The sequence below is a fragment of the Streptococcus mitis genome (assembly GCF_001281025.1).
GTDB lineage: Bacteria > Bacillota > Bacilli > Lactobacillales > Streptococcaceae > Streptococcus > Streptococcus mitis_AK.
In genome coordinates this window covers 734,044-791,714 of the sequence record NZ_CP012646.1, presented here as the reverse complement: position 1 = coordinate 791,714, position 57,671 = coordinate 734,044, and the positions used below count along the sequence as shown (strand labels likewise).

The following is a 57,671-nucleotide window of genomic DNA, read 5'->3' as shown; positions in this document are numbered from 1 at the left end:
AGAACGTTGAACATTGAGTACGATTAAAAAAGTGATTATAGCAAGAAGACTTGCTACTGCTTGTAATAAAAAGGTTGTTAGTGTCATATCAATTCATCAATACCAAGGCGACAGAAGTTCCTGCCCCTAAAGCAAGGGTGATGAGCAGGGATTCAAACATCTTGCTCATACCAGAGTTTATGTGGTTAGTCATAATATCACGGACCGCATTGGTCAAGGCAATTCCTGGTACAAAAGGCATGACCGCACCAGCTATAATCAAATCTGCCGTTGAGGGAAAGCCTGTGTAGCGCGCCCAAAACTGAGCTATCATCCCAAAGACAAAAGCTCCAGCAAAGGCTGTTACAAAGGGAATTCGGATAAACTTTTCCACATAGAGGGAAAAGGCAAAACCAAATAAGGTAGCCACTCCTGCCCCGAGTGCGTCGTAGATATTTCCACTAAACATAATTGAAAAGAAAGGAGCACTAAAGGTCGCAGCCAGAGTCACCTGCAACTTGGTATAAGGAAGAGGTTGGGCTTGCAAAGCCGTCAATTGCTTGAAGGCTGTTTCTAAATCAATTTGCCCCCCAACCAGCTGACGAGAAATCTGGTTGACATCGCAGACTTTTTCGATGTTATAAGAAGATGAGGTCACGCGTTTCATTCGCGAAATATTGGTATTTTCAATGGAGAAAAAGATGGCAGCAGGCATGGCAAGAACATTGCAATCCACAATCCCCTGCGAATGCGCAATCCGAATCATGGTATCTTCTACACGATGAATCTCTGAGCCACTTTTGAGAAGAATGGTTCCAGCTAACATAATCACATCGATGACGGCATTTAATTCTCTTGATTCTTCCATGCTTTCCTCCTTTTATCAACTCCTTCTATTCTATCACAAATCCGGACTCAAAAAAAATCTTTGCCATGAAATCATGACAAAGATTCATTTAATTACGTGAATTTTCGTGGCTTCCCTCACTACTTGATTGATTAGTAGAATGAGTATCTCCTCGTTGATTTCCTTGCTGGTTCCCCTGACTTGGTGTTGTAGTAGAACCTTGGTTTCCACGTTGGGCTGGTGCTGATGATGATGTTGACGGCGGTGTTTTCGGTTTGTAAATTGAAATCTTGATGCGTGTCTTATTCAAATCTACCTTTTCACCTGCTCTTGGACTCTGTTCAACAACGGTACCTTCAGCAGTTCCGGAAGGAGCTGTGGTAACTTCTACAACTTCAATGTTGGCTTCTTTAATACCGACAATTTGAACGAGATTATTTTTAGTAAATTCAAGACTAGATCCTATATAACTTGGCATAGCAACACTTGTTACTTTCTTAGCAATAGTTAAAGTAATTGTTGAGGCCTTACTCAAATCATAAGTTGTTCCAGCAGACGGGCTCTGTCTAAGAACTGTTCCTTCTTCACTCTCGCTTGATTCTTCTTCCTCTATCTTGATGAGATTTTCAGGTACCTTCTTCTGCTTGAGCTCTGCGATAACATCGGTCGATTTACGGCCGATATAATTGCTCAATTGGAAAGATTGCTTGCCTGATGAGACAACCAAATTGATTTTCGTTCCTTCTTTTCGACCAGTTCCAGCGTCAGGATCTGTACGGATAATCCGCCCTTCTTCCACCTTTTCACTAGCCTCTGATTTCTCCTCGCCAATCTCAAAATTGGCTTTCTTGAGGGTTTCCTTGGCTTCCGCCACTGTCTGACCTGCCACATTTGGAATGGCAATTGTTGCAGGAGTTCTGGATAGTATCCAAATAAGAGAAGCTGCCACCAATACAATGCTGGCCAACAAAATCATATAGCGAACTCTAAATTTCCGTTTCTTAACAGGCTTGGTTGCGTAATTGTCCTCTGAAGCCTGCTGACTCGGCTTCGCAGTCTGTGGCTTTGGACTTTGTGTTTGCACCTTAGGAATCGAAGTCAAGGTACTTTGTGGAACTTTAGGAAGAGTCTTGGTGTCAGCCTTAGTGGTATCATTAAACACCAATTTAGGCTCATTGCGACGATTATAAGACAAACTACTAGACAAGTCCACATACATCTCTGCAACTGACTGATAACGATCTGTCAATTTCTTGGCAGTTGCCTTGATGACAACATTCTCTAAAGCCTGAGGCACAGATGGATTCTCAGCTATAACCGATGGCAATGGTTTCTGGAAATGCTGGAGGGCGATGGTCACTGCACTATCCCCATCGTAAGGGATATGTCCTGTCAACATCTCATAAAAGATGATCCCCATGGCATAGATATCACTCTGTACAGTCGCTTTAGAACCACGCGCCTGCTCTGGTGACAAGTAATGAACCGAGCCCAGCATAGAGTTGGTCTGAGTCAGACTCGTCTCAGCAAAGGCTACCGCAATCCCAAAATCTGTGACTTTGGCAGTCCCATCTGGTGTCAAGAGGATATTTTGAGGTTTCAAATCGCGGTGAACAATGCCTCTAGTATGGGCTAAGCGCATAGCCAAGAGGATTTGTCCCATGATTCGGACCGCTTCTTCATTTGAAAGAGGATGGTGTTCCTTGATATAGCGTTTGAGGTCAAGTCCTGCTACGTACTCCATAGCTAAGTACTGTTGACCGTCTTCCTCACCAATATCTGTAATCCGAACGATATGAGGATGGTCCAGATCTGCCATGGCTCTCGCTTCACGCTGAAAACGAGCCACTGCAATGGGATCTGTTTGGTAGTTGGTCCTCAGGACCTTTACTGCCACTTCTTCCCCGTCTAGAATCAAATCCTTGGCCAAGTATACATCTGCCATGCCTCCTCGACCAATTTGTTTGATAATCCGATACCGCCCGGCAAAAATCTTGCCGATTTGGATCATTCTTCATCCTCCTCGTTCATAGAAACAAGGGCAACCGTAATATTGTCTAAACCTCCTGCATTGTTAGCAAAACGCACGAGCGTCGCTGTTTTATCTGCCAAAGGAATATCACTGGTTACAATATCACAAATCTCACTGCCTGAAATCATGTTGGTTAATCCATCGCTATTAAGTAGGAGATAATCTCCTGTCGCAAGGGTAATCATTCCAAAATCAGGCTGAATTTCGTCTTTTTGACCAATTGACTGGGTAATAATATTTTTCTGTGGGTGGCTAGCTGCTTCTTCAGGTGTCAATTGACCAGCCTTGAGCAATTCATTGACCAAAGAATGGTCGCTTGTTAACTGGTGGTATTCTTCTCCACGAATCAAACCGATACGAGAATCCCCAATGTGGGCATAGATAGCCTGATTGCCAATAATAGCAACAGCCTCGAGAGTTGTTCCCATTCCTTTATAGGCTTCATCTTGTCCCAATTGGTTAATCTTTTGATTTTCAATCTCAAGGTTGTTAGCAAACCATTCACGTACTTCATTAACCGTATCGATTTGAGTATCTACCCAAGCTACACCTAGGTCTGTTACCGCCATCTCACTAGCGATATTCCCCGCACGATGACCTCCCATACCATCAGCTAGGATAATCATGGTACGTCCAGCTCTATTGACATAGTGGTTGACATAGTCTTGGTTATTTGTTCGTTTCTGACCAACATCTGTTAATAATGAAATTTCCATGTGTCAGTTCCTTCCTAATCCGATATCTTGCGAAATTGACTGATGAAGAATCCATCACTTCCATACAATTCAGGTGTAATGAGGATACAGCCATCTTTCATGATATCCTTACATTCATGTTCTAGTGTTACCTGCTCAAATTCAGGATGACTTTCTAAAAATGCCTGTACGACTTGAAAGTTCTCCTCTGAGACAATAGTACAGGTACTATAAGTTATTATACCACCTTTGCGTAGTGTTTGACAAACACTACCTAATATTTCTAGCTGAATTTCCTGCAAGGACGCGAAATCTGCCGTTTCTTTATTGTATTTGATGTCTGGTTTTCGGCGCAGAAGACCGATTCCTGAACAGGGAGCATCCACCAAAATCTTATCAAAAGAATCCTGACCAAAAAACTCATGTACCTTTCTGGCATCCAATTTTTGCCTTTGAATCCGATCTGCAACCCCTAGACGTTGGGCGTTTTCTTGAATTAAGTCCAACTTATGGTCGTACAAGTCCAGAGCAGTAACCTGACCTGTCGTGAGATAAGAGGCTATATGGGCTGTTTTCCCACCCGGAGCAGCACAGGCATCTAGAACCTGCTCATGCCCTTTTAAATCAAGCGTCGGAGCAACCAGCTGACTAGACTCGTCTTGGATAGTAATAGCCCCCTCTGAAAATAGGTCATGTCCCGCAAAGTGGCCTTGCTCCTTAACCAGACCAGAAACAGACAAAGGTGAAGCACTGGCCTCCAACAAGGTTTGGATTTCCTCTTTTCGGTTTAAATCAGTCACACGAATACTGGCCTTGTTGCGCACCAAAAGACTTTCAAAAATAGCTTGCGCTCGCTCCTCTCCGTATTCTTCCTTGAGCTTGGCAACTAGCCAAACTGGGAGAGAATAGGCAATGGAATCACGCTTGTTTTTTCGTTTGATGCTAGCAATATCTGGCCAGCCTTCACGTAGGATACGACGAAGGACGGCGTTGACTAATTTTTCACTGCCTTTTTTACGGACTTTGGCAAATTCCACTGCTTCATTGACCACAGCATGGTCTGGAATTTTGTCCAGATAGCGGAGCTGGTAGGCACTCATTAGAAGCAGAACATAAAGCCAGCTGTCTAACTGGTCTCGGTCTTCTATAAAGTGGGACAGGTACCATTCCAGAGTCAGTTTACGGGCTACCGTTCCATAGACCAGCTCGGTCACCAAACCCTTGTCTGCTGCAGAAAGTTGACTTCCTTTGAGATGCTTATTTAAAGCGATGTTTGAGTATGCTTGATTGATAAAGACATCCTCTAATACTACTAGGGCTATACTTCTAGCCGTTTCTACTTTAGTCACCAAATCGTTCTCCTACAGTCAATGTACGTCCAACTCCATTGAGGAAGGAAGCAATATCCATCTTAGGCTTACCAGCTGGTTGCACTTGTTTGAAGGATAGAGCTCCTTCTGCCGTTGCGACAATCAATTCTTTCTTGCCGATAGAGAGGATCTCACCTGGATTTCCCTGACCTTCTACTGGTAGCGCTTCATAAATCTTAAAGCGGTCACCCTTAAGGAAAGTATGGGCAACAGGCCAGGGGTTCATCCCACGGATTTGGTTGAATAGTTGACGACTGCTTTTAGTCCAATCTAATTTTTCTTCCTCTGGCTGGATATTGGGAGAGAAGGTAACCTGACTTGGATCCTGCGGTTCAGGTTTGATGTCACCAGCAATATAAGCCGGTAAAGTGTCCAAAAGCAAATCACGACCAACTAGCGCCAATTTTTCAAACAAGGTACCGACATTATCCTCATCCGTGATAGGAATACTGCGACGAGAAATCATATCTCCTGCATCCATTTCCTTAACCATCTCCATAATGGTCACACCAGCTTCATCATCCCCTTGAATCAAGGCATAATGGATTGGAGCACCACCACGATGTTTTGGAAGGAGTGATGCGTGAACATTGACCGCAAAGTCCATGCTATCAAGGAGTTTGCTTGGGAGAAACTGCCCAAAAGCAGCAGTCACAATTCCATCTGCTCCTAAATTCATAATAGCTTCCATCTCTAGACTTCCAGATAATTTTTCAGGTTGATAAATAGGAAGCCCTGCTTCCTTGGCAGCCTGTTTGACTGGAGTTTCTTGGATAACTTTTTTACGACCAACAGCACGGTCTGGCTGGGTTACAACAGCTAGAATTTCGTAACGATCATCTGTCAAAAGTCCTTTTAAGACTGTTGCTGAAAAGTCGGGTGTCCCCATAAAGATTAGTTTTGTCATATCTTCTCCTTCTTATAAAAATTGCTGTGGCTCATGGTCAATGCTGAGACGGAGCTCACTATTTTCCCGTTTTTGAGTCAAGGCCAAGACCTGATTGAGGGTCGGCCCCAGCTCATCTTCTAAACGGTATTTAATTAAAATCTGGTAATGATAGAGGTTGTGGGTACGGGCGATGGGTTTGGGCGTCGGCCCAAGGATGTTACTGGTTTCAGACAAGCCTGACCGCAAAATGTTCATAACTTCATAGGCACGTTTGATCACCTCTTCTTCCTTCTTGTGAGAAAGGGTAATGCCAATGGTGAAATAGTAAGGTGGATAACCAAGTTGTCGTCTGATTCCCATTTCATAGGCATAAAAGCCTTCGTAATCCTGATCCTTGGCAAATCGAATAGCATAGTGCTGCGGATTATAAGACTGAATCAAGACCTGACCAGCTTTTTCAGCCCGACCTGCACGGCCCGCCACCTGAGTCAAGAGCTGGAAAGTTCTTTCAGAAGAACGGAAATCAGGTAGATTTAAAGCCGTATCCGCATTGAGCACTCCGACTAAGGTTACATTGGGAAAATCTAAGCCCTTAGCAATCATCTGTGTACCCAGCAAGATATCCGCTTCTCCTCGCCCAAACTGGTCAAGCAGAGCTTGGTGACTTCCTTTCTTGCGCGTCGTATCTACATCCATCCGCAAAATGCGGGCCTGAGGAAAGAGTTCTGCCAGCTCGTCATAAGCCTTCTGTGTCCCCGTCCCATAGTAACGAATACTGCGACTCTTACAGTTAGGGCATACCTGAGGAATGTCCTTTGAAAAACCACAATAATGGCAGTTCATGGTCTTGGTATCCATGTGCAAGGTTAGAGAAATGTCACAGTTAGGACAAGTATCCACCGTCCCACACTCCCGACACATGACAAAGCTAGAATAGCCACGGCGATTGAGCATGAGAACCACCTGTTCTTTTTTAGCCAGACGGTCTTGAATGGCTTCTAGCAAAGGAGGCGTAAAGTTTGACGTCTCGTTTTGTCCGATATAGTCCCGAAAGTCAATCACTTGAACCTCAGGGATCCTAGCTAAAGGATTGGCGCGTTGGGTCAGACGTAAATGTTGATAAACGCCTTTTCCAGCCCGCGCACGGCTTTCCAAACTAGGAGTTGCTGAACCAAGTACCAGGGCAGCTTGATTGTACTGAGCCCGTAAAATAGCCACCTCTCTAGCATGGTAGCGGGGATTACTGTCTTGCTTATAAGTCGCTTCGTGCTCCTCATCGATAATCATAACACCTAGATTTTTCAGCGGAGCAAAGATGGCCGATCTGGCGCCAACCACAACTTGGGCATCGCCGCGTTCCACCTTGCGCCATTCATCATACTTTTCACCATTAGACAAGCCTGAGTGAAGGATGGCCACTTTCTCACCAAAGCGAGCAATAAAACGCTCCGTCATCTGAGGAGTCAAGGAAATCTCAGGCACTAACAAGATGGCTGTTTTCCCCTTATCCAGGGCTCCTTGGATTATTTGTAAATAAACCTCTGTCTTCCCACTTCCTGTAATCCCTTGAAGGAGAAAGGGAGGTTGATGACTGCCAATCGCACTCACAACCGCATCACGCGCCTGTCTTTGCTCTGGATTCAACTCCAAAGGCTGACTTGCTTCAATTCCTTCAAAATAAGCAGCCGAGCGTTGGACTTCTTTTTGGACTATGGTAACAGCACCTTGTTCCACAAAGAAGTTGACTTGCTCCCGCGAGTAGGACTCTAACAAACTGGCCAAGGAAGCACTCTCAGGATGAGACAGTAAATAGTCTCTCAATTCCAATTTTTTTTTGGCGCGCGCAGAAATCTCTACACCTTCTAACTGAACAAGGTCTACCTCATACCAAGACTGGGTCTTGACCTTCTTTTGATCAATTGCCTGATATTCTAGCCCAAGCAAGCCTTTTCTAGTCAATCGCATCATTTCAGCTTGCTTACCTAAATCTAGAGAAGAAAAGGCAAGTGAATCTTCTGAATCAAACAAGCGCTCTCGGTCTTCATGACTTAGGCCTTCCAGAGGATAGAGAATCTTGTCATAGCTGGAGTTTAGAAATCCCGGTAACATAGCCTTGAGGATAGAGATTTTGTAGGAGAAGACAGATTTGCGTAACTCCTCAGCCAGCCAGAGTTGTTCTTGCGTGAGAACAGGAGAAAAATCCAACACCTCGACAATATCTTTTAAATCTTGCTCTATCTCTTCTTCAGCTGATTGAGAATCCAAATCAAGAACAATCCCTTGAATCAGGCGATTACCCTTACCAAAAGGCACATGAACCCGCATCCCAACTTCTAGCATTCCCTCAAATTCCTTAGGAATCCTGTAACTATAGGGCTGGTCCGTCTGCATCAAAGGCACATCTACGATAATCTTGGCTATGGCCATCTTCTCACCTCCTCCTTGTCAGTACATTCTTGCAATAGAAAAAATAAGATTGAGTCCCCCCAACCTTAAATTTTTTCACCATCTTCTTTTTCTTTAGCGATTTGCTCTTTGATTTTCTTTTCTTCTTCTTCTTTACGGCGTTTTTCTTCTTCGATACGGCGACGCACTGCTTCACGTTTTCCTTCTGGATCTGGGTGAATTGTAACGTTTCCTGATTCGATTTCTTCTAAAGCGCGAAGAGTTGATTTTTCAGACTTGAAACCTTGAGTTGCTGGCGCACCTGCTTCCAATTCGTGGGCACGTTTTGCTTCCAAGATTACGAGTGAATATTTTGAAGGAACCTTGTCGAGCAAGGTATCAATAGAGGGTTTTAACATCATTTGCTTGTACCTATTTTCTAAATTTTATCGGGTAGTTGGAGATTTTGGTAACATCTCCTGATAGTGACCAATGACACGATCCACACGGAAGTGTTCTGCTTCGATCACACGTTTGACACGCTCAGCAGCTAGGGGCACCTGATCGTTAACAATCGCATAATCATACTCACGCATGAGGGCAATTTCTTCCTTAGCTTTTTCGATTCGTTGGGCAATCACTTCTACACTATCTGTTCCACGTCCTACCAAACGATCTTGCAATTCATCCAAATCTGGTGGTGTCAGGAAGATAAAGACAGCATCTGGAACCTTTTTCTTGACCTGAAGAGCACCCTGAACCTCAATTTCAAGGAAAACATCGATTCCCTTGTCCAAGGTTTCATTGACATAGGTCAGAGGAGTGCCATAGTAGTTGCCGACATATTCCGCGTATTCCAACATCTGTCCTTGACGAATCAGCTCTTCAAACTCTTCGCGAGTGCGGAAGAAATAGTCAACACCGTCCACTTCTCCAGGACGTTGTGCGCGTGTCGTCATCGATACAGAGTATTGAAATTGGTTTTCAGAACTCTCAAAAATCTCTCTTCTAACCGTTCCTTTTCCAACCCCTGAAGGACCAGAAAAAACGATTAGTAAGCCTCGGTCTACCATTGTGTCTCCTTTTAGTCAGTCTGTGAAATAACATTTCTCTAGAATAATGGCAAAAAGCCAGATTATCCTTTACAGTCTTTCTATCTAGTGTAACAAAAAAGCAGTAATTTTTCAACTGCTCTTTCTTATTTATTTAGCATAATCTACTGCACGAAGCTCGCGAATCACGGTTACCTTGATATTTCCTGGGTAATCGAGATTGTTTTCAATTTTCTCACGAACTTTGTGAGCCAAGATTGTGACTTTGTCGTCCTTGATTTGTCCTGGATTGACCATGATACGAATTTCACGTCCTGCTTGAAGGGCAAAGCTAGTTTGTACTCCTTCAAAGCCGTTAGCAATTTCTTCCAAATCATGAAGACGCTTGATGTAGCTTTCAAGAGACTCACTACGAGCACCTGGACGGGCTGCGCTCAAGGCATCTGCTGCAGCGACGATCACTGCAATCACGCTCTCAGCTTCGACATCGCCGTGGTGACTAGCAATCGTATTGACCACAACTGGATGCTCCTTGTACTTACGAGCCAATTCCATACCAATTTCAACGTGACTACCTTCAACCTCGCGGTCAATAGCTTTCCCGATATCGTGAAGGAATCCAGCACGACGGGCAAGAGCCGCATTTTCACCAAGTTCACTCGCCATGATACCAGCCAACTTAGCAACTTCAATCGAATGACGCAAGACATTTTGTCCATAAGAAGTACGGAACTGCAAACGTCCCATAATCTTCATCAAGTCTGGATGAAGGTTTGGCGCACCAATCTCATAGGCTGCTGCCTCACCGTATTCACGGATCTTATTGTCAATCTCTTGACGGTTTTTCTCAACCAACTCTTCGATACGAGCTGGGTGGATACGACCATCTTTGAGCAACATTTCCATAGTCATACGGGCAATCTCACGACGAATCGGATCAAATCCTGACAAGGTCACCACTTCTGGTGTATCGTCGATAATCACATCAACCCCTGTCAAACTTTCAAAGGTACGAATGTTACGACCTTCACGACCAATAATGCGTCCCTTCATAGTATCATCTGGCAGATGAACTGTTGAGTTTGTTGACTCCGCTACATATTCACCAGCGATACGTTGCATAGCTTGAACCAAGATGTCCTTGGCCATTTTGTCAGAACGTTCCTTGACCTCTTGCTCAGCTTCGCGAATACGGCTGGCAATCTCCTTGGTCAAGTTTTCCTCTGTCTGAGCCAAGATAATATCTCGTGCTTCTGCCTGAGACAGGGCACCAATACGCTCTAACTCTGCTTCTTTTTGTCTTTCGACTTCCTCTAATTGCTCTTCACGCGCATCAAGGTTTTTCGCTCTATCAGAAATACTTTGTTCTTTTTGTTCAAGTGTTTGTTCTTTACTCGTCAAATTGTCGTCCTTACGGTCGAGGCTAGTAGCTCTCTCTGTCAAACGACTTTCGATTTGTTTGAGTTCCTGACGTTCTGATTTGAATTCAGCGTCCACTTCTTCACGGTATTTTCTGGCTTCTTCTTTGGCCTCCAATAGTGCTTCTTTTTTAAGAGACTTGCTTTCACGCTTGGCTTCATTAACAAGTAAATCTGCTTCACGCTCAGCTTGTCCACGTAAATTAGTTGCTTCTTGTTCAGCATTTAAAAGCATCAACTCCGCAGCTTCCTGAGATGATTTCATCTTAGCTGAGATGCTGACATATCCAATGACTAAACCAATGATGACGGCAAAAACAGCAATTGCAAGCGACATAATTTCCATGTTTTTACCTCATTTTATTGTTATTCCGAATGACATACATTCTTTTACATTCTACCATAAAAAAGTGATTTTCACAAACCTAAAATAGAATATGTTTTGGGGAATTGGAGTTTAATTACCTATAATTTATTAGCGTAATCTCTATTTCTTAAAAATCCTAGTTTTAGTAGAGATTTGAGAAAAATCCCACCTTTCAGTAGACTTAGTAATGATCTTTGAAAGACAAGAAAGCCACGCTATCTTCATCCATCATATAAATCAAGCGATTTTCTGCGTCAATACGACGTGACCAGGCTCCTTGGTAGTCATACTTGAGTGGTTCTGGCTTACCTATTCCTGTAAATGGATCGCGTTGAATATCCTTGATTAGCATGTTGATTCTTTTTAGGGTTTTCTTATCCTGAGTTTGCCAGTAGCAATAATCAGCCCAGGCATCTTCTGTAAACTTGAGCAGCATTTCTCACTCCTCAATAACATGGACCTGAGTACTTCCAGCACGGACTTGAGCCATTCCTCGCAAAACCTTATCAGAAAGTTCCTTATTTTGAGCAATTCTCAGGGTTTCCTGAATACTATCCCACTCACTCTTTGAAAGTACTACAATGTCCTCGTCTGGATTTTTATTGACCACCGTCAAAGGCTCAAATTCATCATTTACCTTCTTCATGTAGTCTTTTACATGATTTCGGAATGTTGAGTAAAGAACTACTTCCATAACCATACCTCGTTTTACCTCTTTTCCACTATTATACACAAAAAGAAAGAAATTGTCAGAAACTTGTACAAGATTTTCTTTTCTATCTATTTATACTCAATGAAAATCAAAGAGCAAACTAGGAAACTAGCCGCAGGCTGTACTTGAGTACGGCAAGGCGACGTTGACGTGGTTTGAATTTGATTTTCGAAGAGTATTATTCGTAAAAAATCTCAAAAAGCCTACCTTTCAGTAGACTTAGTTTGTTTCTATTCCAATCGGCACTCTTCCAAAATTCTGTTCTGCTATACTTGGATTTCCTAGTTGGTAAATCTGGTCTGCCTTTTGAGTCATGACATCCCAAGGTTCTTTGCCAATTCGGCTGACTAGATTGACCTGCCCTTTCAGAGACTTAAGATGCTGTCTACCTTTTTCGGTAAAACCAAGAACATGGATGGCTTCTAGCATGTCACTTTCTCTGGCCTGCACCAAGATATAGGTCAAGAGGCGTCTGACACGCGCCTTGGTATAACGCTTGGTCGCAACCGCTTCAACCAATTCGTCAACAGACTGGACTGTTTTAATAGCCTCTTTAATGCGCACTGCCATTTCTTGATTGACCTGATAGATAGTGGTTAGGTCTGGATTGGACAAGATTTGATAGCAGAGCATAGGAAAATAATCATCCCAACTCACCTTACTGGTCTGCTCAAAGAGGGCAACAGAAGGCATAAAGTGTTCTAAGAAATCTTGGTCCTTCTGGTGCTGACGGAGGGCTGTTGCCGAAGCAAAGTCCACATCCTTGTCCACAGAATGGTAACCAGCCCCCTGACGCTGAATCGGATGGAGTTTGATGTTGCGTCCTGCAACCGCCTTGGCATAGGCCAGAGCAAGAACATGATTTGGCGTATTGCCAGAAAAATCAAGACCTGCAAATTCCTTCCACATAGCTTGGGTTTTCTGGGGATAAGAGAGAGAATCAGGTAGATTTTCCACAAATTTCTCCATCTCAGCACCTTTCTCTGTGTATAAGTCAGCAATTTTCTGATAATCCAGAACTTCCTCTGTCCCAAAGGATAACCTATCAATACCCAGCCTAGCCAAGATATCCACAGCACCTTGACCAAAGAAATCTGCTGCCTGAACACTGACTAAAAAGGGCAATTCTACTACCAAATCTGCGCCATTTTCCAGTGCCATCTGGGCTCGTGTCCACTTGTCAACGATAGCAGGCTCTCCACGCTGCATGAAATTCCCTGACATGGCAACGATTTTCAGTCCCTCAGCATGATTTAGCAGGTATTTATGCCCATTATGAAAGGGATTAAACTCCGCGATAATACCTGTGATGGTCATGATAATCTCCTACTTCTGCGCGACAAAAAACCAACGGGTACTAGTTTCTGTTGGTTCCTTGTCCTCAAAGTCGGCATAGAGTTTGAAGGACTTGAAACCAGCCTGTTCCAGCAAAATATCATAGGTCAGGACCTCATAAGTCCGCTCCTCATGCACTTCATCATGGCGACTAAAGGAACCGTCAGACTCCTTGACAAAGAAAGTCAACTCATGCACAATGGAGTGAGGTGCTTCGTCCTCGTAGGTATCCCAGAGCATGGCGAACTCTTCCGCATTTTCATGGTAAGAATAGCCTGGAAAAACCTCATCAGTCTGGTAGGTTGAATGCACATCAAAGATGAAGATGCCATCTTCGTGGAGGGAATTATATACTTCCTTAAAGACGTCTCCCACTTCCACCTCATCCTGCATGTAGCAGACAGAGTCCGAATAACACGTAACAAAGTCATATTTACCTGCTTTAGACAAATCTAGCATATTGGCTTCAATAAAATCAATCTTTTGCTTGGCTGAAGCCGCTCTCTTCTCGGCAATCTTCAACATATCCCCACTCAAGTCAAGTCCAGTCACATCAAAACCAGCCTGAGAGAAGCGCACCGATTGAATTCCTGTCCCACAAGCCAGTTCCAAGAGTTTCTTTCTCTCCTTGGTCTTAGGCAAATGACGCAGAGAAAAATCCGTCCATTTATCATATAAACTATCGTCCATGACCGTATCATAGACCGCCGCAAAGGTTTCATAAGTTGCCATAATCATGATACCAAGAGCCTCCATGGCAAACACCACTTGCCCTATACCTTTCTATCACATTCCTTTTAAAATAAGCAAAGAAACCCAGTTGACTACAACTGAGTTCATCTTCTAAGCAAGAGCTTCTGAAATATCTACTGAATCCGCCTCATGCCATAGTTTTTCTAGGTTATAGTGGGCACGCATTTCTTCTGAAAAGACATGCACAACGACAGCACCAAGGTCCAGCAAGACCCAACCTCCTGCTGCGTCGCCTTCGACATGACTGCCTTTAAAGCCTGCATCAGCTACTTTTTCACGAATGTTATCAGCGATAGCGTCCAACTGACGGCTATTCATTGAGCTAGTGATAACAAAATAGTCTGTCACGCTAGTCAAATCTTGTACGTCAAGTGCGAGGATATTCTCCGCACGTTTCTCATCAGCCGCTTTCACGACTAGTTCTAGTAATTCTTTTTCGTTCATTTAGTCCTCTTTCAAATAGTGCACAAAGGCGTTATAGGTTTCAAGGGTTTGGGGATAGATGGGGAATCCCTGATGAGCTAGATACTCCACTGTACGAGCTGTTTCGTAGGCCACTGCCTTATTGAGCGATAGACTTGCAATCTCCCGCGCCACATCTACTCCAGGAAAGGCTCGATTGTGCTCAATATAGTCTGCTACATAGATAACCTTATCTAGGCTTGTCATCTGACCAGCCCCAACTGTATGGATTTCAATAGCTCGTAGAATTTCAGAATCATGCAAATTCAAATCTTCCTGAATCTTGTAGATGCCAACCATACCATGCCAGACATTATTGCCCCAATTTTTGAGGTCAGGGTCTAGCTGATAACGGTCAATCAAGTCTAAAAATTCCTGATCTGACAGCTTTTTAGCATAGTCATGAAGAAGGCCTGCTAGTCCTGCTTTCTCGGCATCGATTCCAAATCGCTGAGCCAATTCTATGGCTGCACGCTCCACACCCAAGCAATGGGTTAACCGTTTCTCGGGTAGAAACTCTGCCATTTTTTCTAACAAATCCTCACGGGAGCAGTTGATATAGTCTTGATAGGCCATCAGTAGAGCCCCTCCTTCTCGATGTAATCTAGCACAGGCTGAGGTAGGAGAAAGTTGGGTTTCCGACCTTGGGCAAGGAAGTCACGCACCATGCTAGACGAGATATCCATGAGAGGCACATCCACCCAGATAACTGGATAGGAAGTCCCTGCCTTGTAGCGTGGGCGCTGAACCCCTACAAACTGAACCATGTCGACCAGCTCATCAATTCGGTACCACTTAGGCAGATAATCCACCATATCAGCTCCGATAATGAAGTAATAATCCGTGTCTGGATGTTGCTCGGTCAAAATCTTCATGGTGTCGTAGGTGTAAGAAACGCCCTTGCGCTCCAATTCAATTGTTTCAATAGCTAGGCCGTCAATCCCCTCAATCGCCAACTCAAGCATCTTGAGACGATGGTGCTCAGGGATAGTTTCCTTTTTATCTACGTGAGGAGGTTGGTATTCTGGCATGAGCAGAACCTGGTCTAGTCCCAACTGCTGGCGCACTTGATCCGCAACAATGAGATGGGCATTGTGAACAGGATTAAAATTACCTCCTAAAATCCCTACTTGTTTGCGTTTTTTCTCCTTGATTTCTGGCTCCAACTCTACCTTGGTAAAGGGAGTCAATAATTCGATTGCCATAGGCTAGTCTCCTTTATTTCTCTGTAAAAACAGTTGTTTGGAGTATAGTTTTTAGATTTCTTTGACTTTTTTAGAAATCTTGCGATTTTCTTTCTTGCTAGATTGTTTATACAAAATCAAGATGCGTCCGATTTTTTGGACTGTGTCCACACCGATTTCTTCTTCCAAAATTTCAGCTACTTCGTGGATATTTTCATCTGTGTTTTGTAAGAGAGTAACCTTGATTAATTCACGCGCATCAAGAGCTTGACGAACGCTGGTTTTGATTTGATCGTTAAGGCCATTTTTACCGATTTGGATGATGGGTTTGAGGGTGTGTGCCTGACTGCTGAGGAAGGCACGTTGTTTTGATGTTAATGACATAATTTCTTCCTTGTTTTTTTGATAGTTATTTTAGGTGGTGAGGGACGGTCGGAACTAATTTTTCAAAGATCTCATCTTTGGAAAATGGATTTCCTGACCTCACAATTGAGCCTTGGTCTCAATTGTGCCCCTTGCCAATCTACAGATTGGCAAGATCCCACGGCAATAACTATCTTTTTATGAGCTCACTTTGTTCGCTCAGTGATTTTAGTTTAAATAATTGCTTTTCGTGTGACGACGGCGACGCCTTCTGGTGCCCAGACGGCGACTTTGGCTGTGCCTGTTACACGGATCCAGCCGAGTCCAGAGATGACTAGGTCTGTCTTTTCCTTAATGTTAAATACATGTTGGACTAGTTTTGGAAAATCTTCTTTTTCCTTGCTATTTGGAGGAGTGAGAAGGCTTCCAAGGTGCTTGTCGTAGAAAGCACTAGCTCCTTCTAGCTTAGTACGATGCAATTTGAGTTCATTGTCAAAGAAGGCTGTAAAACCTTGCTTTTCTCCTGCAATAAAGTCAAAGCGTCCGAGACCACCTAGAAACAGGGTTTGTTCAGGATTGAGCTGGTAGGTTTTAGGCTTGATTTCCTTTTTAGGGCTGACATACTTGAGGTTTTTGGCCGTCAAGTAGTGGGCCATCTGGTGACGGTGGATGATTCCCGGTGTATCGTAGATATAAGATCCGTCGTCAAGCGGAATCTCGATTTTGTCCAAGGTTGTCCCTGGGAAGCGCGAAGTCGTGATGACATTCTGATCACCCGTGATTTCTTGGATAATGGCATTGATAAGAGTTGATTTTCCAACGTTGGTCACACCGACCACATAGACATCACGGCCCTTTCGGTAGTGCTCGATTTTGTCAATGACTTCCTTGATGGCATGTTTGTTTTGTGCTGAAGTTAGGACGACATCGACTGGACGAAGTCCTTCTTCGTGGGCACGTTCCATCAACCACTGGCTAATCTTACCAGGCTTAACTGACTTAGGGAGGATATCTTTTTTATTTCCTACCAAGAGGACATCGTTGCCCGAAACAAAACGTGGCAAACCTGGGATAACAGAGCCATTAAAATCAAAGATATCAATGACATTGACCACTAAGGCATCACTGTCTCCCACCTCGTGCAAGAGCTTGAGGAAATCATCGTCCGTCAACTGGACATCCGTGATTTCATTGTAGTGGCGGAGACGGAAACAGCGTTGGCAATAGACTTCGCCAGTCTCCAAACCTTTTTCAAGTGCCGACTGGGGAGTAAAACCAAGACCAGCCTTGATTGTCGTCTGAATGGTTGTACCACAACCAATACAGAGAATTTCTTCCATAGTTAAATTCCTTTTTTATATGTAATCGGTCCGTACTTTTCAGTAATTTTTCGCATGACACGGCGCTCACGAGCTCGGTTAATCTGCGTTTTGATCGAGTCATGTTGGACCAAGGGTTTGACTAAAATCGAGCGAATGCCAGCACGGTGGGCTGCTCGAATATCTGTCATGAGCTGGTCGCCAACCATGACCACTTCACTTTTCTCATAGTGGAATTCCTTCATGGCACGATCAATCCCAAATGTGAAGGGCTTCAGAGCCCAATAAACGTAATCAATTCCAAACTTCTCAACTGCACGTTGAACGCGTTTTTTGGTGTTATTTGAGACCACAATGATGCGAATACCCGCGTCACGGAGATCATGTAGCCATTGCTTCATCTCTGGCGTCCCATCAGGATTATTCCAAGCAATGAGGGTATTGTCCAAATCGACCAAAACAGCCTTGATTCCCTGCGCCTGCAGGCTTGGGACTGTCAGATCATAGACTGCTTCCACAGCAAAATCTGGCATGTAATTTTCAATCGCCATTCTGGCTCCTTTTCTTAACTTTTTTTCGCAATTTTCATTAATAACAATGACAAAACAATCCACAACCCAGCACTGGCTAAACTAATGTAGAGCCAAGCATGGGGCTCATCTGTTAAGGGTAGGGGAACATTCATTCCGAAAAAGCCTGTCACTACTGCCAAAACCGCTAGCAAGACTGAAATGATAGTCAAGGTTGTCAAATTATCATTCAGATTATTGTTTAGTATGTTGTTGTAAGATGCTGATAGTTGTTGGAGGACTTGAGAAATCAAGTCTGTCATGGATACCAGCTGATGAGCCTCAATCATGGCATCATCAAACTGTTCTCTCTCAATCTCGTTAAAACTGCGATAGAGGGCATGCCCTTGAATATGTTCCAGCAACATGCGATTTTGCTTGGCAGCCGCAGTAAGATAAACCATACCAGTCTCCAAGTCGGAAAGGGCAAAAAGGTTTTTCTTAGTCGTCCGCTGGCGCAAGAGGCCATTGACCTCGTCCTTACTCTTATCCATCTGCTCGATGACAGGATAGTAGGCATTGCTGATGATTTCCAGACTGGCAAAGAGAAACTTGTAAATCGAAAGCATGTCATGACTCTCCAGATAACGGGTCATCTGTTCAATGACATAGGCGTTCTTGGTATTACTAATGGTAATCAGGCGACGATGTTCCACGATAAAGGTCATGGGAAAAGCTTCATAGTATGCCTTATCTTTTTTCAAGTTCAAGACATTGTAGATAAAGGTTACAGTCCCATTTTCACGGTGATAATCCATGTGGGCACGCTCATTCCTATCCAGCGCATATTCGATGGTTTCCTTGTCCAAACCGTAGATTTCAGAAAGGTCCTCTAGTTTTTTCAACTTGTCCAAATCTAGGTTAATCCAGGTACAACCATTGCCCAACTGTTTTTCTAAAAACATCTTCTCTCCTTTACCAAACTCTTTCTATTGTACCATAAATCTGCTAAAATTTCAGGCCTGGTCTGTCCGAGAGAAATTGCTGACAACGGTGATATTCCGATTGGGAACGAAGTGCAGAACCTGGTCTTCTCCTCTGAGTTGAGTTGTTCGAATACCTACACTGACAACCTTACCCGATACAGTAATAGGACCATTTGTCAGAACAACCTCATCTCCTACATCCAGTTGACGTTCAAAGAGGATGAAAAAGCCATTGATGACATCAGACAGAAAACCTTGGGCTCCCATCCCAATAGCCACCCCAGCAATCCCAGCTCCTGCCAGCAAACTAGAAACTGGCAAACCTATAATCGACAAAATGCAGTAAAGTAAAAAGAAATAAAGGGTATAATTAAACACATTTTCTAACAGACGTGAGATGGTTTTCTGACGCCCAACATCATGACGAGACATTTTTAGAGAAGGTTTAATAATTCTCTGCACCATGGTATGGAGCAATTTCTTAGCTATATAAAAGAGTAAAAATAGGAATAACAGAGAAAGTAACTTGGTTAAGATATTTTCAATAATCGTTGTAACATCAAGCTTATTGAGGTAGGTTTTAAAAAATTCTTGCATAGAAAACTCCTTTCATTTATTATACCATACTTTCACAAGTGATGAATCTCCATAAATATTCAAAAATAATAGCAAAAATAGACAGAAAATTCTTGATTTTAGTTCATATTTATACTATAATCATAAACATTACACAACAAAGGAAATTGTTATGAAAAAATTCATTCATGCTTGGAATAAGGCAAGCCTAATCAAACGGATTTTGATTGGCATGCTTATTGGAGGAACCCTAGGACTGACACTTCCTAACATTTCAGGAATTGGTTTACTTGGAGATCTCTTTGTTGGTGGCCTTAAAGCCATCGCACCCATTCTAGTCTTTGCCCTCGTTGCTAACGCCCTTTCCCAACATCAAAAGGGCCAAGATAGCAATATGAAAACGGTCATCTTCCTTTACTTGGTGGGAACCTTTGCAGCTGCACTTATCGCTGTACTAGCAAGTTTCATCGTACCTGTTGAAATTACCCTAAATAGTGCTAATACCGATATTGCTCCACCAGATGGGATTGGACAAGTCCTCAGCAACCTCTTGCTCAAACTGGTTGACAACCCAGTCAATGCCCTTGTCACAGCCAACTACATCGGTATCCTATCCTGGGCAGTTGTTTTCGGGATTGCTATGAGAGAAGCCAGCAAAAATAGTAAAGAATTGCTGAAAACCATAGCTGATGTGACTTCTAAGATTGTCGAATGGATTATCAACCTAGCTCCATTTGGTATCCTTGGTCTTGTCTTCAAAACCATCTCTGATAAGGGAATCGGAAGCCTCGCTAACTACGGAATCTTGCTTGCCCTCTTGGTGACAACTATGTTCTTTGTCGCTCTGGTTGTCAATCCATTGATTGCCTTTCTCTTTATGAAGAGAAATCCTTATCCCCTCGTTTGGAAATGTTTGCGTGTCAGCGGTGTTACAGCCTTCTTTACTCGTAGTTCTGCGGCGAACATCCCTGTCAACATGAAACTTTGTCACGACCTTGGACTAGATCCAGATACCTATTCGGTTTCTATCCCACTCGGTTCTACTATCAACATGGCTGGGGCTGCGATTACCATTAACGTTCTAACCCTTGCTGCAGTAAATACTTTGGGAATCCCTGTTGACTTTGCGACAGCCTTTGTCCTCAGTGTGGTAGCAGCTATCTCAGCCTGTGGCGCTTCTGGTATTGCGGGCGGTTCCCTCCTTCTTATCCCAGTTGCTTGTAGCCTTTTCGGTATTTCTAACGATATTGCCATGCAAGTTGTTGGGGTTGGATTTGTGATTGGGGTCATCCAAGATTCATGCGAAACAGCTCTCAACTCTTCAACAGATGTCCTCTTTACTGCCGTTGCCGAATACGCGGCAGCCCGTAAAAAATAACTCATAAAGGCAAGCCTGCTCAGGTCTTGTCTTTTCCGCTTTTATTCTAACTTACTAGGAAATCCTTATGTCTATTAGCCAACGTACGACCAAGCTCATCTTAGCTACCTGTCTTGCCTGCCTTCTTGCTTATTTTCTCAATCTCTCCTCAGCTGTCTCGGCTGGAATCATCGCCCTCTTGAGCCTATCCGATACCCGTAGAAGTACCTTAAAACTGGCCCGAAATCGGCTCTTTTCCATGCTTCTAGCTTTGGTTATCGGAGTTCTGGCTTTTTACTTGAGCGGATTTCATATCTGGAGCCTTGGCCTCTATCTTGCCCTCTACGTGCCTCTAGCTTATAAGATGGGCTGGGAAATTGGCATCACACCAAGCACTGTTTTGGTTAGCCACCTCTTGGTACAAGAGTCAACCTCTCCAGACCTCCTAGTCAATGAATTCCTTCTCTTTGCTATCGGTACAGGATTTGCCTTGCTTGTCAATCTCTACATGCCTTCACGAGAAGAGGAAATTCATCACTACCACACATTGGTAGAAGAAAAGTTAAAAGATATTCTCCAGCGCTTCAAATATTATTTATCCAGAGGGGACGGACGCAACCGAGCACAGCTGGTTGAAGAATTGGACACCCTTTTGGAAGAGGCACTCAGACTAGTCTATTTGGATCACTCTGACCACCTCTTTCACCAAACCGACTACCATATCCACTATTTTGAAATGAGACAGCGACAAAGTCGTATCCTGCGAAATATGGCCCAGCAAATCAACACCTGTCACCTAGCTGCCAGTGAAAGCCTAATTTTGGCCCAACTCTTTTCAAAAATTGCCGGTCAACTGAGCCAGACCAATCCTGCTTCTGATTTGCTAGATGAAATTGAACGTTATCTGGAAGTCTTCCGTAACCGCAGTCTGCCCAAGACAAGAGAAGAATTTGAAACCCGCGCCACGCTCCTCCAACTACTACGTGAAGCCAAAACCTTCATCCAAGTAAAAGTTGACTTTTACCAAAAATATGGACAGTAAAAAAGAAAACTTCAGACCAATCACAAAAGGTGAATATCTGAAGTTTTCTTTTATTTGTAAGTTATCACCATAAAGGTTAATAGTAAAATAAATAAGGCTTAATATTCAACATCTTTTTATAGAATGCTGAGATAAAATACTGCAAAGTTTGCAGTATTATTATCCACTACACGGAGTTTTGCAAATCGAGTCTATTTGCCAAACGGAGTTAGTAAAACAGTTACCGCTTCCTTACCATTACGACGGAAAAATCCACGAATCAATATCATTCGCGGACTTTTACTAGTGAAGCGTTTAGGTAGACCGTCATAGCGGTTACCTATTATTAGATTACGACACTGAGTTTTACGAAGCGACAATATTCGTAAAACTTTACTAGTGGAGCGCCCAGCCAAGTTCCATAGAAACTTGGCGTTAGTTACTTAGATTGTTACACAATCAAATACATTTACTGAACTACGACACGGAGTTTAGCAAATCGATTCTATTTGCCAAACGTAGTTAGTAAGGCAGTTAGCTAGACTACTTCCTACCAGTTACGACGGAAAAATCCACGAATCGATAATATTCGTGGATTTTTCCTAGTGAAGCGTTTAGGTAAGCCGCCATAGCGGTTACCGTCAAATGACAGCAACTTTATGTTGCTAGTCATTTGTAACGATTTACATCTTCTCCTCTAACTCTACATCTGGATACTTGTCCGCAAACCAGCGGAGGGCAAAGTCATTTTCAAAGAGGAAGACTGGCTGATCGAAACGGTCTTTGGCCAAGATATTTCGGCTTGATGACATCCGTTCATCCAAGTCCTCGGGCTTGATCCAACGAACGGTCTTTTTACCCATTGGGCTCATGACTACTTCCGCATTGTACTCGCCTTCCATGCGGTGTTTAAAGACTTCAAACTGGAGTTGACCTACAGCGCCTAGCATATACTCGCCTGTTTGGTAATTCTTATAAAGCTGAATGGCACCTTCTTGCACCAATTGCTCAATCCCCTTGTGGAAGGATTTCTGCTTCATGACATTCTTAGCAGAAACTTTCATGAAAATCTCAGGTGTAAAGGTTGGCAGTGGTTCAAATTCAAACTTGTTTTTCCCAACTGTCAAGGTATCCCCAACTTGATATGTACCTGTATCGTAAACCCCGATAATATCACCTGCCACGGCATTGGTCACATTCTCACGACTTTCCGCCATAAACTGAGTAACATTCGAAAGTTTAGCACCCTTACCAGTACGAGGCAGGTTAACACTCATACCACGTTCAAATTCACCCGATACGATACGTACAAAGGCAATACGGTCACGGTGACGAGGGTCCATATTGGCTTGGATTTTAAAGACAAATCCTGAGAAATCTTTATCATAAGGATCCACAATTTCACCATCTGTTTTCTTATGACCATGAGGTTCCGGAGCAAACTTAAGGAAGGTTTCAAGGAAGGTCTGCACACCAAAGTTTGTCAAAGCTGAACCGAAGAAGACAGGTGTCAATTCTCCAGCCAGAATAGCTTCCTCTGAAAACTCATTCCCAGCTTCATTTAAAAGTTCAATATCATCCTTGACTTGCTCGTAGAAAGGATTGCTACCAAAGAGTTTGTCCCCGTCTTCTAGACTGGCAAAACGCTCATCCCCTTTGTAGAGCTCCAAGCGTTGGTTATAGAGGTCATAGAGCCCTTCGAAGGCTTTCCCCATCCCAATAGGCCAGTTCATCGGATAGCTAGCAATGCCCAAGACTTCTTCCAATTCTTGCAAGAGGTCCAGTGGCTCACGACCGTCACGGTCCAGCTTATTCATAAAGGTAAAGACCGGAATTCCACGGTGTTTGACAACTTCAAACAATTTCTTGGTTTGGGCCTCGATACCCTTGGCAGAATCCACAACCATAACTGCAGCATCCACCGCCATCAAGGTACGATAGGTATCTTCTGAAAAGTCCTCATGCCCTGGCGTGTCGAGGATATTCACACGCTTGCCATCATAGTCAAACTGCATCACAGATGAAGTCACCGAAATCCCACGTTGCTTCTCGATATCCATCCAGTCAGACTTGGCAAAAGTCCCTGTTTTCTTTCCTTTTACGGTACCAGCCTCACGAATCTCGCCCCCAAAGTAGAGCAACTGCTCAGTGATGGTTGTTTTCCCCGCGTCCGGATGGGAGATGATGGCAAAGGTACGACGTTTCTTAATTTCTTCTTGAATATTCATAAGTTCTCTTTCTTTGATTCTCTATTTTTCTTGTTCCAATAGCTAAGAATGATTTCTCCATTGGATTTTACCATTCCTTTCAACACTCCATTATATCGGATTTTGCCATTTTTTTCAATTTCTATTTCTTTTCACTTCCCCCTCCCTTATTTATAGGAAAATATGGTAAAATAGAACAGACTAAAAATCATCATTTCACGAAAGGATGCAAGATGAAAATTACGCAAGAAGAGGTAACACACGTTGCCAATCTTTCAAAATTAAGATTCTCTGAAGAAGAAACTGCCGCCTTTGCGACAACCTTATCTAAGATTGTTGACATGGTTGAATTGCTGGGCGAAGTTGACACAACTGGTGTCGCACCTACTACAACTATGGCTGACCGTAAGACCGTACTCCGACCTGATGTGTCCGAAGATGGAACAGACCGTGATCGCTTGTTTAAAAACGTACCTGAAAAAGACAACTACTATATCAAGGTACCAGCTATCCTAGACGATGGAGGAGATGCCTAATGACTTTTAACAATAAAACCATTGAAGACTTGCACAATCTCCTTGTCTCTAAGGAAATTTCTGCAACAGAATTAACCCAAGCAACACTTGAAGATATCAAGTCTCGAGAGACAGCTATCAACGCTTTTGTTACCATCGCTGAAGACCAAGCTCTTGCTCAAGCTAAAGCTATTGATGAAGCTGGAATTGACGCTGATAATGTCCTTTCAGGAATTCCACTTGCAGTTAAAGATAATATCTCTACTGACGGTATTCTCACAACTGCTGCCTCAAAAATGCTCTACAACTACGAGCCTATCTTTGATGCGACTGCGGTTGCCAATGCTAAAGCTAAGGGTATGATTGTTGTTGGAAAAACAAACATGGACGAATTTGCCATGGGTGGTTCAGGTGAGACTTCCCACTACGGAGCAACTAAAAATGCTTGGGACCACAGCAAGGTTCCTGGTGGTTCTTCAAGCGGTTCAGCTGCAGCTGTAGCCTCAGGACAAGTCCGCTTGTCACTTGGTTCTGATACTGGTGGCTCTATCCGCCAACCTGCTGCCTTTAACGGGATTGTTGGTCTCAAACCAACCTACGGAACAGTTTCTCGTTTCGGCCTCATTGCCTTTGGTAGCTCATTAGACCAGATTGGACCTTTTGCTCCTACTGTTAAGGAAAATGCCCTCTTGCTCAATGCGATTGCCAGCGAAGATGTCAAAGACTCTACTTCTGCCCCTGTCCGCATTGCCGACTTTACTTCAAAAATCGGTCAAGACATCAAGGGCATGAGAATTGCTTTACCTAAGGAATACCTAGGCGAAGGGATTGACCCAGAGGTTAAGGAAACAATCTTGAACGCGGCCAAACACTTTGAAAAACTTGGTGCTATCGTCGAAGAAGTCAGCCTGCCTCACTCTAAATACGGAGTTGCCGTTTACTACATCATCGCTTCATCTGAAGCTTCATCAAACTTGCAACGTTTTGACGGTATCCGTTACGGCTACCGCGCAGAAGATGCAACCAACCTTGATGAAATCTATGTAAACAGCCGTAGCCAAGGTTTTGGTGAAGAAGTGAAACGTCGTATCATGCTAGGTACTTTCAGCCTTTCATCAGGTTACTACGATGCTTACTACAAGAAAGCTGGTCAGGTCCGTACCCTCATCATCCAAGATTTCGAAAAAGTCTTCGCGGATTATGACTTGATTTTGGGACCAACTGCTCCAAGTGTTGCCTATGACTTGGATTCACTCAACCACGATCCAGTTGCCATGTACTTGGCTGACCTCTTGACTATCCCAGTAAACCTGGCAGGTCTCCCAGGAATTTCGATTCCAGCTGGATTCTCTCAAGGGCTCCCTGTCGGACTCCAATTGATTGGTCCTAAGTACTCTGAGGAAACCATTTACCAAGCTGCTGCTGCTTTTGAGGCAACAACAGACTACCACAAACAACAACCCGTGATTTTTGGAGGTGATAACTAATGAACTTTGAAACAGTCATCGGACTTGAAGTCCACGTAGAGCTCAACACCAATTCAAAAATCTTCTCACCCACTTCTGCCCACTTTGGGAATGACCAAAATGCCAACACTAACGTGATTGACTGGTCTTTCCCAGGAGTACTTCCGGTTCTCAACAAGGGTGTTGTCGATGCCGGAATCAAGGCTGCTCTTGCCCTCAACATGGACATCCATAAAAAGATGCACTTTGACCGCAAGAACTACTTCTACCCTGATAATCCTAAAGCCTACCAAATTTCTCAGTTTGATGAGCCAATCGGTTATAATGGTTGGATTGAAGTCGAGCTAGAAGACGGTACGACTAAGAAAATCGGTATCGAACGTGCCCACCTAGAGGAAGACGCTGGTAAAAACACCCATGGTACAGATGGCTACTCTTATGTTGACCTCAACCGCCAAGGGGTGCCATTGATTGAGATTGTATCTGAAGCTGACATGCGTTCTCCTGAAGAAGCCTACGCTTACCTAACTGCCCTCAAGGAAGTTATCCAGTATGCTGGTATTTCTGACGTTAAGATGGAAGAAGGTTCTATGCGTGTGGATGCCAATATCTCCCTTCGCCCTTATGGTCAAGAAAAATTCGGTACCAAAACTGAGTTGAAGAACCTCAACTCCTTCTCAAACGTTCGCAAAGGTCTTGAATACGAAGTTCAACGTCAAGCTGAAATCCTTCGCTCAGGTGGTCAAATCCGCCAAGAAACACGCCGCTACGATGAAGCCAACAAGGCAACTATCCTCATGCGTGTCAAGGAAGGTGCTGCAGACTACCGCTACTTCCCAGAACCAGACCTACCACTCTTTGAAATCTCAGACGAGTGGATTGAGGAAATGCGGACTGAGTTACCAGAGTTTCCAAAAGAACGCCGAGCTCGCTACGTCTCTGACCTCGGCTTGTCAGACTACGATGCTAGCCAGTTAACCGCAAACAAAGTCACTTCTGACTTCTTTGAAAAAGCTGTTGCCCTCGGTGGCGATGCCAAACAAGTCTCTAACTGGCTCCAAGGGGAAGTCGCTCAGTTCTTGAATGCTGAAGGCAAGACACTAGAACAAATCGAATTGACACCAGAAAACTTGGTTGAAATGATTGCCATCATCGAAGACGGCACTATCTCTTCTAAGATTGCCAAGAAAGTCTTTGTCCACCTAGCTAAAAATGGCGGTGGCGCGCGTGAATACGTGGAAAAAGCAGGTATGGTTCAAATCTCAGATCCAGCTGTCTTGATTCCAATTATCCACCAAGTCTTTGCCGATAACGAAGCCGCAGTTGCCGACTTCAAGTCAGGCAAACGCAACGCAGATAAGGCCTTTACAGGCTTCCTTATGAAAGCAACCAAAGGCCAAGCCAACCCACAAGTTGCCCTTAAACTCCTTGCCCAAGAATTAGCGAAGTTGAAAAATGAGTAACTCATTTAAAGTATAACTGACACTAGACTGCTAAAAAATTAGCAGTTCTGATGGCTTGCAGTATGCATTCATATAGTTAGGAGACATATGAAAAAGTTATATACTCTTCTCACCACCTGTTTACTACTCCTTTTCGTTACACCGATGCAATCCATCGATGCAGGGGTAGGACATTCTCGAAGTGGTAGCTCTAGCCATAGTAGCTCCAGTTCAAATGGTAGCCGAAGCCGTTCCAGTAGAAGTAATAGCGGTAGTTCTTCCTACAGAAGTAGCTACAGTTCTGGAGACGGTTCCTATAGTTCGAGTTACTCTGAGCAAGAGTTGTACGGAATTGTAGTCTTTTTAATAGGTGTTTACGTAGTTGTCTTAGTTCTAAAGAATAAAAGTAATCAAAGCTTATCAGAAAAATCCTATAGTAGCGCTACTGTATATAATCCCCAAAACCATCGTCGAGTTGAACACAATACATTAGCTACTAGTCGTGTTAAATATGGCGATCCAAACTTTGATGCCGATGCTTTCGCTTCATGGGTTAAAGAAGTCTATATTCAGTTACAGGCAGCCTGGACTAAAAAGGATTGGAATTTGGCTCGCTCTCTTGAAAGTACCAGCCTTTATTCCCAACATAGTATACAACTCGAAGATCATATCCGGGCGAAAACAACCAATGTTTTAGAAAAAGTCTATGTTGAAAATGTTCGCATTAAAGATTTCTACGAAAATCCTGATGGTAACGATACCCTTGTTGTGATCTTGTCATCTACACTCAGGGACTATGTCATTGAAGACCAAAGCAAACGTGTCATCGAAGGTGATCCTCAAGAGGACTTGTTTACAGTCTATCAAATGAACTTTATCCGTAAACACGGAAGTCAAACTGAACTAAATGTCAGTGATGAAGCCATCAGTGACCACTGTCCAAACTGTGGTGCCCCATTGAAAATCTCTGCTATCAGTAAATGTGACTATTGCGATGCTGATCTAACACGCAGTCCAAACCAATGGGTACTCGATACCTACGATGTTGTGGATGAAGACGAACTTTATAATTAGGAGGAAATTATGGGATTTATTCGTGCCGCCCTATCTTCAGGGCTTAATAGTTTCAACGATAGCAAATTTAAAGAAGCTATTGTTCTTCCAAATAACCTAACAGCTGATGCCTTGGCCATTAAAGGACAACTTCTTACAAAAGATCCTGACAGCACTTCTAGACAAAGCAACCAAAATACTGGACTTTTAACAGATGGTTCCGTAGTCATTGTTCCACAAGGTTATGTAGCTATTCTTGTCAACAACGGAACCTTCCTTGGCGATGTCTTAGAAGCTGGTAGCCACGAATGGCGTTCTGAAGATAATGCCTGGCTTCTTGAAAAGGGTGGTATAAAGGGTACTTGGGAAAATTTCAAAAACCGCTTCTCTTTTGGTGGTCAAGTCATTACCCAACAGGAAATCATCTTTATCCGTATGCAACCCATCGCAGGTAATAAATTTGGTACTCAAAACGCCGTAGAGTATTTCAGTGAACGCTATCAACAATTGCTCAATATTCGTTTCTACGGCTTGTTTGATATCAAAGTTGCTGATCCAGTCCTATTTTATGTCAGCTCCATCAGTCAACAAATTGAAGATCATAGAGCATTTACCCTGAAAGATATCGCTCAGGGAACTCTCAGACAAAATATCTCTCCTAAAATTGCTATTGCAATCGCCAAATTTACAAACGAAAACCGAGTTGATATCTATAGTCTTAATGCCAATCAAGATACTTTCAACGATCTAGCAAAACAAGAAGTTAACAAGGTATGGACTGGACTTTACGGAATTGAAACAACCAACATCCTGCTTGAAGATTTGAGCTATGACCAAGAAAGCTTGAATATTATTCGTAAACTTGATAGCGAACTAGTCGCTATGAAATACAATACGATTGAGATTGAAGAACGTCGTGCCCGTAACGAAGCTCTCATCGTTGCTGCAAACAATGAAGGCAACGGCAATGGTATGAACATAATTATGGGAATGAATCTGGGACAAACGCTTGGCGGGCAACTCAACCAACAAACTCAAGCTCCTATTCAAAATAATGGGCAAACTGCAAGTAAGAACTTTTACATCGAGGTAGACGGCAAGTATGTTCTCGTAACCAAAGATGAAGAAGGAAATATCGTACCTGTCAACTAACTCAAGTTAATCTGATATTTGAGAATTATTGCGTTTTATGGTACAATAAAGAGTAACAATATTTATTAAAGAGGTAAAAACATGATTGAAGCAAGCAAATTGAAAGCTGGTATGACATTTGAAACTGCAGACGGAAAATTGATCCGCGTTTTGGAAGCTAGCCACCACAAACCAGGTAAAGGGAACACGATCATGCGTATGAAATTGCGTGATGTCCGTACTGGTTCTACATTTGACACAAGCTACCGTCCAGAAGAAAAATTCGAGCAAGCTATTATCGAAACTGTCCCAGCTCAATACTTGTACAAAATGGATGAAACTGCCTACTTCATGAACACTGAAACTTACGACCAATACGAAATCCCAGTCGTAAACGTTGAAAATGAATTGCTTTACATCCTTGAAAACTCTGATGTTAAAATCCAATTCTACGGAACTGAAGTAATCGGTGTAACTGTACCAACTACTGTTGAATTGACAGTAGCTGAAACACAACCATCTATCAAAGGTGCTACTGTTACAGGTTCTGGTAAACCAGCAACTATGGAAACTGGACTTGTTGTTAACGTTCCAGACTTCATCGAAGCTGGACAAAAATTGATCATCAACACTGCAGAAGGAACTTACGTTTCTCGTGCCTAATCTCTAGAAAGAGGTCATTCTATGGGAATTGAAGAACAATTTGGCGAAATCGTTATCGCTCCACGTGTACTTGAAAAAATCATTGCCATCGCAACTGCTAAAGTTGATGGTGTCCATTCATTTTCAAATAAATCCGTATCTGATACCCTATCAAAACTCTCTCTTGGTCGTGGCGTCTACTTAAAAGAAAGCAACGAAGAACTAACTGCTGACATCTATCTCTACCTTGAGTACGGTGTAAAAGTACCAAAAGTGGCTCTTGCTATTCAAAAAGCAGTAAAAGATGCTGTCCGTGATATGGCCGATGTGGAACTTGCTGCTGTCAACATCCATGTTGCAGGAATCGTTCCTGACAAGACACCAAAACCTGAGTTGAAAGATCTATTTAACGAGGACTTCCTCAATGACTAGTCCATTATTAGAATCTAGACGCGAACTTCGTAAATGCGCTTTTCAAGCTCTTATGAGTCTTGAATTCGGCACAGATATGGAAACAGCTTGTCGCTTTGCCTACACACATGACCGTGAAGATGAAGATGTACAAATTCCTGCCTTTCTTCTGAACTTGGTTTCTGGTGTTCAAGCTCAAAAAGACGAGTTGGATCAACAAATCAACCAGCACCTCAAGTCAGGCTGGACAGTTGAACGCTTGACCTTGATCGAAAAAAACTTACTACGCTTGGGTATCTTTGAAATCACTTCATTTGATACACCTCAGCTGGTAGCAGTCAATGAAGCCATTGAACTTGCCAAGAATTTTTCAGATCAAAAATCAGCCCGCTTTATCAACGGACTGCTTAGTCAATTCGTAACTGAAGAAAATGAATAATCAAAAAGGTGTTTGGTATTCCCAAGCACCTTTTGACTTTCTCATCAACACAGAAAGATCCACATAAAAACTAGAACTGACTACCAGTTCTAGTTTTTTGCATGTTCTAAAGAATTATACTCAATGAAAATCAAAGAGCAAACTAGGAAGCTAGCCGCAGGCTGTACTTGAGTACGGCAAGGTGAAGCTGACGTGGTTTGAATTTGATTTTCGAAGAGTATTAGTATTTTCTAAATCGTTGGTAACGTTCTTCCAACAACTCTTCTAACGATTTTTGTGAAAGTCTAGCTAGCTCAGCTTGAAGTTCTTTTTTAACATTCTTAATCAGTTCTTTACTAGAAAGTCCTGCTTCAGAAATCACCTTGTCCACCACGTCCATTTCTAACAGTTCGTGTGAAGTGATTTTCATCAGTTCTGCCGCTTCCATGGCACGACTGCCATCTTTCCATAGAATGGAAGCAAAACCTTCTGGACTGAGAATGGCATAGATAGAATTTTCCAGCATCCAAACACGGTCTGCGACTGCTAGAGCCAGAGCCCCACCAGAACCACCTTCACCGATAATGATAGCAATAATAGGAACTTTCAAATCACTCATTTCCATGAGATTGCGAGCAATAGCTTCTCCCTGTCCGCGTTCTTCTGCTCCGACACCAGGATAGGCACCTGCTGTGTTGATAAAGGTCACTACTGGACGGCCAAACTTTTCAGCCTGTTTCATCAACCGTAGGGCCTTGCGGTAACCTTCTGGATGCGGTTGACCAAAATTCCGTTTAAGGTTATCTTGTAAACTCTTGCCTTTTTGGATACCAACCACTGTTACAGCTTGGTCCCCAAGCCAGCCGATGCCACCAACAACTGCACCATCATCACGAAAAGAACGGTCACCGTGTAATTGGATAAAGTCATCAAAAATGCTTGTTGCAAAGTCCAAGGTTGTCAAGCGACTCTGCTCACGCGCTTCTCTGACTATTTTTGCAATATTCATCTAGGACTCCCTCCATGCAATCTGACTAGGCTTGCAATCGTATCTGGCAAATCTCTTCTTTTGACGATAGCATCCACAAAACCATGTTCCAATAGGAATTCTGCCTTTTGGAAATCCTCAGGCAAGCTTTCACGAACTGTATTTTCAATGACACGACGCCCAGCAAAACCAACCAAACTTTGTGGTTCAGCCAGAATGATATCACCTTCCATAGCGAAAGAAGCTGTCACACCACCTGTCGTTGGATCTGTCAAAATGGTCAGGTAAAAGAGACCAGCATTAGAATGCCGTTTAACTGCTGCAGAGATCTTGGCCATCTGCATGAGACTCATGATTCCTTCCTGCATACGGGCTCCACCAGAGGCTGTGAATAGAACAACTGGCAATTTTTCGACAGTCGCATACTCAAACAAACGAGTGATTTTCTCACCTACAACCGTACCCATAGAAGCCATGATAAAGTTGGAATCCATAATCCCAAGAGCCACAGTCTGACCTTTTATAAGAGCTGTTCCTGTCACAACGGCTTCGTCCAGACCAGTTTTTTCACGCATAGTTGCTAGTTTTTTTTGATAGCCAGGGAAATGCAAGGGATCCTTGCTTTCAATCCCTGTAAACAATTCCTTGAAGGTTCCCATATCAATCGTCAAAGCCAAGCGTTCTTGGGCAGAAATACGAAAAGTGTAGCTACAATGTGGACAGATACGCTCACTTCCCAGATCCTTCTGATAAATGGTATGCTTACAGCCTGGACACTGAGAGAATAATTCATCTGGAACCTCTGGCTTAGCTTGAGGTTTTTCCCTAACCGAACGATTGGGATTGATTCGAATATACTTATCTTTTTTACTAAATAGAGCCATTGATTCCCCTTTTCGGTTTAAACTCTTGAAGTCATTTTATTCTTTTTCTTGATACTTGGGTAAGAAGGTTTCCATCAAGAAGGAAGTATCATAATCCCCAGCAATGACATTGCGATCTGAAATGAGGTCAAGCTGGAAATCTGCATTGGTCTGCACTCCTTCAATCTCTAATTCATAGAGGGCACGTTGCATTTTCATCAAGGCATCAAAACGATTTTCACCATGAACGATGATTTTAGCAATCATACTATCATAATAAGGTGGAATGGTATAGCCTGGATAAACTGCTGAATCCACGCGCAAGCCAACTCCACCACTTGGCAGATGGAGATTGGTAATCTTACCTGGACTAGGAGCAAAGTTGAAGGCTGGATTTTCTGCATTGATACGACACTCGATGGCATGACCTCGTAGGACAATATCTTCTTGCTTAACAGAAAGAGGCTGACCTGCCGCAATGCGAATCTGTTCCTTAACGATATCCACACCTGAAACAAATTCTGTTACTGGATGTTCTACTTGTACACGAGTATTCATCTCCATAAAATAGAATTTACCACTGGCTTCATCAAGAAGAAACTCAATGGTCCCTGCATTTTCATAGCCAACAGACTCTGCAGCTCGAACAGCAGCAGAACCAATTTCATTGCGTAGCGTTTTTCCGATTGCAATCGAAGGACTTTCTTCTAAAACCTTTTGGTTATTCCGTTGAAGAGAACAATCCCGTTCCCCCAAGTGAATCACATGTCCATGCTCATCTCCTAGGATTTGAACCTCAATGTGACGAGCTGGATAGATAACCCGTTCAATGTACATGGCACCATTGCCATAATTGGCCTTAGCTTCACTAGAGGCCGTTTCAAAGGCTGAAACGAGGTCTTCTGGTTTTTCAACCTTACGAATCCCTTTACCACCTCCACCTGCTGAAGCCTTGAGCATAACAGGGTAGCCAATTTTTTCAGCAACAATCAAAGCTTCTTCAGAGTTATGCACTTCTCCATCCGAACCTGGAATGACAGGCACACCTGCTTTGATCATCTGAGCACGCGCATTGATTTTGTCTCCCATCATATCCATGACATGACCAGATGGACCGATAAACTTAATCCCCACCTCTTCACACATGGTTGCAAATTTGGAATTTTCACTGAGAAATCCGAAACCTGGGTGAATGGCTTCTGCCTCAGTCAAGACTGCAGCTGATAGAACTGCATTAATATTGAGATAAGACTCTGTAGGCTTACCAGGACCGATACAAACTGCTTCATCTGCTAAAAGCGTATGCAGGGCTTCCTTATCAGCAGTTGAATAAACCGCCACCGTTGCGATCCCCAATTCACGCGCCGCACGGATAATTCGAACCGCAATTTCACCACGATTGGCAATTAAAATTTTTCGAAACATGGAGAACCTCCTTAGTTCCCTATTGCAAAGGTAAGAGTACCACTAGCTGCAAGCTTGCCATCAACTTCAGCCTTTGCTTCAACCACGGCAATGGTGCCACGACGTTTTACAAAAGTCGCTGTCATAACCAATTGGTCACCTGGTACAACTTGCTTCTTAAACTTGACCTTATCCATACCAGCGTAAAAGACCAGTTTACCTTTATTTTCAGGTTTTGACAACTCCAAGACACCAGCAGTTTGAGCCAAGGCTTCCATGATTAGAACACCTGGCATAACAGGGTATTGAGGAAAATGACCGTTGAAGAAGAGCTCATTAATGGTCACATTTTTGATGGCAACAATGGTATCCTCGCTCACTTCCAAGACACGGTCCACTAGGAGCATAGGATAACGATGGGGAAGGGCTTCTTTGATTCCTTGAATATCAATCATTTGATACGTACCAATCCTTTACCAAACTCAACCATTTCTTCGTTAGAAACGAGAATTTCCGTTACCACACCATCCTTAGGTGCTGGAATTTCATTCATGACTTTCATGGCTTCGATAATAACTAATGTTTGGCCTTTTTTAACACTATCACCAACTGAAACGAAGGCAGGTTTATCTGGACCAGCAGCCAAGTAAGCCACTCCAACAAGTGGGCTCTCTACAACATCTCCCTCAGCAGCTACACTTGCTTCAACTGAAGCAGGAACTTCTTCCACTACAGTTTCTACTGGAGCAGATGTTGAAGCTACTGGACTTGGTGTTGCTACAGCAGGCGCAGGAGCGACCTGAGGTGCAACTTCAGGCACAAGTCTAGCTTCATTCTTGCTAAACTGTAACTCATCCGTCCCATTTCTATAAGAAAATTCTCTCAAACTTGACTGGTCAAATTGGGCCATCAAGTCTTTAATATCGTTTAAATTCATAGTTATTTATTCTCCCAACGTTTGAAAGCAAGAACTGCATTGTGGCCACCAAAACCAAAAGTATTTGAAATAGCGTATGGAATTTCTTGCTCCAAGCCTTGTCCATAAACGACATTGGCTTCTATATAATCTGATACTTCACTTGTTCCAGCTGTCATTGGTACAAAGTTATGACGCATAGCCTCGATTGTGACGATAGCTTCTACTGCACCTGCAGCACCCAGCAAATGTCCTGTGAATGATTTGGTTGATGATACAGGTACTTCCTTACCAAGAACAGCCACGATCGCACCACTTTCTCCTTTTTCATTAGCAGGAGTTGACGTTCCGTGAGCATTGACATAGGCTACTTGCTCTGGAGAAATCTCAGCTTCTTCCAAGGCTAGTTTGATGGCCTTGATAGCTCCCTGACCTTCTGGATGTGGTGAAGTCATGTGGTAGGCATCACAAGTATTTCCGTAACCAACCACTTCAGCAAGGATAGTAGCCCCACGTTTTTCAGCGTGTTCAAGGCTTTCAAGAACCAACATCCCAGAACCTTCACCCATGACAAAACCATTACGGTCCTTATCAAATGGAATGGAAGCACGAGTTGGGTCCTCTGTAGTTGAGAGAGCAGTTAGGGCTTGGAAACCAGCAATAGCAAAAGGTGTAATAGAGGCTTCTGAACCACCTACCAACATAATATCTTGGAAACCAAACTTAATTGATCGGAAAGCATCCCCAATCGCGTCATTTGATGAAGCGCAGGCAGTATTGATGGATTTACAAACACCGTTTGCTCCAAAACGCATAGCAACATTTCCTGAAGCCATATTTGGCAAGGCTTTTGGAAGGGTCAATGGTTTCACACGTTTTGGTCCTTTGTCATTTAGGCGAAGCACTTGATCTTCAATTTCTTTGATTCCACCAATACCAGAGGCCACAATAACACCAAAACGATCTTTATCAAGAGCCTCTACATCTAAATTGGCATGATTAACGGCTTCTTGAGCAGCGTACAAGGCATACAAAGAATAGTTATCGAAACGATTGGTATCTTTCTTAACAAAGTATTTATCAAAAGGAAAATCTTGGATTTCTGCTGCATTATGCACATCAAAGTCACTATGATCAAATTTTGTAATTTGACCAATTCCGATTTTTCCAGTTGTCAAACTATTCCAAAATTCTTCTGGTGTATTTCCGATTGGAGATGTTACTCCATAACCTGTTACTACTACGCGATTTAGTTTCATCTTTTTTACCTCTAGCTTCTGCTACATACTTAAGCCACCATCAATGGCAACCACTTGACCAGTTAGATAATCTTGGCCTGCTAAAAATACTGTCAAATCTGCAACCTGCTCCGCTTGCCCAAATTCTTTCATAGGAATTTGTGCCAGCATAGCATCTTTTACCTTGTCTGATAGAACAGCTGTCATATCGGACTCAATCATTCCAGGTGCAATAGCATTAACCCTGATATTGCGATTGGCCACTTCACGAGCCACAGACTTGGTAAAACCAATCAAACCAGCCTTAGAAGCTGCATAGTTAGCTTGACCGATATTTCCCATCAAACCAACAACACTAGACATATTAATGATAGCACCTTCTCGGGCTTTCATCATCGGTTTCAAGACTGATTGTGTCATGTTAAAAGCCCCAGTCAGGTTAACCTTGAGAACTTTTTCAAAATCCGCTTCTGTCATCTTGAGCATAAGGGTATCTTGGGTAATCCCTGCATTGTTGACCAAAACATCTACTGAACCCAGCTCTGCAATAGCTTGATCAACCATACGCTTAGCGTCTGCAAAATCTGACACGTCTCCTGATATAGGAACCACCTTGACACCATAGTCTGCAAACTCAGCGAGCAATTCTTCTGAAATTGCACCACGACTGTTTAAAACAATATTCGCTCCTGCCTGAGCAAACTTGTGGGCTATGGCAAGACCAATTCCACGACTCGAACCTGTAATAAAGATATTTTTATTTTTTAGTTGCATTCTTTTCTCCTGTTTCCTCTTGTATTTATGGGAGAAGGGATTACTCGTTTTCTAGCAAGGTTTCCAAACTCGCCTGATCTTCAACATTGGATAGTTTAGCCGTTTTATCAATTTTTTTGACAAAGCCTGACAAGACTTTCCCCGGTCCAATCTCGATAAAGTTGGTTACGCCTGCTTCTTGCATAACTGCAATACTTTCATAGAAACGAACTGACTCCTTGACCTGACGCGTCAAAAGTTGAACAATGTCTTCTTTTTTCATAACTGCAGCTTCTGTATTGCCGACTAAGGGACAAGTGAAATCTGAAAAACTTACCTGAGCTAGAGTTTCAGCTAGTTTCTGGCTAGCAGGCTCAAGGAGAGCGGTATGAAAAGGTCCTGACACCTTGAGAGGAATCAAGCGTTTGGCACCTGCTTCTTGCAAGAGTTCAACAGCTCGATCAACTGCAACCACTTCTCCTCCAATCACGATTTGTGCAGGTGTATTATAGTTTGCTGGAGTAACCACTCCAAGTTCAGAAGCTTTTTGACAGACTTCTTCAATGACCTCTACTGGCGTATTGAGAACTGCTACCATCTTGCCAGAGCCAGCAGGAGCCGCTTCTTCCATATAGACCCCACGCTTAGCAACCAAGGCTACCGCATCTTCAAAATCCAAGGCACCGCTGGCCACCAAGGCAGAGTATTCTCCAAGAGACAAACCAGCAACCATATCAGGCTGATAGCCCTTTTCTTGCAATAAACGATAGATAGCAACTGAAGTTGATAAAATAGCTGGTTGCGTATAGCGAGTCTGATTGAGTTTTTCTTCTTCCCTATCAATGAGATAACGCAAATCATAACCGAGCACCTGACTCGCTTGATCAATCGTTTCTTTAACAATAGTGTAGTGATCATAGAGATCCCGTCCCATACCTAGATACTGGGCACCTTGGCCAGCAAATAAAAAGGCTGTTTTAGTCATTTCTTACAACTCCTGCCCAACGAGAGGCTTCTTCTTGAATTTTCTTAGCTGCGCCGTAATACAAATCTTTTAGGATTTCTTCAACGGTTTCTTCTTTGGAAACAAGCCCTGCAATTTGACCTGCCATGACAGAGCCTCCATCCACATCTCCGTGAACAACCGCTTTGGCTAGAGCACCTGCTCCCATTTGTTCAAAAATTTCCAAATCTGGATTTTCTTGTTTAAAGGCATCTTTTTCAGCCTGTTCAAAATCACGAGTCAACTGATTTTTAATAGCACGAACAGCATGTCCAAAGTGTTGAGCTGAAATCGTAGTATCAATATCTCGAGCTTTTAATATCTTGGCCTTATAATTTGGATGGGCATTAGACTCTTTTGCAACGACAAAACGCGTTCCAACCTGAACAGCCTCTGCACCTAGCATAAAGCCAGCCGCAGCACCTTCACCATCTGCAATCCCTCCTGCAGCAATAACAGGAATGGATACAGCAGCAGCTACCTGGCGCACCAAGGTCATGGTTGTTAATTTTCCAATGTGTCCCCCAGCTTCCATTCCTTCTGCAATGACAGCGTCTGCTCCGATTTTTTCCATGCGTTTTGCTAGGGCAACACTTGGTACAACTGGAATAACTGTAATACCAGCCTCATGGAAACGTTCCATGTATTTGCTTGGATTTCCTGCGCCTGTTGTCACTACTTTAACACCTTCCTCTATAACGAGGTCTACAATATCTTCCACAAAGGGAGACAAGAGCATGATGTTGACACCAAAGGGTTTATCAGTCAATGATTTGATTTTATCAATATTTGCCTTGACAACTTCTTTAGGGGCATTCCCCCCACCGATAATCCCTAGTCCTCCAGCCTTGGAAACAGCTCCTGCCAAATCACCATCAGCAACCCAGGCCATTCCTCCTTGGAAAATAGGATAATCAATGTTCAATAATTCTGTAATACGCGTTTTCATAGTGCCTCCATCGTTTCTTGCTTACGTAATAGTTCGATACCGTCATAATTTGACAATCAAACTATTGCCTAAACAAGAGGGAGCGGGTTTCCCTACTCCTTCTATTTATATTCTGTTTATTTTGTTTGCTCTTCAACGTAGGCAACCAAGTCACCAACTGTTTTCAAGTCATCTTCTGCTTCGATTTGGATATCAAAAGCATCTTCGATTTCTGAGATTACTTGGAACAAGTCCAATGAATCTGCATCCAAGTCATCAAAAGTTGATTCAAGTGTTACTTCTGATGCGTCTTTTCCAAGTTCTTCAACGATAATTTCTTGTACTTTTTCAAATACTGCCATGATAGGACTCCTTTAAAATAAATAGTTTTTTTATAACAATGTGTTCACCACATGATTACCTAAATTGTAAGAATGAGCGTGCCCCATGTCAAGCCTCCACCGAAGCCTGATAGTAGAACAGTCTGGCTACCATCTAAACGGATGAGGCCTTGTTCTACACACTCTGAAAGTAAAATCGGGATACTGGCTGCACTGGTGTTCCCATATTCCATCATATTGGCTGGAAGTTTATCTCGGTTAACACCGATTTTTCTAGCCATTTTATCCAAAATACGGTCATTAGCCTGATGAAGTAGCAGATAATCCAAGTTTGTCGCCTCTATAGGAGATTCATCAATAGTCTGCTTGATAGACTTGGCTACATCCCGAATAGCAAAATCAAAGACCGCGCGCCCATCCATCTTCAAAAATGAATCTGCATTTTCTTGATCTGAAAACGGAGAATGCAAGGCTGAATGTCCATAAGTTAGACACTCGCTACGACTCCCATCGCTATTAAGACTCTCAGCTAAGAAATGCTCTTTCTCGCTAGCTTCTAGCAAGACTCCACCAGCACCATCTCCAAACAAAACAGCTGTTGATCGGTCTGACCAATCGACTGCTTTAGAGAGGGTTTCACTACCAATCACCAAGCCTTTTTGAAAGCGACCAGAAGCGATAAACTTTTCAGCAGTTGAAAGAGCAAATACAAATCCACTGCAAGCTGCTGTTAGGTCAAAAGCAAAGGCCTTATTAGCACCAATATTGGCTTGGACACGAGCAGCTGTAGAGGGCATCATAGAATCTGGAGTAATAGTAGCTAGAATGATAAAATCCAGCTCTTCTCCTGTGATTTCAGCTTTTGCCATCAGTTTCTGAGCAACCTCTGTAGCCAAATCACTAGTAGATTCTGTTCTTGAAATATGCCTTTGTCGTATTCCCGTCCGACTTGAAATCCACTCATCATTGGTATCCATAATCTGAGCCAAATCATGATTTGTAACCACTTGCTCTGGCACATAATGAGCAACCTGGCTTATTTTTGCAAAAGCCATTATCTCAAATCCTCCAAAAATTGATAAAGATTAGTCAAACCTTTGCTCATAACCTCAATTTCTTGCTTACTCATACCATCAATGATTTTTTCAACCATGGCCTTGTGGAAGCGTTTATGTAGCCTATGAACCAAGCGACCTTTCTTTGTCAAATGCAGATGTACCACACGTCGATCATGTTCTGAACGAATGCGTTCAATGTAACCCTTACGTTCGAGATTATTCAAACTAGTCGTAACTGTCCCAAGAGTCACCATCAACTCTTTTGACACTTGACTTGGTGTCACATCTGGAACTTTTCCAATCACATCAATCGTATGCATTTCTTTGATGGAGATATCCTTGAAACGACTACCCCTCAAGCTAACTTCCTCAATAACGAGGACATTGTTAAATATAGACGTTAAGTATTCATTAATTCGTTGGTAGTCCAATCTTTCCTTCCCTCCTTTTCAAAAAAACTTTTAGAATCAAAACATTTGACAAAAGAATTATATCAAAGTTCAAAGAATGGTGCAAGTATTTTTTTATTTTCCTGTAAATTTAGGTCGTCTTCTTTCCGAATGAGCCCGAACTCCTTCTTTGAAATCCTCTGTTTTCGCTAGTGATTCCTGTAGGTTCAGTTCTAAAGCAGCATAATCTTGCCAGTCTTTAAATTGACTCTCCCAAACCAACTTCTTGATGGCAGCATAGGAATTAGCTGACCCGCGTCTCAATTTTTTAAGAAGCTGTTCTCTCGTCTTTTCAAGTTTATCAGCTTCAGAGACCCGATAAACAAGACCCCACTCCAGAGCTTTTTCTGCGGACAAAGCCTCACCTGTCATGGCTAATTGAGCAGCACGCGTCACACCAATACTTCGACTCAAGAGATGAATTCCTCCTGCATCCGGAGCCAAGCCAACTCCAACAAAGGCTTGGATAAATTTAGCCTTATCCGTTGCCAGACAGAAATCTGCAGCAACAGCCATATTTGCTGCGGCACCTGCAACAGCCCCATCAACCTCCATCAAGACAGGTTTAGCAATTTGCTTGATTTTATAAGAAATAGTATTGACCAATTCTGCGATTTTTGTCAATGATGGAATATCATCCTCATCCACCGCCCGCTTCATCTCTACTAAATCTCCCCCAACTGAAAAGACTTTGCCATTCGCGTTGATTAAGACAAAATGCACAGCCGGATCCTCTTCTGCCAAAGTCAGAGCTTCTAAAATCTCCTCACACATAGGAATATGAAAACCATTCGCGACCTCAGGACGATTCAAGGTAAGGATTGCCAAATCCTCTTCAAGCTGATAAATAATGTGTTCCATTTGAACTCCTTTTTATTTTATAAGCTGGTTAAATTATTTTATTTTCAAAGTATATCTTTTTTAAAATCAGAAAGCAAGAAAAAATCAACTGAAAGTGTCTCAGCCGATTAGAAAGGCTCGCTTTATACTAGAACGCATCTTATTTTCTTCATTGAAAAAAGGCTTTCTTTCTGCTATAATCGTATAAAATACTTACTTTAGGAGTTCTTATGAAAGTTGTTAAATTTGGAGGTAGCTCTCTTGCCTCTGCTGGTCAATTAGAAAAAGTTTTAAACATCGTCAAAAGCGATTCAGAGCGTCGTTTTGTAGTCGTTTCTGCCCCTGGTAAACGCAATGCTGAAGATACTAAGGTTACAGATGCCTTGATTAAATACTACCGCGATTATGTTGCTGGTAACGATATTAGCAAGAGCCAAAACTGGATTATCGACCGCTATGCCGCTATGGTTAGTGAACTAGGTCTTAAACCAGCTGTGCTAGAAAAAATTTCAAAAAGTATTCGGGCCTTGGCAACTCTTCCTATCGAAGAAAACGAATTTCTCTACGATACTTTCCTAGCAGCGGGTGAAAACAACAATGCCAAATTGATTGCTGCCTATTTTAACCAAAATGGTATTGATGCACGCTATGTGCACCCTCGAGAAGCTGGTATTGTGGTCACAAGTGAACCTGGTCATGCTCGAATCATTCCATCAAGTTATGACAAGATTGAGGAATTGACGAATGCAAATGAAGTCCTGGTCATTCCTGGTTTCTTTGGGGTTACCAAGGAAAATCAAATCTGTACCTTCTCACGTGGAGGCTCTGATATTACAGGTTCTATCATTGCTGCAGGTGTTAAGGCCGACCTCTATGAAAACTTTACAGACGTTGATGGTATCTTTGCAGCCCACCCTGGTATTATCCACCAACCACACTCAATCCCTGAGTTGACCTATCGTGAAATGCGTGAGTTGGCCTATGCAGGATTCTCAGTCCTTCATGACGAAGCGCTTCTTCCTGCCTACCGAGGAAAAATTCCTCTCGTTATCAAGAATACCAACAACCCTGACCATCCAGGTACTCGTATTGTTTTAAAACACAGTAGTGATGAATTCCCAGTTGTGGGAATTGCTGGTGATTCTGGCTTTGTCAGCATCAACATGTCTAAATACCTCATGAACCGTGAGGTGGGATTTGGACGCAAGGTTCTGCAAATCCTTGAAGATCTTAACATCGGTTGGGAACATATGCCAACAGGTATCGACGATCTTTCAATCATCCTCCGTTCTCGCGAACTAACTCCTATCAAGGAAGAAGAAATCCTTCGTCAGTTGGTTCAAAAGGCTGAAGTAGACCATGCAGAAATCGAACACGACCTTTCTATCATTATGATTGTTGGTGAAAAGATGAAGAGCCATATCGGAGTAACTGCTACTGCGACACGCGCTCTATCTGAAAACAAGATCAACATCCAGATGATGTCGCAAGGTTCTAGTGAAGTTTCTATTATGTTCGTTGTCAATAAAGACCAAGAGAAAGCAGCAATCAAAGCCCTCTACAATGCCTTTTTCGGTGAAAGTAAGGAAGACTAACCATGGCCCAATCTCTTAACAAAACAGTGCTTCTCAATACAACAGGTACCTCCTACCTCTCTATAGCTGGGAAAGTTGGGAAATTTCTTGTCGGAGATCAGGCTCTGGAATTTTACCCAGATGTCAATGTCGAACAATTTATCCAGATTCCTTGGAGCCATATCAACCAGATTGGGGCCAATGTCACTGGTCGCAAAATCAGTCGCCACTTCGAAGTCTTTACAGACAGAGGAAAATTCCTCTTTGCTTCAAAAGACTCAGGTGCCATTCTCAAAATTGCTCGCGAAAAACTAGGCAATGACAAGGTCGTCAAACTTCCTACCCTGATTCAAACAATTAGTCAAAAATTTAAAAATCTATTTGCAAAAAAGTAGAAACTTTAGTATAATCATAGCAACGGATAAGTAGGTTATCTTCTTCTTTCAGAAAGTCTGCGGGTGCTGCGAGCAGATAGGAGGGATAGGTGAAATTCTACCGTTAGTAACAATTGCATACACAATCAAGTGCACACCTGTGAAGTTGGATGGAACCGTGGCCCTGCCACTCCAACGCTTTGTCAGGTGTGCTTTTTTCACAAAGGAGTTCTTATGTTAGATATCAAACGTATTCGTACAGACTTTGATGCTGTCGCAGAAAAATTGGCTACACGTGGTGTAGATGCTGCTGTCTTAAACGAGATGAAAGAAATCGATGCTAAACGTCGTGATATTTTAGTCAAGGTTGAAACTCTCAAGGCTGAACGTAACACAGTTTCTGCTGAGATTGCCCAAGCTAAGCGCAACAAGGAAAATGCAGATGACAAGATTGCTGCCATGCAAACCCTATCTGCTGAAGTAAAAGCCTTGGATGCTGAATTGGCAGAAATTGATGCTAAATTGACAGAATTTACCACTACTCTTCCAAATATTCCAGCTGATAGCGTTCCTGTTGGGGCTGACGAAGACGACAATGTTGAAGTTCGCCGTTGGGGCACTCCACGCGAGTTTGATTTCGAACCTAAAGCTCACTGGGATCTGGGTGAAGACCTTGGTATCCTTGACTGGGAACGCGGTGGTAAGGTAACGGGCGCTCGCTTCCTCTTCTATAAAGGTCTCGGTGCTCGTTTAGAACGTGCTATCTACAACTTTATGCTAGATGAACACGGAAAAGAAGGCTACACTGAAGTCATCACGCCTTACATAGTTAACCACGATTCTATGTTTGGAACTGGTCAATATCCAAAATTCAAGGAAGATACTTTTGAACTCAGCGATAGCAATTATGTCCTTATCCCTACAGCTGAGGTTCCTCTAACAAACTACTACCGTGATGAAATCCTAGACGGCAAAGACCTGCCAATCTACTTCACTGCTATGAGTCCTTCATTCCGTTCTGAGGCTGGTTCAGCTGGCCGTGATACTCGTGGCTTGATTCGTTTGCACCAATTCCACAAAGTTGAAATGGTTAAATTTGCCAAACCTGAAGAATCTTACGAAGAATTGGAAAAAATGACAGCCAACGCTGAAAATATCCTTCAAAAACTTAACCTTCCATACCGTGTCGTTGCTCTCTCTACAGGAGATATGGGCTTCTCAGCTGCTAAAACTTATGACTTGGAAGTTTGGATTCCAGCACAAAATACCTACCGTGAAATTTCAAGCTGTTCAAACACAGAAGATTTCCAAGCCCGTCGTGCCCAAATCCGTTACCGTGATGAAGCAAATAGCAAGGTGAAATTGCTCCATACCTTGAACGGTTCTGGACTTGCAGTTGGACGTACAGTGGCTGCTATTCTTGAAAACTACCAAAATGCAGATGGTTCTGTGACCATCCCAGAAGCACTTCGTCCATACATGGGTGGAGCTGAAGTTATCAAACCATAAAAAATAAGGTTTAGCTATTTCTAGCTAGACCTTTTTTCGTAACCAATTCAGATAAGCGCCTAATACAAAGACTAAAATAATTAAGCAAATAGCGGTTTCAGCCACTACCAAATACTCCAAAAATGGAAGTTTCAAGATTCCCTGAGCCATCTTAAGCGAAGTAGCTGTGATAATGGTCGGGAAGGTGAGGGCTGAGAAGGCTGGTTGAAAACCTTGTTTTAAAATATTGGGCAGGCGAGTCAAAACAAAGAAAAAGAAGGATTGGGAAGCCAAGATCATGACAATCAAGACCCAAGTCGGTAGACTGGCTCCTCCAACTCGAACTAGGGAAGCCAAGAGTAGAGAGAAAGGAGCACAGTAGATTCCTTCTTGTCCAAGCAAGGCTAGTGGGAGCGGATGTTTCTTTAAATCGCTATAAATAAGGGGATAGAGATAGAAGGTCAAGAGAAAGCCAAAACTCAAGGTCGCATAGGCAATTTCGATGATGCCTACAAGAGGATAGGTTAAGGCAGCCACTGCTATCCCCACATAGAGAACCGTCCAGCTAGGAGTTGCATGAACCCTCCGACCCGGACAAGCAAACTTGATGGTGAAACCAGCAATCAAGGCCAAATCCAAGAGAAATGAAAACCACCAGAGCCCTTGCGCTACCAAAGGAAGATGAGGGAAGACGCGAAAAACATAGGTAGATAAAATCATCCCAGCCATGGGAAAGGTCGCCATTCCTGATAAAAGAGGAGGCTTGGTCAATTCTTGCTTGGTTTCCTTCCAATTAAAGAGATGTAGAATTAGAAAATAAATCCACAAAATCAAACCTGTCAGACTAAAAAGATAGGACAGAGCCGGCAACGTATCTAAAATAAGATTTCCAGCTCCTGCCAAACCTAGCAAACAACCAGAAAATACCAAAGGGAGTTTTTTCATCCTAACCTCCAATAATCATGTTAGTTTCAGTATAGCATAAAAGCGCTTAAATGAGGATTTAAAAAAACGAAGTCCAATTATTTTAGACTTCATTTTTCTCAGATATGAATTAAGCATAAGGTTGCAATTCTGGGTTAATTGGTGTATTGGCTAGGTTATTGGCATAGTTACAGAGGCTTGCTAGGCTGACACCAAGAACCACATCCAAGGCATTTTGTTGGCTGTAGCCAGCTTCTAGAAACTCAGCCAAGGCTTCATCTCCTACACGACCCTTGGTATTGATAACTGCCAAGGTAAACTTAGCTAGAGTGTCCAATTTAGGATCTGTTTCAATTGGAGTACGATTGCGAAGGGCTTGCAGAAGATCATCATTCATCTGGATTTGTTTGATTGAAAAGGCTGTGTGACCCGCGACGCAGAAGGCACAACCATTGGTCACGGCTGCCGTGATTTGCACCACTTCACGCTCAACAGGCGTCAAGCTGTTGCGACGATTGATGGCTCCGACAGTACGATAAGCCTCTAAAGCAGTCGGTGCATTAGCCAAGAGACCGATTAGGTTGGGAATATAGCCATTGTTATCTTTTTGTACTGTTTCAAGAACCTCTTTCACTTCTGCTGGCGCTGATTCGACTGTATGGATGGTAAATGTTGTCATCATAAAACCTCTTTTCATTTTGTTGGAATCTAGTCTATCACAGATTCTATACCGTGTATAATATATATTTTAAATTACACTGATAGAAATTTTTTATGAAAGCAAAAAAATCACACGAGCTGTGTGATTTCATTATTTGTCAAAATACTTTTTAGTCTCAGCAATAACGACCGGCGACAAGACTAATAGGGCAATCAAGTTTGGCAGAGCCATCAAGGCGTTGACAATATCTGCGATAATCCAAACCATATCCAACTCGATAAATCCTCCCAACAAGACCATGAGTACAAAGACCACTCGATAGAGCCAGATAAAGCGAACACCAAAGAGGAACTCGAAACAGCGTTCTCCATAATAGTTCCAACCTAGAATTGTCGTAAAGGCAAAGAGTACAAGGAAGATGGTCAAGAGGGCAGGTCCAAAGTGTGAAAAGACTGTTGAGAAGGCTGACTGAGTCAAGGCAACCCCATTTAAGTCGCCGCTCCAAACACCAGTCACCAAGATGGTCAAACCAGTCAAGGTACAGATAATGAGGGTATCAATAAAGGTTCCTGTCATGGAAATCAATCCTTGCTCTACTGGTTCATTTGTCTTAGCCGCAGCTGCTGCAATGGGAGCCGAACCCAGACCAGATTCGTTCGAGAAAACACCTCGCGCCACACCATTTTGAATAGCCATTCGAATGCTAGCGCCAGCAAATCCACCTACCGCAGCAACAGGACTAAAAGCTGATGTCAAAATTAAAGCGATTGTGGCAGGAATTTTCCCGATATTAAAGAAAATAACTGTAAGAGTTCCCAAAATATAAATAATAGCCATAAAAGGAACAACAGTAGTTGAAACCTTAGAAATGGACTTGAGACCACCAAAGACTGCAATCGCTACAAATACAGACAACACAAGAGCAGTGATAGCTGGCGAAATAGTCGTTGTATTCTGGATAGATTCTGTAATCGAGTTAACTTGAGTGAAGGTTCCGATTCCCAACAAAGCTACTAGCACACCTGCCAGGGCAAAGAAGATGGCAAGGGGACGCCACTTTTCTCCCATCCCTAGAAGGATATAGTGCATGGGACCTCCCGCTACTGCACCATGATCATCCTTGGTACGGTATTTGATAGCTAGTAGTCCTTCCGCATACTTGGTAGCCATCCCAAAGAAAGCAGCCATCCACATCCAAAAGAGGGCTCCTGGTCCACCGACCTTGAGAGCCGTCGCCACCCCGATAATATTTCCCGTACCAACTGTCGCTGCGAGTGCTGTACACAAGGCCGCAAAACTGGATACATCTCCATGCCCCTTATCCTTGGTAAAAATAAGCTGGAAGGCCTTGGGCAAACGCAAAACCTGCAAGAGTCCTAGACGGGCAGTTAGGTAAATCCCTGTTCCGACCAATAAAATTAAGAGGGGTGGGCCCCAAACAAAAGCATCAATTGATTTAAGCAATTCTAACATTTCCTTCTCCTATCTTTTCAACCCCAAAAGAAAGAGCACATGCAAGATACATGTACTCTGGAATGCTTAGATAAATGCTAAAAAGCGGTCTATCCTAGCTCTGTCCTTTTACCTGAGAGTTTGAGCAGTTGCCTGCCTTGCCCCTTCGGTGCCTTTACGGTCTCTCCAGAGTTCCGTCCATTTACAGTCATGAAAAATCAAACGATTCCCCACTTCTATTAAACTTCATTCGGTGTTGGTATTTAATTGATTCTTATTTTACAAAAAATGTTGGCTTTTGTCAATGTGTTTATTAGTAAAAATTAGTTCAACAGTTTTTACTTTATAAAGTCCAGAATACTGCTATCCTTTAAAAGTGACAATAGTCGCACCACTGCCTCCAGCATTTTGCGGGGCATAGCCGAAACTCTTGACATGCTTGTTTCTTTGTAGGTATTTGGTGACACCTTCACGGATGACACCTGTTCCGATACCATGGATGATATCAACTTGTGCCATATTGTTAAGCAAGGCTTGGTCGATAAAGGCATCTAGCTCATTCATAGCCTCTTCATAGCGTTTGCCTCGAAGGTCCAGTCTAGCTTGTGGGCCACGACCAGAAGTTCGTTTCACGACATTGACCTGTTTCTTCTTGACTTGCTTTTCTTGCTGAGCTTGAACAAGGTCAAATTCTTTTTCTTCCAAGGTCATCTTGATTAAACCGACTTGGGCTTCCCAGCGACCGTCCTTAAGTTGACTGGTCAAGGTACCACGCTGTCCATAACTGAGAACTACGATATCATCTCCCACCTTTGGAGCTCGGTTTTTCTTAGCCTTTTGAAGAACCTTGTTTTTAGACAAATCTACTTTTTCAGGAGCCAATTTTTTCAGCTTGGCCTTGGCTTCAATGATTTCATGTGGCTTGAGTTGAGATTTACTATGGAGATTTTTGAGAATCTGGTCACTTTCACTGAGGGCCATGTCCACAATCTCAGCAGCCTGTTCACGCGCCTTATTAAGCTCCGTTTCCTTTTCACGATTAAGCTCATTGTAGAGTTTTTTAAGAGCACGGTTCATCTTGAGATTTTCTTGCTCCACCTCACGGATATTGTCCAAGCGTTTGCGACTCTCTAGCGTCTGCTCTTCCAGTTGTTCAATAATCCGATTGACATCATTGTCCTGATCGACCTGCTGGCTGGCATCCCCTACGATAACTTCAGATAGGCCTAGACGTTTGGCAATTTCAAATGCATTGCTTCGGCCAGGCACGCCCTGCATAAAGCGATAGGTCGGGCGAAGAGTCGCAGTATCAAACTCCATGCTGGCATTTTGCACAAAGGCTGTCTCGATACCATAGGCCTTGAGTTCGGGATAGTGGGTGGTCGCCATGGTCTTGACTTGACGCAGACGAAGGTCCTCCAGAATAGCCATGGCAAGAGCGGCTCCTTCTTGAGGATCTGTACCAGCCCCCAACTCATCCAAGAGTAGAAGTGAATGTTGATGGACCTTGCCAAGAATATCCACGATATTGGTCATGTGGCTAGAGAAGGTAGACAAGCTCTGTTCAATAGATTGCTCATCTCCAATATCGGCAAAGATTTCTTCAAAAATACCCACACGACTTCCCTTGTCTGCTAAAATCGGCAAACCAGACTGGGCCATAACCTGTGTCAAACCCAGAGTTTTGAGCATGATGGTCTTACCACCAGTATTAGGACCTGTGATAACAATGGCTGTTAAATCTTGACCAAAATGGACATCATTTGCGACGGCATTTTTGACCAAAGGATGGCAGACATGGAGCAGTTGAATCTCCTGATTTTCTGACAGCTGAGGAACGACTGCTTGCCTTTCTTGGATAAAGCGGACCTTGGCACGAATCAAGTCTAGATGGCCGATAATCCAAGCGTCGTTGGCAATTTCAGCCGCATGAGGGCGAACACGCTCAGAAATTTCTTGGAGAATTCGAAGCATTTCATAGCGCTCATCTGCTCGCAGACTAGCAATTTCTTCGCTCAGTTTGACCACCTCACGGGGTTCGATGTAGACGGTATTTCCACTAGCAGAAATATCATGAACGACACCTGCAATCTTATTGCGGTAGGTGTTTTTGACTGGTAAAACCTGACGGCCATTTCTGCTTGCAACAATCCCTTCCGTCAACATCTGCGCTTTTTGCTTAAGCAGGTCCTGCAAGACATCGCGGACCTGACTCTCGCTATCATGGATTTTTCGACGGATTCGTGCCAGTTCTTCACTGGCGAAATTTTCAATGAAACCTGCATCATTAAAGGCTTGTAGGTTTCCTTGTAATTGCGGAAAATCATGTAGCTTCTCAAACCAGAGGGCTAATTCTATCAAGCTAACATTTTCCAGATTGGCATAAAAACTTTGAAGCTCTCGGCTAGAAAGAAGCACGCGCTTCAAGAGTAGGAACTCCTCGATATTGAGGTCCGCTCCCATCTCCAATCGCTTGCAGACTCCTGCTATTTCCTTGGTTGCGAGAATGGTAAAATGCGGTTGCTCAACAAAGAGAGCCTGCATTTCCTTCATCTCAGCAAAAGCCTGTTTGATTTTATCTGCTTTGGCAGTCGGAGCCAGCTGTCTCAATTGCTCCAAGCCCTGCTCGGTCAACAAATGAGGTTCAAACAAGGCCTTGACCTTATTGAACTCTAATGTTTCTAATATTTTCTTGTTCATCTTTATTTCCTTGTCTTTGAATGTCTAGGTGTGGTAGCTTTTTACATTCTGATAGATTCTAGTCAATCTGTAAACAAAGGGCTAGGAAAATTCCTGCCCTTTTTATCCGATTAAATTTGTCACCCAGATTTGTTTGAGCCAACTGGTTGTTACTGGTATGCTCTGGATGATGTGTTTTGCGACTATACTCTTTTCAAGAGGATTTTGTATAGCTGCCATGGGAATGGTCGCTAAGATGGTCAAAGCCATTTGCAAGACAAATAAGGTCACCAACATAGACAAGATGCCTGCTGAAATTTGGAACAACTTGCCACCCAGCTTTTTACTAGGAAGTAAGTGTAACAAGAGACCAAGCAACCGACCGATGCTATAGACAATCCCAAATACCAACAAGTAGCCGATACCTGCATAAAAGACCTTATCCAACTGAAAGAGTTGATCCGATGGGAAAAAGAAAGTTCCCTGACCTTCCTGCGGATTTGCATAAGGGAGCAGTAAATGGAATTGTTCTCCAAGCCCCTTGTAAAACTGGCCAGCCACAAAAGCCGAAGCCATGGCTGAAATCAGGTAATAAACTTGTAAGAGCAGGCCTCTCCGATAGCCGATATAAAATCCCCAAGCCAAGACCAAAAGAAGAAGGAGTGAAATCATAAGGAATCCTCAATCTTGCTCTGCTCTTGCTTACAAGTCACAAGTTTGTGACGGAGTTCTTCTAACTCTTGCTCCTTATCATCAAATTCAATCTCACGGCTGAGCTGAGTTGACAAACAGTTGACTGCCAACAAAAGAGCGATCGTTTCATCGTCTGCACTAGGCATTTGTTCTTTAATTGCTTGGTATTTTTCTGTCGCAACCTTGGCGATTTCCTCCATAAAGAGGTTATCGTGCTCGGTTGTCAAGGTTAATGATTTTTTCCCGAATGTAAATTTGAATCGATTTAGATTTGCCATAAAATTCACCTCACGATATTATACCAAAATTCGCTAACTTTGTCAGTTTTTACAAATTTGCCTGCTTTTGTGGTACAATAGAAACTATGGCAAGTATAACACTCACACCAAGCGAAAAGGAGATTCAGGCTTTTCTTGAACACTATCAAAGCAGTCTGACTCCTAGTAAGAATCCCTATATCCGCTACTTTTTGAAACTACCTCAGGCAACGGCTTCTATCTATACTTCTGGAAAGATCTTGCTTCAGGGTGAAGGGGCTGAGAAATACGCCAGTTTCTTTGGCTATCAGCTTGCAGAGGAAATCAGCGGACAAAATCTTCCTTTGATTGGGACAGATGAGGTGGGAAATGGTTCCTACTTTGGTGGACTTGCAGTTGTGGCTTCCTTTGTCACACCTGACCAGCACGACTTCTTACGAAAACTCGGTGTGGGGGATTCCAAGACTCTGACCGACCAAAAGATCCGTCAGATTGCTCCTATTCTCAAGGAAAAAATCCAGCACCAGGCACTCCTTCTCTCACCAAGCAAGTACAACGAGGTCATCGGAGATCGCTACAATGCGGTTTCGGTTAAGGTTGCCCTCCATAATCAGGCTATCTATCTCCTCCTTCAAAAAGGTGTTCAGCCTGAGAAAATTGTGATTGATGCCTTTACCAGTGCTAAAAATTATGACAAGTACTTGACACAAGAGGCCAATCGTTTCAGCAATCCTATTAGCCTAGAAGAAAAGGCCGAGGGCAAATACTTGGCTATCGCAGTTTCTTCTGTCATTGCGCGTGATCTCTTTCTGGAAAATCTTGAAAATCTGGGACGAGAACTGGGCTATCAACTTCCAAGTGGAGCTGGAACGGCTTCTGATAAGGTGGCTAGCCAGATTTTGCAAGCCTATGGTATGCAGGGACTCAACTTCTGTGCCAAACTGCACTTTAAAAATACTGAAAAAGCGAAAAAACGCTTAGAAAGGTAAATTATGAATTCATTTAAAAATTTCCTAAAAGAGTGGGGATTGTTCCTCCTGATTCTGTCATTATTAGCTTTAAGCCGTATCTTTTTTTGGAGTAATGTCCGCGTAGAAGGACATTCCATGGATCCTACCCTAGCGGATGGCGAAATCCTCTTTGTTGTCAAACACCTCCCTATTGACCGTTTTGATATCGTGGTGGCTCATGAGGAAGATGGCAATAAGGATATCGTTAAGCGCGTGATTGGAATGCCTGGCGACACCATCCGTTACGAAAACGATAAACTTTACATCAATGACAAAGAGACGGACGAACCTTACCTAGCTGACTATATCAAACGTTTCAAGGATGATAAACTCCAAAGCACCTACTCAGGCAAGGGATTTGAAGGAAATAAAGGAACTTTCTTTAGAAGTATCGCTCAAAAAGCTCAAGCCTTCACAGTTGATGTCAACTACAATACCAACTTCAGCTTTACTGTTCCAGAAGGAGAATACCTTCTCCTCGGAGATGACCGCTTGGTTTCGAGCGACAGCCGCCACGTAGGTACTTTTAAAGCAAAAGATATCACAGGGGAAGCTAAATTCCGCTTCTGGCCAATCACCCGTATCGGAACATTTTAAGAAATCGAAGAGGCCGAGAATCAAGAATCTCAGCCTCTTCTTCTATCATGAGAAGTGATTGTTTATTGACTAATACTCTTCGAAAATCTCTTCAAACCACGTCAGCTTCGCCTTACTGTACTCAAGTACAGCCTGCGGCTAGCTTCCTAGTTTGCTCTTTGATTTTCATTGAGTATAAAATAAAAACAACCCCAACTCTCACCTATTCATGCAAAGGAATTTTATGGAAGTTTATTTTTCAGGAACCATTGAACGGATTATTTTTGAAAATCCCAGCAATTTTTATCGCATCCTCCTCCTAGAAATCGAAGATACAGACGCAGAGGATTTTGACGATTTTGAAATCATTGTCACCGGTACCATGTCTGACGTGATTGAGGGCGAAGACTATACTTTTTGGGGGCAAATTGTCCAGCACTCCAAGTATGGAGAACAACTGCAAATCAGTCGTTATGAACGTGCAAAACCAACTAGCAAGGGATTGGTTAAGTACTTTTCCAGTAGCCATTTCAAGGGAATTGGTCTCAAGACAGCTCAGAAAATTGTGGATACCTATGGCGAAAATACTATTGACGAAATTTTGCAACACCCAGAAAAGCTAGAAGGTATCGCAGGACTATCTGCCAAAAATCGTGAGGCTTTCGTCTCCACTCTCCGTCTCAACTACGGAACGGAGATGGTTTTAGCCAAACTGGCCAACTACGGCATTCCCAATAAATTAGCCTTTCAGATTCAAGATTTTTACAAGGAAGAAACCCTTGATGTGGTTGAAAATTATCCTTACCAGCTGGTCGAGGATATCAAGGGTTTGGGCTTTACTATTGCTGACCAATTAGCGGAAGAACTAGGTATCGAAAGTCAGGCTCCTGAACGCTTCCGCGCCGGTCTAGTACATAGTCTTTTTCAGGCCTGTATGGAAACAGGGGACACCTATGTTGAAGCACGGGATTTGCTAGAACAAACCCTTACTCTCCTTGAGTCTTCCCGTCCCGTAGAACTAGATCCCAGCCAAGTTGCCCAAGAACTCTCCTACCTGATTGAAGAAGACAAGGTTCAGCAGATTGATACCAAGATTTTTGACAACAGCCTCTTTTTCGCCGAGGAAGGCATCCGCAGTCACTTGGTTCGTATACTTGAAAAAGGAAAACAGAAGAGCCAGGATTTGGAAACCATTCAAAAACATATCGCTACTGTTGAGGAAGAACTGGGAATCCACTATGATAGCATTCAAAAACAAGCTATCTGTGACGCTATCCAGAACAAGATCTTTATCCTAACAGGTGGACCTGGTACTGGTAAGACAACTGTTATCAATGGGATCATCGCTGTTTATGCTCTTTTAGAAGGACTTGACCTCAGGAAAAAAAGCAACTTGCCGATTCTTCTTGCCGCTCCAACCGGTCGAGCTGCTCGTCGCATGAATGAATTGACAGGCTTGCCTAGCGCGACCATACACCGACATTTAGGAATGACAGGTGACGATGATACCAGTCATCTGGAAGATTATCTGGATGCCGACTTTATCATTGTGGATGAATTTTCTATGGTGGATACTTGGCTGGCCAATCAACTCTTCTCCAATATCTCTTCTAACAGTAAAATACTTATCGTGGGAGACAGTGACCAGCTACCGTCTGTCAGCCCTGGACAGGTTCTAGCGGATCTGCTTCATATTCCCTTGATTCCTCAGACTCGCTTGGAAAAAATTTACCGACAAAGCGAAGAATCAACCATCGTCACCCTAGCTAGTCAGATTCGACAGGGCATCTTGCCAGCTGATTTCACCCAGAAAAAAGCTGACCGTTCCTACTTTGAAATTGCTAGTGGCCATATTCCTGCTACCATTGAAAAGATTTTAGGCGCAGCCCTCAGAAGTGGTATCCCTGCTCGTGATATTCAGGTTCTAGCTCCCATGTACCGAGGGACTGCAGGGATTGATGCTATCAATCAGCTCATGCAAGACCTGCTCAATCCACCACAAAAAGACCAACTCAGTTTTGAAGCTCCCCAGTGTCACTATCGTAAGGGAGACAAGGTCATTCACCTGGTCAACGATGCTGAAATCAATGTCTTTAATGGGGATTTAGGAGCTATCACAGACCTGATTCCTGGTAAATACACCGAGTCGAAACAAGACGAGATTGTCATTGATTTTGATGGCAACGAGGTCTCTTACCCACGTAACGAATGGTACAAGATTCGCCTGGCCTATGCCATGAGCATCCATAAATCACAGGGAAGTGAGTTCCCTGTTGTCATCCTACCTATCACTAGTGCTAGTAGACGTATGCTGGAGCGCAATCTCATCTATACGGCCATTACACGCGCCAAAAGCAAGCTTATCTTACTAGGCGAATTACAGGCCTTTGACTATGCTACCCAACACATTGGAACTGCCCGAAAAACCTATCTGATTGAACGCTTCAGTGATTTATTGGAGAATGTTGAAGAAAAGCAACAAACTGTCTCAGAAACTGCCACATCAAGTGACTCTGAACAATCCTACATCCTGACCGAAGAAAACTGGGACAGCATCCCAGCCATGATTGGGATTACAGACGCAGACCTCAAAGAGATTTTTGGAAAATAGTGCACAAGAAAACCCACCTAATCAGGTGGGTTTTTATCTTATTAAGATTATTTAACTGTTGCTGTGCTTGTGATCAATTCAACAGCTTTTTTGATTGTGATGTCGTGTTTCAACATATCAGCTGAAAGCAAGCTTTGTACTTGTGCCACTTCCATGTTGTAGTCTGCCGCCAATTGCTCGATTTCTTTTTGGATTTCTTCTTCTGAAGCGTCAAATCCTTCAGCTTTCGCAACTGCTTCGATAACAAGGTTAGTCTTCGTACGTGACTCAGCTTCTCCCTCGTATTGTTTGTGAAGGTCTTCTTGAGTAGTTCCAGTGATTTGGAAGTACATGTCAGGGTTGATACCTTGACGTTGCAAGTTTCCAAGGAATTCATTTACTGAACGGTGAACTTCTTCGTGGATCATTTCTTCTGGAAGTTCTACGATTTCAGCGTTCTCTACAGCTTTATCAATTGCTGCACCTTCAACTGCATCTTTGTAAGCTTCTTCTTTAGCTTCAGACAATTCTTTGCGGTATTTTTCTTTCAATTCAGCAAGTGTTTCAACTTCTTCATCGATGTCTTTTGCAAGCTCATCGTCAAGAGCTGGAACTTCTTTAGCTTTTACTTCGTGGATAGTTGTCACGAATTTAGCTTCTTTACCTGCAAGGTCTTCTGCTTGGTAGTCTTCTGGGAATGTTACGATAACATCAACAGTTTCACCAGCTGAGTGACCTACCAATTGGTCTTCGAAACCAGGGATGAATTGACCTGAACCAAGTCCAAGTGAGAAGTTTTCACCTTTTCCACCGTCAAATTCAACACCGTCGATAGAACCAACAAAGTCGATGACAACAGTGTCGCCGTTTTCAGCAGCAGCTTCCTTTATAACCAATTCAGCCAAGTTGTTGCGTTCGCGTTCGATACGCTCTTCAACGTCAGCGTCAGTTACTTCTTTTTCAACATCTACTGATACTTCAAGGTTTTTATAGTCACCCAATTTTACTTCAGGTTTTGTAACGACTTCAGCAGTGATAACCCAGTCTTGACCTTTTTCCATTGAAGTTACGTCAATTTTTGGTTGAGCAACCACTTCAAGACCAGCTTCTTTTACAGCTGCTTCATAAGCATTTGGCAAAAGAGCGTTCATAACGTCTTGGTAAAGTGACTCTTCACCAAATTTTTTGTCGAAGATAGGACGTGGAAGGTGACCTTTACGGAAACCTGGAACATTAAGAGATTTCTTCACTGAGTTGAAGACACGATCCAATTCTGGTTTGATTTGGTCTTGAGAGATAGTGAAAGTCAAGACACCACGGTTTGTTTCTTTGTTTTCAAATGATACAGACATTCTGTCATTTCTCCTTAAAATTTTTTAAATACAGTCTATTATAACATAAATGGGCGACTTTTTTCAAGTAATGAATGCGCTTTTCAATCCTGCTGGAAGTATGGTTTCTTCTTAATTTTCTTTAGAATTCAAATATAATCTTATAAAAGGTATTCAGTAGTGGCTGATTACAGTTAAAAAACGAATCGCCCATACATCCCTCATTAGGCGATTCGTTTTTCTTATTTAACCACAACCACTTTGTAATATTCGTTTGAGTGTGGAGATTCAATCTTAATTTTTTGACCATAGAAACCATCGATTTCTTTGTCAAGATAATCTCTAACTCCTGATGGCAAGCGTTTCATCTTAAGAATCTCACCGG

60 protein-coding genes and 1 riboswitch (2 of these 61 only partly in view) are annotated in these 57,671 nt (G+C 43.0%); of the genes, 16 read left to right on the top strand and 44 right to left on the bottom strand.

Annotation, left to right across the window (positions count from 1 at the left end):
* The 22 genes from RN80_RS04040 to RN80_RS03935 form a co-directional block, all read right to left on the bottom strand.
* A protein-coding gene (locus RN80_RS04040; RefSeq protein WP_060627672.1) for a threonine/serine exporter family protein crosses the window boundary here: on the bottom strand, window positions 1–87 show its 5' portion. It extends 363 nt beyond the left edge of the window; only the first 87 of its 450 coding nucleotides appear in the window; its start codon is at window positions 85–87; its stop codon lies off the left edge, out of view.
* Between the two features lies 1 nt (window position 88).
* On the bottom strand, window positions 89–847 hold the full coding sequence (locus RN80_RS04035; protein ID WP_023946522.1) for a threonine/serine exporter family protein: 759 nt from the start codon (window positions 845–847) through the stop codon (window positions 89–91).
* Window positions 848–935: 88 nt separating this feature from the next.
* Window positions 936–2,837, bottom strand: a complete 1,902-nt coding sequence (gene pknB / locus RN80_RS04030; protein WP_060627670.1) for a Stk1 family PASTA domain-containing Ser/Thr kinase — start codon at window positions 2,835–2,837, stop codon at window positions 936–938.
* Entirely contained in the window at window positions 2,834–3,574 is a 741-nt protein-coding gene (locus tag RN80_RS04025) for a Stp1/IreP family PP2C-type Ser/Thr phosphatase (protein ID WP_000406255.1), read from the bottom strand. Before RN80_RS04025 ends, pknB begins: the two co-directional genes overlap by 4 nt.
* A 14-nt stretch (window positions 3,575–3,588) precedes the next feature.
* Complete coding sequence (gene rsmB, locus RN80_RS04020) at window positions 3,589–4,902, bottom strand: 16S rRNA (cytosine(967)-C(5))-methyltransferase RsmB (protein ID WP_060628752.1); 1,314 nt, start codon at window positions 4,900–4,902, stop codon at window positions 3,589–3,591.
* Entirely contained in the window at window positions 4,895–5,830 is a 936-nt protein-coding gene (fmt, locus tag RN80_RS04015; RefSeq protein ID WP_060627669.1) for a methionyl-tRNA formyltransferase, read from the bottom strand. The genes rsmB and fmt overlap by 8 nt, the downstream gene beginning before the upstream one ends.
* Window positions 5,831–5,842: 12 nt before the next feature.
* Window positions 5,843–8,239 carry a primosomal protein N' gene (locus RN80_RS04010; RefSeq protein WP_060627667.1) on the bottom strand — a complete coding sequence of 799 codons (2,397 nt, stop codon included), beginning with the start codon at window positions 8,237–8,239 and terminating at the stop codon, window positions 5,843–5,845.
* A 65-nt stretch (window positions 8,240–8,304) separates the two neighbouring features.
* Entirely contained in the window at window positions 8,305–8,619 is a 315-nt protein-coding gene (gene rpoZ / locus RN80_RS04005; protein ID WP_000979235.1) for a DNA-directed RNA polymerase subunit omega, read from the bottom strand.
* A gap of 24 nt (window positions 8,620–8,643) precedes the next feature.
* Window positions 8,644–9,270, bottom strand: coding sequence for a guanylate kinase (gene gmk / locus RN80_RS04000; RefSeq protein ID WP_060627666.1), 627 nt, complete (start codon window positions 9,268–9,270; stop codon window positions 8,644–8,646).
* A 129-nt stretch (window positions 9,271–9,399) separates the two neighbouring features.
* Window positions 9,400–11,013: a ribonuclease Y gene (locus RN80_RS03995; RefSeq protein WP_000404936.1), complete on the bottom strand. Its 1,614-nt coding sequence runs from the start codon at window positions 11,011–11,013 to the stop codon at window positions 9,400–9,402.
* A gap of 202 nt (window positions 11,014–11,215) precedes the next feature.
* Complete coding sequence (locus RN80_RS03990) at window positions 11,216–11,470, bottom strand: Txe/YoeB family addiction module toxin (RefSeq protein ID WP_060627665.1); 255 nt, start codon at window positions 11,468–11,470, stop codon at window positions 11,216–11,218.
* A 3-nt stretch (window positions 11,471–11,473) separates the two neighbouring features.
* Window positions 11,474–11,728 carry a type II toxin-antitoxin system Phd/YefM family antitoxin gene (locus tag RN80_RS03985; RefSeq protein ID WP_172672630.1) on the bottom strand — a complete coding sequence of 85 codons (255 nt, stop codon included), beginning with the start codon at window positions 11,726–11,728 and terminating at the stop codon, window positions 11,474–11,476.
* 237 nt (window positions 11,729–11,965) lie between these two features.
* Window positions 11,966–13,063, bottom strand: a complete 1,098-nt coding sequence (locus RN80_RS03980; protein ID WP_060627662.1) for a nucleotidyltransferase — start codon at window positions 13,061–13,063, stop codon at window positions 11,966–11,968.
* A 9-nt stretch (window positions 13,064–13,072) separates the two neighbouring features.
* Entirely contained in the window at window positions 13,073–13,813 is a 741-nt protein-coding gene (locus RN80_RS03975; protein WP_060628751.1) for a class I SAM-dependent DNA methyltransferase, read from the bottom strand.
* Window positions 13,814–13,924: 111 nt separating this feature from the next.
* Window positions 13,925–14,278, bottom strand: a complete 354-nt coding sequence (gene rsfS / locus RN80_RS03970; RefSeq protein ID WP_060627660.1) for a ribosome silencing factor — start codon at window positions 14,276–14,278, stop codon at window positions 13,925–13,927.
* A complete protein-coding gene (gene yqeK / locus RN80_RS03965; protein WP_060627657.1) occupies window positions 14,279–14,872 on the bottom strand; it encodes a bis(5'-nucleosyl)-tetraphosphatase (symmetrical) YqeK in 594 nt (197 codons plus the stop codon).
* Window positions 14,872–15,501, bottom strand: coding sequence for a nicotinate-nucleotide adenylyltransferase (locus RN80_RS03960; protein ID WP_000963702.1), 630 nt, complete (start codon window positions 15,499–15,501; stop codon window positions 14,872–14,874). The genes yqeK and RN80_RS03960 overlap by 1 nt, the downstream gene beginning before the upstream one ends.
* Window positions 15,502–15,552: 51 nt before the next feature.
* Window positions 15,553–15,864, bottom strand: coding sequence for a ribosome assembly RNA-binding protein YhbY (gene yhbY / locus RN80_RS03955; protein ID WP_060627655.1), 312 nt, complete (start codon window positions 15,862–15,864; stop codon window positions 15,553–15,555).
* 212 nt (window positions 15,865–16,076) lie between these two features.
* Entirely contained in the window at window positions 16,077–17,183 is a 1,107-nt protein-coding gene (yqeH, locus tag RN80_RS03950; protein ID WP_060627653.1) for a ribosome biogenesis GTPase YqeH, read from the bottom strand.
* Between the two features lie 2 nt (window positions 17,184–17,185).
* Entirely contained in the window at window positions 17,186–17,713 is a 528-nt protein-coding gene (locus tag RN80_RS03945; protein WP_000963748.1) for a YqeG family HAD IIIA-type phosphatase, read from the bottom strand.
* 14 nt (window positions 17,714–17,727) lie between these two features.
* Complete coding sequence (locus RN80_RS03940) at window positions 17,728–18,636, bottom strand: magnesium transporter CorA family protein (RefSeq protein ID WP_060627651.1); 909 nt, start codon at window positions 18,634–18,636, stop codon at window positions 17,728–17,730.
* 51 nt (window positions 18,637–18,687) lie between these two features.
* On the bottom strand, window positions 18,688–19,254 hold the full coding sequence (locus tag RN80_RS03935; RefSeq protein ID WP_060627649.1) for a mechanosensitive ion channel family protein: 567 nt from the start codon (window positions 19,252–19,254) through the stop codon (window positions 18,688–18,690).
* Between the two features lie 151 nt (window positions 19,255–19,405).
* On the opposite strand from RN80_RS03935, the gene sstT reads away from it, so the two are divergent.
* Window positions 19,406–20,611: a serine/threonine transporter SstT gene (sstT, locus tag RN80_RS03930; RefSeq protein ID WP_060627647.1), complete on the top strand. Its 1,206-nt coding sequence runs from the start codon at window positions 19,406–19,408 to the stop codon at window positions 20,609–20,611.
* A gap of 67 nt (window positions 20,612–20,678) precedes the next feature.
* Entirely contained in the window at window positions 20,679–21,632 is a 954-nt protein-coding gene (locus RN80_RS03925; RefSeq protein WP_060627646.1) for an aromatic acid exporter family protein, read from the top strand.
* A gap of 662 nt (window positions 21,633–22,294) precedes the next feature.
* Here the strand turns inward: RN80_RS03925 and RN80_RS03920 are convergent.
* Complete coding sequence (locus tag RN80_RS03920; protein WP_001025437.1) at window positions 22,295–23,839, bottom strand: peptide chain release factor 3; 1,545 nt, start codon at window positions 23,837–23,839, stop codon at window positions 22,295–22,297.
* A 212-nt stretch (window positions 23,840–24,051) separates the two neighbouring features.
* On the opposite strand from RN80_RS03920, the gene gatC reads away from it, so the two are divergent.
* The 8 genes from gatC (at window position 24,052) to nusB (ending at window position 30,917) form a co-directional block, all read left to right on the top strand.
* Window positions 24,052–24,354 (top strand): Asp-tRNA(Asn)/Glu-tRNA(Gln) amidotransferase subunit GatC, encoded by a 303-nt coding sequence (gene gatC, locus RN80_RS03915; RefSeq protein WP_060627644.1) that lies wholly within the window; start codon window positions 24,052–24,054, stop codon window positions 24,352–24,354.
* On the top strand, window positions 24,354–25,820 hold the full coding sequence (gene gatA, locus RN80_RS03910) for an Asp-tRNA(Asn)/Glu-tRNA(Gln) amidotransferase subunit GatA (RefSeq protein WP_060627642.1): 1,467 nt from the start codon (window positions 24,354–24,356) through the stop codon (window positions 25,818–25,820). Before gatC ends, gatA begins: the two co-directional genes overlap by 1 nt.
* Window positions 25,820–27,262 carry an Asp-tRNA(Asn)/Glu-tRNA(Gln) amidotransferase subunit GatB gene (gene gatB / locus RN80_RS03905; protein ID WP_060627640.1) on the top strand — a complete coding sequence of 481 codons (1,443 nt, stop codon included), beginning with the start codon at window positions 25,820–25,822 and terminating at the stop codon, window positions 27,260–27,262. Before gatA ends, gatB begins: the two co-directional genes overlap by 1 nt.
* 87 nt (window positions 27,263–27,349) lie before the next feature.
* Window positions 27,350–28,315 (top strand): zinc-ribbon domain-containing transport protein, encoded by a 966-nt coding sequence (locus RN80_RS03900; protein WP_060627639.1) that lies wholly within the window; start codon window positions 27,350–27,352, stop codon window positions 28,313–28,315.
* A 9-nt stretch (window positions 28,316–28,324) separates the two neighbouring features.
* On the top strand, window positions 28,325–29,446 hold the full coding sequence (locus RN80_RS03895) for an SPFH domain-containing protein (RefSeq protein WP_060627637.1): 1,122 nt from the start codon (window positions 28,325–28,327) through the stop codon (window positions 29,444–29,446).
* A gap of 81 nt (window positions 29,447–29,527) precedes the next feature.
* A complete protein-coding gene (gene efp, locus RN80_RS03890) occupies window positions 29,528–30,088 on the top strand; it encodes an elongation factor P (RefSeq protein ID WP_000568643.1) in 561 nt (186 codons plus the stop codon).
* A 21-nt stretch (window positions 30,089–30,109) separates the two neighbouring features.
* Complete coding sequence (locus tag RN80_RS03885; RefSeq protein ID WP_000510575.1) at window positions 30,110–30,499, top strand: Asp23/Gls24 family envelope stress response protein; 390 nt, start codon at window positions 30,110–30,112, stop codon at window positions 30,497–30,499.
* A complete protein-coding gene (nusB, locus tag RN80_RS03880; protein ID WP_060627635.1) occupies window positions 30,492–30,917 on the top strand; it encodes a transcription antitermination factor NusB in 426 nt (141 codons plus the stop codon). The genes RN80_RS03885 and nusB overlap by 8 nt, the downstream gene beginning before the upstream one ends.
* Before the next feature lie 220 nt (window positions 30,918–31,137).
* On the opposite strand, the gene RN80_RS03875 is transcribed toward nusB, so the two are convergent.
* The 13 genes from RN80_RS03875 to RN80_RS03815 all read right to left on the bottom strand — a co-directional run bounded on the left by RN80_RS03875 (window position 31,138) and on the right by RN80_RS03815 (window position 41,698).
* Window positions 31,138–31,905 (bottom strand): acetyl-CoA carboxylase carboxyl transferase subunit alpha, encoded by a 768-nt coding sequence (locus RN80_RS03875; RefSeq protein ID WP_060627633.1) that lies wholly within the window; start codon window positions 31,903–31,905, stop codon window positions 31,138–31,140.
* Window positions 31,902–32,768 carry an acetyl-CoA carboxylase, carboxyltransferase subunit beta gene (gene accD, locus RN80_RS03870; RefSeq protein ID WP_020902990.1) on the bottom strand — a complete coding sequence of 289 codons (867 nt, stop codon included), beginning with the start codon at window positions 32,766–32,768 and terminating at the stop codon, window positions 31,902–31,904. The genes RN80_RS03875 and accD overlap by 4 nt, the downstream gene beginning before the upstream one ends.
* A 36-nt stretch (window positions 32,769–32,804) precedes the next feature.
* Window positions 32,805–34,172, bottom strand: coding sequence for an acetyl-CoA carboxylase biotin carboxylase subunit (accC, locus tag RN80_RS03865; protein ID WP_000488685.1), 1,368 nt, complete (start codon window positions 34,170–34,172; stop codon window positions 32,805–32,807).
* A gap of 11 nt (window positions 34,173–34,183) precedes the next feature.
* Complete coding sequence (fabZ, locus tag RN80_RS03860) at window positions 34,184–34,606, bottom strand: 3-hydroxyacyl-ACP dehydratase FabZ (RefSeq protein ID WP_033685459.1); 423 nt, start codon at window positions 34,604–34,606, stop codon at window positions 34,184–34,186.
* Window positions 34,603–35,088 carry an acetyl-CoA carboxylase biotin carboxyl carrier protein gene (gene accB / locus RN80_RS03855; protein ID WP_001052238.1) on the bottom strand — a complete coding sequence of 162 codons (486 nt, stop codon included), beginning with the start codon at window positions 35,086–35,088 and terminating at the stop codon, window positions 34,603–34,605. The genes fabZ and accB overlap by 4 nt, the downstream gene beginning before the upstream one ends.
* A gap of 2 nt (window positions 35,089–35,090) precedes the next feature.
* Window positions 35,091–36,326 carry a beta-ketoacyl-ACP synthase II gene (gene fabF, locus RN80_RS03850; RefSeq protein ID WP_060627632.1) on the bottom strand — a complete coding sequence of 412 codons (1,236 nt, stop codon included), beginning with the start codon at window positions 36,324–36,326 and terminating at the stop codon, window positions 35,091–35,093.
* 21 nt (window positions 36,327–36,347) lie between these two features.
* Window positions 36,348–37,079, bottom strand: coding sequence for a 3-oxoacyl-[acyl-carrier-protein] reductase (gene fabG, locus RN80_RS03845; RefSeq protein ID WP_060627630.1), 732 nt, complete (start codon window positions 37,077–37,079; stop codon window positions 36,348–36,350).
* A 40-nt stretch (window positions 37,080–37,119) separates the two neighbouring features.
* Entirely contained in the window at window positions 37,120–38,043 is a 924-nt protein-coding gene (fabD, locus tag RN80_RS03840) for an ACP S-malonyltransferase (protein WP_060627628.1), read from the bottom strand.
* On the bottom strand, window positions 38,036–39,010 hold the full coding sequence (gene fabK / locus RN80_RS03835) for an enoyl-[acyl-carrier-protein] reductase FabK (RefSeq protein WP_000857446.1): 975 nt from the start codon (window positions 39,008–39,010) through the stop codon (window positions 38,036–38,038). Before fabK ends, fabD begins: the two co-directional genes overlap by 8 nt.
* 116 nt (window positions 39,011–39,126) lie before the next feature.
* A complete protein-coding gene (locus tag RN80_RS03830) occupies window positions 39,127–39,351 on the bottom strand; it encodes an acyl carrier protein (protein WP_000257838.1) in 225 nt (74 codons plus the stop codon).
* A gap of 59 nt (window positions 39,352–39,410) precedes the next feature.
* On the bottom strand, window positions 39,411–40,385 hold the full coding sequence (locus tag RN80_RS03825) for a beta-ketoacyl-ACP synthase III (protein ID WP_060627626.1): 975 nt from the start codon (window positions 40,383–40,385) through the stop codon (window positions 39,411–39,413).
* Complete coding sequence (gene fabT, locus RN80_RS03820) at window positions 40,385–40,819, bottom strand: fatty acid biosynthesis transcriptional regulator FabT (RefSeq protein WP_000386355.1); 435 nt, start codon at window positions 40,817–40,819, stop codon at window positions 40,385–40,387. The genes RN80_RS03825 and fabT overlap by 1 nt, the downstream gene beginning before the upstream one ends.
* A 93-nt stretch (window positions 40,820–40,912) precedes the next feature.
* The gene (locus RN80_RS03815) at window positions 40,913–41,698 is read right to left on the bottom strand and encodes an enoyl-CoA hydratase (protein ID WP_045612219.1); all 786 of its coding nucleotides are present in this window, start codon (window positions 41,696–41,698) and stop codon (window positions 40,913–40,915) included.
* A 209-nt stretch (window positions 41,699–41,907) separates the two neighbouring features.
* Here RN80_RS03815 and RN80_RS03810 point away from each other — a divergent pair, with 209 nt between their 5' ends.
* The 3 genes from RN80_RS03810 to serS all read left to right on the top strand — a co-directional run bounded on the left by RN80_RS03810 (window position 41,908) and on the right by serS (window position 45,134).
* Complete coding sequence (locus tag RN80_RS03810) at window positions 41,908–43,272, top strand: aspartate kinase (protein WP_060627624.1); 1,365 nt, start codon at window positions 41,908–41,910, stop codon at window positions 43,270–43,272.
* 2 nt (window positions 43,273–43,274) lie between these two features.
* Complete coding sequence (locus tag RN80_RS03805) at window positions 43,275–43,646, top strand: DUF956 family protein (RefSeq protein ID WP_000079350.1); 372 nt, start codon at window positions 43,275–43,277, stop codon at window positions 43,644–43,646.
* Window positions 43,647–43,859: 213 nt separating this feature from the next.
* The gene (serS, locus tag RN80_RS03800; RefSeq protein WP_060627622.1) at window positions 43,860–45,134 is read left to right on the top strand and encodes a serine--tRNA ligase; all 1,275 of its coding nucleotides are present in this window, start codon (window positions 43,860–43,862) and stop codon (window positions 45,132–45,134) included.
* A 24-nt stretch (window positions 45,135–45,158) separates the two neighbouring features.
* On the opposite strand, the gene RN80_RS03795 is transcribed toward serS, so the two are convergent.
* From RN80_RS03795 to zapA, 6 genes are all read right to left on the bottom strand, one after another.
* A complete protein-coding gene (locus tag RN80_RS03795) occupies window positions 45,159–46,058 on the bottom strand; it encodes a TDT family transporter (RefSeq protein WP_060627620.1) in 900 nt (299 codons plus the stop codon).
* A 109-nt stretch (window positions 46,059–46,167) separates the two neighbouring features.
* On the bottom strand, window positions 46,168–46,716 hold the full coding sequence (locus tag RN80_RS03790; RefSeq protein ID WP_060628750.1) for a carboxymuconolactone decarboxylase family protein: 549 nt from the start codon (window positions 46,714–46,716) through the stop codon (window positions 46,168–46,170).
* A 132-nt stretch (window positions 46,717–46,848) separates the two neighbouring features.
* Window positions 46,849–48,171, bottom strand: coding sequence for an alanine/glycine:cation symporter family protein (locus RN80_RS03785; RefSeq protein ID WP_060627618.1), 1,323 nt, complete (start codon window positions 48,169–48,171; stop codon window positions 46,849–46,851).
* Between the two features lie 90 nt (window positions 48,172–48,261).
* Window positions 48,262–48,350, bottom strand: a riboswitch (glycine riboswitch).
* 163 nt (window positions 48,351–48,513) lie between these two features.
* Complete coding sequence (locus RN80_RS03780; RefSeq protein ID WP_060627616.1) at window positions 48,514–50,850, bottom strand: endonuclease MutS2; 2,337 nt, start codon at window positions 50,848–50,850, stop codon at window positions 48,514–48,516.
* A gap of 102 nt (window positions 50,851–50,952) precedes the next feature.
* Window positions 50,953–51,501 carry a CvpA family protein gene (locus RN80_RS03775; RefSeq protein WP_060627615.1) on the bottom strand — a complete coding sequence of 183 codons (549 nt, stop codon included), beginning with the start codon at window positions 51,499–51,501 and terminating at the stop codon, window positions 50,953–50,955.
* Window positions 51,498–51,800, bottom strand: coding sequence for a cell division protein ZapA (zapA, locus tag RN80_RS03770; protein WP_000002022.1), 303 nt, complete (start codon window positions 51,798–51,800; stop codon window positions 51,498–51,500). Before zapA ends, RN80_RS03775 begins: the two co-directional genes overlap by 4 nt.
* Window positions 51,801–51,886: 86 nt before the next feature.
* Between zapA and rnhC the strand changes: the two genes are divergently transcribed.
* The 3 genes from rnhC (at window position 51,887) to recD2 (ending at window position 55,976) form a co-directional block, all read left to right on the top strand.
* Window positions 51,887–52,768: a ribonuclease HIII gene (gene rnhC, locus RN80_RS03765; protein ID WP_060627613.1), complete on the top strand. Its 882-nt coding sequence runs from the start codon at window positions 51,887–51,889 to the stop codon at window positions 52,766–52,768.
* Between the two features lie 3 nt (window positions 52,769–52,771).
* A complete protein-coding gene (lepB, locus tag RN80_RS03760; RefSeq protein ID WP_001083986.1) occupies window positions 52,772–53,386 on the top strand; it encodes a signal peptidase I in 615 nt (204 codons plus the stop codon).
* A gap of 223 nt (window positions 53,387–53,609) precedes the next feature.
* Complete coding sequence (gene recD2, locus RN80_RS03755; protein WP_060627611.1) at window positions 53,610–55,976, top strand: SF1B family DNA helicase RecD2; 2,367 nt, start codon at window positions 53,610–53,612, stop codon at window positions 55,974–55,976.
* Window positions 55,977–56,023: 47 nt separating this feature from the next.
* Here recD2 and tig read toward each other — a convergent pair whose 3' ends face one another.
* Window positions 56,024–57,307 carry a trigger factor gene (gene tig, locus RN80_RS03750; RefSeq protein WP_060627606.1) on the bottom strand — a complete coding sequence of 428 codons (1,284 nt, stop codon included), beginning with the start codon at window positions 57,305–57,307 and terminating at the stop codon, window positions 56,024–56,026.
* A gap of 221 nt (window positions 57,308–57,528) precedes the next feature.
* Window positions 57,529–57,671, bottom strand: the 3' portion of a protein-coding gene (locus RN80_RS03745) for a cell wall-binding repeat-containing protein (protein WP_060627605.1). Its footprint extends 1,102 nt past the window's final position; only the last 143 of its 1,245 coding nucleotides appear in the window; the start codon falls outside the window, past its right edge — the gene reads right to left on this strand; the stop codon is at window positions 57,529–57,531.

Coding starts and splice junctions, on each gene's coding strand:
- RN80_RS04035 (WP_023946522.1), bottom strand. CDS start 847: ATGGAAGAATCAAGAGAATTAAATGCCGTCATCGATGTGATTATGTTA.
- pknB (WP_060627670.1), bottom strand. CDS start 2,837: ATGATCCAAATCGGCAAGATTTTTGCCGGGCGGTATCGGATTATCAAA.
- RN80_RS04025 (WP_000406255.1), bottom strand. CDS start 3,574: ATGGAAATTTCATTATTAACAGATGTTGGTCAGAAACGAACAAATAAC.
- fmt (WP_060627669.1), bottom strand. CDS start 5,830: ATGACAAAACTAATCTTTATGGGGACACCCGACTTTTCAGCAACAGTC.
- RN80_RS04010 (WP_060627667.1), bottom strand. CDS start 8,239: ATGGCCATAGCCAAGATTATCGTAGATGTGCCTTTGATGCAGACGGAC.
- rpoZ (WP_000979235.1), bottom strand. CDS start 8,619: ATGATGTTAAAACCCTCTATTGATACCTTGCTCGACAAGGTTCCTTCA.
- gmk (WP_060627666.1), bottom strand. CDS start 9,270: ATGGTAGACCGAGGCTTACTAATCGTTTTTTCTGGTCCTTCAGGGGTT.
- RN80_RS03995 (WP_000404936.1), bottom strand. CDS start 11,013: ATGGAAATTATGTCGCTTGCAATTGCTGTTTTTGCCGTCATCATTGGT.
- RN80_RS03990 (WP_060627665.1), bottom strand. CDS start 11,470: ATGCTGCTCAAGTTTACAGAAGATGCCTGGGCTGATTATTGCTACTGG.
- RN80_RS03985 (WP_172672630.1), bottom strand. CDS start 11,728: ATGGAAGTAGTTCTTTACTCAACATTCCGAAATCATGTAAAAGACTAC.
- RN80_RS03980 (WP_060627662.1), bottom strand. CDS start 13,063: ATGACCATCACAGGTATTATCGCGGAGTTTAATCCCTTTCATAATGGG.
- RN80_RS03975 (WP_060628751.1), bottom strand. CDS start 13,813: ATGGCAACTTATGAAACCTTTGCGGCGGTCTATGATACGGTCATGGAC.
- rsfS (WP_060627660.1), bottom strand. CDS start 14,278: ATGAACGAAAAAGAATTACTAGAACTAGTCGTGAAAGCGGCTGATGAG.
- yqeK (WP_060627657.1), bottom strand. CDS start 14,872: ATGGCCTATCAAGACTATATCAACTGCTCCCGTGAGGATTTGTTAGAA.
- RN80_RS03960 (WP_000963702.1), bottom strand. CDS start 15,501: ATGGCAATCGAATTATTGACTCCCTTTACCAAGGTAGAGTTGGAGCCA.
- yhbY (WP_060627655.1), bottom strand. CDS start 15,864: ATGTCATTAACATCAAAACAACGTGCCTTCCTCAGCAGTCAGGCACAC.
- yqeH (WP_060627653.1), bottom strand. CDS start 17,183: ATGGAAGAAATTCTCTGTATTGGTTGTGGTACAACCATTCAGACGACA.
- RN80_RS03945 (WP_000963748.1), bottom strand. CDS start 17,713: ATGGCGATTGAAAATTACATGCCAGATTTTGCTGTGGAAGCAGTCTAT.
- RN80_RS03940 (WP_060627651.1), bottom strand. CDS start 18,636: ATGTTTTTAGAAAAACAGTTGGGCAATGGTTGTACCTGGATTAACCTA.
- RN80_RS03935 (WP_060627649.1), bottom strand. CDS start 19,254: ATGCAAGAATTTTTTAAAACCTACCTCAATAAGCTTGATGTTACAACG.
- sstT (WP_060627647.1), top strand. CDS start 19,406: ATGAAAAAATTCATTCATGCTTGGAATAAGGCAAGCCTAATCAAACGG.
- RN80_RS03925 (WP_060627646.1), top strand. CDS start 20,679: ATGTCTATTAGCCAACGTACGACCAAGCTCATCTTAGCTACCTGTCTT.
- RN80_RS03920 (WP_001025437.1), bottom strand. CDS start 23,839: ATGAATATTCAAGAAGAAATTAAGAAACGTCGTACCTTTGCCATCATC.
- gatC (WP_060627644.1), top strand. CDS start 24,052: ATGAAAATTACGCAAGAAGAGGTAACACACGTTGCCAATCTTTCAAAA.
- gatA (WP_060627642.1), top strand. CDS start 24,354: ATGACTTTTAACAATAAAACCATTGAAGACTTGCACAATCTCCTTGTC.
- gatB (WP_060627640.1), top strand. CDS start 25,820: ATGAACTTTGAAACAGTCATCGGACTTGAAGTCCACGTAGAGCTCAAC.
- RN80_RS03900 (WP_060627639.1), top strand. CDS start 27,350: ATGAAAAAGTTATATACTCTTCTCACCACCTGTTTACTACTCCTTTTC.
- RN80_RS03895 (WP_060627637.1), top strand. CDS start 28,325: ATGGGATTTATTCGTGCCGCCCTATCTTCAGGGCTTAATAGTTTCAAC.
- efp (WP_000568643.1), top strand. CDS start 29,528: ATGATTGAAGCAAGCAAATTGAAAGCTGGTATGACATTTGAAACTGCA.
- RN80_RS03885 (WP_000510575.1), top strand. CDS start 30,110: ATGGGAATTGAAGAACAATTTGGCGAAATCGTTATCGCTCCACGTGTA.
- nusB (WP_060627635.1), top strand. CDS start 30,492: ATGACTAGTCCATTATTAGAATCTAGACGCGAACTTCGTAAATGCGCT.
- RN80_RS03875 (WP_060627633.1), bottom strand. CDS start 31,905: ATGAATATTGCAAAAATAGTCAGAGAAGCGCGTGAGCAGAGTCGCTTG.
- accD (WP_020902990.1), bottom strand. CDS start 32,768: ATGGCTCTATTTAGTAAAAAAGATAAGTATATTCGAATCAATCCCAAT.
- accC (WP_000488685.1), bottom strand. CDS start 34,172: ATGTTTCGAAAAATTTTAATTGCCAATCGTGGTGAAATTGCGGTTCGA.
- fabZ (WP_033685459.1), bottom strand. CDS start 34,606: ATGATTGATATTCAAGGAATCAAAGAAGCCCTTCCCCATCGTTATCCT.
- accB (WP_001052238.1), bottom strand. CDS start 35,088: ATGAATTTAAACGATATTAAAGACTTGATGGCCCAATTTGACCAGTCA.
- fabF (WP_060627632.1), bottom strand. CDS start 36,326: ATGAAACTAAATCGCGTAGTAGTAACAGGTTATGGAGTAACATCTCCA.
- fabG (WP_060627630.1), bottom strand. CDS start 37,079: ATGCAACTAAAAAATAAAAATATCTTTATTACAGGTTCGAGTCGTGGA.
- fabD (WP_060627628.1), bottom strand. CDS start 38,043: ATGACTAAAACAGCCTTTTTATTTGCTGGCCAAGGTGCCCAGTATCTA.
- fabK (WP_000857446.1), bottom strand. CDS start 39,010: ATGAAAACGCGTATTACAGAATTATTGAACATTGATTATCCTATTTTC.
- RN80_RS03830 (WP_000257838.1), bottom strand. CDS start 39,351: ATGGCAGTATTTGAAAAAGTACAAGAAATTATCGTTGAAGAACTTGGA.
- RN80_RS03825 (WP_060627626.1), bottom strand. CDS start 40,385: ATGGCTTTTGCAAAAATAAGCCAGGTTGCTCATTATGTGCCAGAGCAA.
- RN80_RS03815 (WP_045612219.1), bottom strand. CDS start 41,698: ATGGAACACATTATTTATCAGCTTGAAGAGGATTTGGCAATCCTTACC.
- RN80_RS03810 (WP_060627624.1), top strand. CDS start 41,908: ATGAAAGTTGTTAAATTTGGAGGTAGCTCTCTTGCCTCTGCTGGTCAA.
- RN80_RS03805 (WP_000079350.1), top strand. CDS start 43,275: ATGGCCCAATCTCTTAACAAAACAGTGCTTCTCAATACAACAGGTACC.
- serS (WP_060627622.1), top strand. CDS start 43,860: ATGTTAGATATCAAACGTATTCGTACAGACTTTGATGCTGTCGCAGAA.
- RN80_RS03795 (WP_060627620.1), bottom strand. CDS start 46,058: ATGAAAAAACTCCCTTTGGTATTTTCTGGTTGTTTGCTAGGTTTGGCA.
- RN80_RS03790 (WP_060628750.1), bottom strand. CDS start 46,716: ATGACAACATTTACCATCCATACAGTCGAATCAGCGCCAGCAGAAGTG.
- RN80_RS03785 (WP_060627618.1), bottom strand. CDS start 48,171: ATGTTAGAATTGCTTAAATCAATTGATGCTTTTGTTTGGGGCCCACCC.
- RN80_RS03780 (WP_060627616.1), bottom strand. CDS start 50,850: ATGAACAAGAAAATATTAGAAACATTAGAGTTCAATAAGGTCAAGGCC.
- RN80_RS03775 (WP_060627615.1), bottom strand. CDS start 51,501: ATGATTTCACTCCTTCTTCTTTTGGTCTTGGCTTGGGGATTTTATATC.
- zapA (WP_000002022.1), bottom strand. CDS start 51,800: ATGGCAAATCTAAATCGATTCAAATTTACATTCGGGAAAAAATCATTA.
- rnhC (WP_060627613.1), top strand. CDS start 51,887: ATGGCAAGTATAACACTCACACCAAGCGAAAAGGAGATTCAGGCTTTT.
- lepB (WP_001083986.1), top strand. CDS start 52,772: ATGAATTCATTTAAAAATTTCCTAAAAGAGTGGGGATTGTTCCTCCTG.
- recD2 (WP_060627611.1), top strand. CDS start 53,610: ATGGAAGTTTATTTTTCAGGAACCATTGAACGGATTATTTTTGAAAAT.
- tig (WP_060627606.1), bottom strand. CDS start 57,307: ATGTCTGTATCATTTGAAAACAAAGAAACAAACCGTGGTGTCTTGACT.